This is a genomic window from Flavicella sp. IMCC45668 (assembly GCF_057219105.1).
In genome coordinates this window covers 3,574,953-3,632,623 of record NZ_CM170114.1, presented here as the reverse complement: position 1 = coordinate 3,632,623, position 57,671 = coordinate 3,574,953, and the positions used below count along the sequence as shown (strand labels likewise).

Genomic DNA, 57,671 nt, shown 5'->3' with positions numbered 1-57,671 from the left:
TTGTTATCGCGGCATTTACATCAGGGTATCTCACCCCTCCTGTTGTTTCTTGCTTTACATAAGCATCTGAGTAAATCTTCTTGATGTTATATTGAGGTTTATTCAAAACGATAGACTCTGCTATTTCGTCCATATCTGTTTGAAATACAAACTCACTTGCGTTATCTAAATCATCAGTTGCCAAGGTAATTGTATTATGCCAATTTTCGAAATAACTACTGTTATAATAAGCTAAAATTTTATCCACTACGATGGTTGCTTGAGCATCATCAGAAACCAAAATCCTACCAGTTGCAACATCTTGTCTGTCAGAAGAAGTCATATTCCCCTCATTACTATCCATCATTCCGTAATAATCATCAGTAACGTAAGAGTTTACTAAATCAAAACTCTCATATGCCAAATACACAGGAACAATATTATTATTTCCAGTTATTCTATCCTTGTAATCATAAGACGAATCTCCAAACGTACATAAATACTTTATTTTATTATCCGTAGAAGTCGCATTATCATATAAGTACTTCACAAAATCTCTAATAGCAGTAACATCTGGACTACCAGAACCAAACTCGTTATATATTTGATTTAATGAAACTACTCGGGTAGAAAGTCCTGAATTTGTGGTATGGTAATTTGCCAAGCGTTGCGCGTGACTCATAAAATTCTCTTTGGTTATAAGTAAATATTGAATATCTCTTAATCCATGCAAATTTTGATTCGAAATAGTACCTTGTTGTACAATTTGCGGTGTATAAAAGTTAGAATTACTAACCACATGATACTCACCTAAAACACCAGAATTCTTTTTAAAATGAAAATCATCACCAGCACTTTGATTTAATATTTTTTCAGGTTCAATAGGATTCGTTACATCCCATATCATATTTACTTGATTTTTATTCTGAACTACATACTCCAATACCTTTGATGACTCTTGAGATATAAAATTTCTAAATCCAAATTGACTTCCATCAGCAACTAAAAAACGATCACCAATTACCTCAATATAATCTAAAAACGCTTCTGCCGCAGGGTTTCCATTCTGACTGTAAGAGAGTTGAACATTAATAGATGAATCATTCACATCTAATTCTCCACTATTAACAGAAGCCCTAGCTTTTGTAATTCCAGAAATAGCTGAAAAACTTAAATTAAATAATGCGGTATTGTTAACAGACACATTTAAACTAGTCGCCGTTGTTGCCGTTGATGCTGCTCGCACTTTAAAAAACACATCTTTTGAAGTATCAATATTATTCAGCGAAAAAGAATAAGTTCTTGAATTTTGAACTAAAAAGGAATCGCCAAACCATTGTTGACCTGCTCCAATTAAATTCACCCTATCTTCTTCATTAAACAAATGATCTTTAAATGATGATACCACATCAGTAGTTGATTCTGTAACCTCAGTAGCATCAGAAATTCTTTTACCTGGACCTAAATCTACATTCAAAAAATAAAAGGCTTTTTCAGAATAGATATTTTTCCTGTGGTAAATTGAATTTTCATCTTCTTTAACCCAATCATGTGCCCCTTGCCCATAGAAAAGAACATAATCCGAATCATGAAAAACTCCATCAGACTCCCCACTAACAAAAATTGCATTCTCCTGAAGATCATTATATCTAAATTCAGAATTTAAATTTGGTAACATCTTCCCCCCATTACCATAAATTCTGATATTTCTAGGATCCAAACCATCCGTTGAAACCCCCAAACTATTCAGAAAATCTTTATCCAATTTGAAAACACCAGTTCTATCTATGGAAATTTTATACCAAGCTCCAGACTTCAGAACCGAATCAGAAAAATCAGCAACCTGAAGTGATTTTTGCGCAGTTGACTTTAATTCATACACCAAATCAAAAGAGACGATTTTTTTAACAATATCTCCTTCTCTAACCAAAGGAGTCAGACTAAAAGAAACTCCTCCTATCTCATTTGCATGTGAAATATTCAAAGTACTTTTAACAGAAAACGGTATTGCCTCTAATGAAATATTTTGAAGAAAATTAGCACCTACCACCTCATAGACTATATTCTCAAGCGAATACTCTATTGCAGTAACCCCCGCAGAAACTTCCCAATTCTCATAATAAGAAGGAACTCCCTTTCCATCTAAAAAATTATCTTTAACGAGTGGATATGTCAACTTCACACCGTTTGATACCTCCAATTGCTTACTCATCTCCCAGTCCAAATCAATGGACTTTCTAACTGTCTTCTGAGAAAAACTATTCAAAGAGAAAAACAATAGAAATACGTATAAAACTTTAATGAATCTTTCTGCCATATTACGTTAAAATAGTCAAATTTGTTCAGGACTGCAAGATATGACATAATAAAGAAATAAACCAATCGTTATTAAAAGACATTGAAACCGAAAATTCTAATTTTTACATTCGTATTTTTAACATCTATTTATTGCAAAAAACCATAATTAGTGTAAATTGCGACAAGATTAGAATACCCCGTAATATTATATCAAATATGCAAAATTTGTTTAAAATAAAATATATAGCCATTGCTTTATTAACAATTAGCATGGTGAGTTGTAGTGAAAAATCTACTTCAAACAAAAACTCAACCACCTCTACTTTAACAGGTTGGAAGTTTAATGATCCTGATTATGGGGGATTCGCGATCAACAACAAATACAAAGAACAAAAAACACCTTTGGGGATGGTATTGGTTGAAGGAGGAACCTTCACTATGGGTAGTGTTCAAGATGATATCATGTCTGATTGGAATACAACACCAAGAAGAATGCAGGTTCGTTCATTTTATATGGATGAAGCAGAGGTTACGAATTCTGAGTATTTATTATACCTAAAGTGGTTAGAAAGAGTTTTCCCACCAAGAGTAGATGACTATAGTCATATTTATGAAGCTGCATTACCAGATACTTTGGTTTGGAGAAATGCAATGGGAAGTAACGAATCGTTAAGTGAAACTTATCTAAGACACCCTGCCTATGCAAATTACCCTGTTGTAGGAGTAAGTTGGTCTCAAGCAAATGATTTTTGTGAGTGGAGAACGGATCGTGTGAATGAAAAAATATTAATGGATCTAGGACTCATTAAAAATTTATTCAATGAAGATTCTATTGTAGTTGAAGGTAAAAACCATTTTAACACTGAAGCTTACTATTCCAATCCAAACTTACTATTTGACGGAGATCCTACTATTTATGACAAAGGACTAAAAAGTATTACCAGATCTGACATAAAGAAAGATACCATTACTGGTAGAAAAGGAATGACTGGACGTCATGTAAAGCCTAGTGATGGAATATTATACCCTGACTTTAGACTTCCAACCGAGGCAGAGTGGGAATATGCCGCAAAAGCTCAGATTGAAAACAGAGAACGTAATAATATAAGAGGTCGTAAAAAATATCCTTGGAAAGGAAGATATACACGTAACAATTCTACAAAAAGTAGAGGCGATCAATTAGCTAATTTCAAGCAAGGGAGAGGTGATTATAGTGGTTTAGCAGGATGGAGTAATGACGGTGCAGATATCACTAACAGAATAAAGTCATACCCTCCAAATGCTTTTGGTTTATATGACATGGCCGGAAATGTTGCCGAATGGGTATATGATGTATACAGACCTCACATTGATACTGAAATGAATGATTTCAATTACGTTAGAGGAAATTTATTTATGAAAAAATCTATTGATGCTGATGGTAACGTTATTATTGCAGATTACGAAGATGTAATCTACGACACACTGCCTAACGGAAGAATAATCACTAAAAACATTCCTGGTAAGGTTATTTACGAACCAATTACAAAAGAAGATGCACAGCTTAGATCAAATTATACTCAATCTGATAATTCAAGTTTAGGAGATGGAGACTTAACAAATTCAAGACATTATAATATCGATTTAACAGAAACCGATAATATTCCTAGAATGTACAACTCTCCTTTAGATCCTGTAACTTCATTTGACTTTGAAACAGGAGAATTTGAAACTAAATACGACGACAAAAAAAGATCTACTTTGATTGGTGACAAAACAAGAGTATATAAAGGAGGTTCTTGGAGAGATCGTGAATTTTGGTTAGACCCTGCACAAAGGAGATACTTACCGCAATACATGGCAACCGAATTTATTGGTTTCCGATGTGCATTGGATAAAGTGGGTAATATGACTCAATCTAAAAAAACACAATTTAATAAATAGTAACACAAAACTACAACACATTAAAGGCCTTACTAAATATTAGTAAGGTTTTTTTGGTAAATAAAACATCATATGGAAATAGCTAATTTATACCAACTTTTCAAATCAAGCAGTGGAATCACCACCGATACAAGAAAAATAGAAAAGGACACCATCTTTTTTTCATTAAAAGGAGCTAATTTCAATGGTAACACTTTTGCTAAGAAAGCACTGGAACAAGGTGCCTCATACGCGGTGATTGATGAAGAAATATTCGATTCTTCTAACAAAACAATCCTAGTAAAAGATGTGCTTTCTACCTTACAAGAATTAGCTAGCTACCACAGAAAACAATTAAACACTCCTATTCTATCTTTAACAGGAAGCAATGGAAAAACAACGACCAAAGAATTAATAAATGTGGTGTTATCCAAAAAGTTTAAAACTACCGCTACTATTGGGAATCTAAACAATCATATTGGGGTGCCTTTAACACTGTTATCATTTACAGAACAAACTGAATTTGGAATTGTTGAAATGGGCGCAAACCATCAAAAAGAAATTGAGTTTTTATCTAATATTACAGCCCCAAATTTTGGTTATATTACAAATTTTGGAAAAGCCCACCTTGAAGGTTTTGGGGGAATAGAAGGAGTTATCAAAGGAAAATCAGAACTTTACTCCTACTTAAAAAACAACAATCAAAAGGTTTTTATCAACACAAACGATCTAAAACAAGTAGAATTGACAAAAGGAATGAATGGGATTACATTCGGACAGACCTCGAAATTAGTACAGAGTTCTCCCTTCTTAGAAATTGCTTACAAAGGATTAAAAATTAAATCAAACCTAATTGGAACCTACAATTTTTCAAATATTAGTGCTGCAATCGCAATAGGTGAATATTTCGAAATCCCTTCACAGGACATCAAATCTGCAATAGAAGACTATATTCCAACGAATAATAGATCTCAAATTATCAGAAAAAAATCTGCGCAAATAATTTTAGATGCTTACAATGCCAATCCAACAAGCATGAATGCTGCTTTAAAAAATCTGGAAAATATTAAAGCGGAAAACAAAGTAGCTATTTTAGGAGATATGTTTGAATTAGGTGATTCAAGTGAATTAGAACATCAGGAGATTGTAAATGTCGTAGAGCAATTAAATATTGACGAAATTCATTTAATTGGGAAACATTTTCACAAAACAAACGCTTCAAAAGCAAAATTATATTCCACCTTTGAAGCGTTTCAAAATTCTTTTGTCCCTATAAAAGCCACCTACCTTATAAAAGGATCAAGAGGCATGGCACTAGAACGAACATTGGATTTATTTGATTAAATACTCTTTATGATATTTAATTAAATTATCTATCGGACGTTGTATCGCACCTGCTAAATTTAATTCATATTTATCTGCAACTTTTTCTAAAATATCATAGAAATAGTGAGCAATTGAACCAATGAAATAAATTGGAGTTGATTTATCCTTCTTAAAAGGTAATACTCTTGATATAAAAAACTCATCAAACCCTGACTCCATTAAATCCTTTACATATTGTTCCTCCTTGAACTGAAACATAAAACTTGCAAAATCTGCTAAATACGTATTCGGGTTTGGTTCCTTATATAAGTGATGCTTTATTGTATCTGGAGATAAATCATAAGATTCTTCAAACTTTTTAGCAATATGATCTGGCATTGTTTTATAATAATAATTGCGAATCAATCTTTTTCCAAAGTAATTACCACTAGCCTCATCCATCAACATATATCCTAATGACACCGTGTTCATATGGGTATTCTTACCGTCATAATAACAGCTATTTGATCCAGTTCCTAGAATACAAACAATTGCAGGATCACTACCTGTAGCAGCATAAACAGCAGCTAACATATCTTCCTCTACAACAACCTCAGCATTGGTAAAAAGATCTTCAAACAGATCTTTTAAAATTTTAGTTGCTACTACCGTTCCACATCCGGCTCCATAAAAGAAAATTTGGGTTACTTTATCCAAATTCTCAGAAAATTCTTTTGCTGAAAGCACTCTTTCTTTCAAGACTTTTTCTTCAACAACTGCTGGGTTTAAACCTGGGGTTCTAACCTTAAACAATTGGTTTTTATTTTCATCTAAAGCAATCCAATCTACCTTAGTTGAACCTCCGTCTGCTATTAAAATCATAAGTTATCGTTTAATTTTCACCAAATATATTATATCATATTTGAACTGACAACAACTATCGATACTATATCGATTTCGAAACTACGAACAACATAAAAAGCCACTAAACATGTGTTTTACACGTAAATATTACGCTTAAAACCCTTATTCTATTTTAAAAATAAAAGAAGTCAACCCCTCCAATTTAATAGAAATTCTTCCTAAATCTTTTTCTATAATTAAGCTCGTTTTTTCACCATAAAGTTGATCTTTCAACTGATACATTTTCTCGGTCAACTTCATTTTATCTATCAGTACTTTTGGAAGAATCAAATCAAATTCTTTAGAATTGTCTTCAAAATTAGCGACAATAAAAAGTCTTTCAGAATCTGACCAACGAGCAAATGAAAATATTTTATTAGAACCATAGGAATTCATATCACGATTATAAGTGTGCAAATCATAATACTCCCCTACTAAAGCAGAACTAGACAAAGTAAAATTCAATAATCTTTTGTAAAAACTACGCAATTCTTTTTCATCATCAGATAACTTAGCACCATCAAAAGCACCGTTATTCATCCAACGTTGATGAGCAGGAACACCGATATAATCAAATATTGATGTTCTAGTGGGGGTACCGAATCCAGCATTTTCTTCCGCCTTTTCTCCAACTTCCTGACCAAAATAAATCATAGTTGGTGACGTTGTCAAAGTAGCTGAAACAACCATTGCTGGGTTTACTTTTTTGGAGTCTCCTCCAAAAGCGGGACTTGCAAAACGTTGCTCATCATGATTTTCTAAAAAATGTAACATCTGATGTTCTATATCCTTCAAATCATTCACTATTATTGGAATAGCATCGGTACTACCATGTCCTTTTACAATCGCTTTTATTGAATCATATAGCGCTACTTTGTCATACAAATAATCCATTTTACCTTTATGAATATAATCTCTGTACAATTTTGGATTATAAACCTCTGCTAACAGAAAAGCTTTTGGATTTTCCATCTTTATAGCTGAATTCATATAGCTCCAAAATTCTACAGGCACCATTTCAGCCATGTCATACCTAAAACCATCCACTCCTTTCGCCAACCAAAAGAGTGCTATATCTTTATATTTATCCCAGGAATCGGGAACATCTTGTTCTTTCCAAAATTCATAATGTTTCCTATAAGACTCTTGTGCATACCCTTCTGGTAAAGCTTCAAAATCTTTCGTACCATCCGGCCTTATACCATAATTAATTTTTACTGTCTCGTACCAATCATAAAAATGTGGTTGAGCCAGTCTAGAACCATTACCCGTCCATTTCGCAGGTCTCTCAAAAAACGCTCCATCAATATCTTTATTTAACTCTCCCCCTAAAGGTTTGTAATTATTTAAGGGAACTGGGACTTGGAAATCCTCCCCCTCTACATAATAAAAATTATTATCTTTTTCATATGCAACACTGGAATCATCTTTAGCTCCAAAATCAAAAACACCTTCTGGATTAGATTTCCCCTCATATTTTCTAGCAACGTGATTTGGAACGATATCAATAATCACTTTCATTCCTACTTTATGTGTTCTTGCAATTAAATCCTCAAACTCTTTCATCCTGTTTTCTGGATTTACAGCCAAATCTGGATCCACATTATAATAATCTTTTACTGCATATGGAGATCCAGCTCTTCCTTTTACAACTTCTGGATCATCATTAGAAATACCATATTGGGTATAATCTGTGACCATAGCATGATGTAACACACCCGTATACCAAATATGAGTTACCCCTAAATCTTTAATCTCACTTAATGCTTTTATCGTAAAATCCTCGAATTTTCCTACTCCATTTTCCTCAATAGATCCCCAGGGTTTATTCGTAGAATTTGTATTTCCAAACAACCGTGTAAACACCTGATAAATCACTTTTTTACCCTCTATTTCAGGCGTTAACTCTTTTTTAGATGTTTTCATATTACATGAATAAAAAATCAATAACACAACTAAACAAACACTTACTTTTTTCATATTTTAATTTTTCAATGCCAACAAAACAATATCATATGGTGAATCTATTTCCACACTTCCATTTTTAACTACTCCTTTTTGAGCAGAATATTCATCTATCAATTCCATCCCTTCTTCAAACACATTTCCTACAGATACACTTTTAATTCCGTTTGTTAAGTTTAAACCTATCACAACCTTATCCACGTAAGACCCCTTCTTATAATTTCTGGAGAAACAATAAGGCTCTATAGAAATCATCTCATGACTCCCAGCACCTACGCTTGGATGCTGAATCCTAAAGCGACCTAATTTTCCCCAATGTCTAATTTTTTCTTGCGTTTGAGGATCATTTGTTATCTGCTCCCAATTCATAAATGATCTTAAAGTAGCATCTCCATTAGCCCCCTCTACGATCAAAGATCTATCAGACTCATCTCCATAATAAATTTGAGAAATACCGGGTGTTAAAAGCAACTTTATAGCTGATTCATAATTTTTTTCTCTTTTGGCATCAAAGGGCTGACCATCATCATGTGATGAAAAATAATTCATAACAGACTTCCCCTTCAACTCTCCAGTTAAAATATTACTATATCTCGAGAACAACTCTTCAAAAGACTTTTTAGCATTGTATTTAAACTCAAAATTTATAACACTATTAAATCCATTTTCATAGTAATTGACTTTTTTATCTCCAAAATCAAAAGCCGTGGCGTTACTAATATTAAAATTGTACACTTCAGCAACAGTAAAAAATTCGTTGGAATCTAAAACTTGCTCTGGATGATTCTTTTTCCATAAACTAAATGAGTCATTACAAAGCTTCTTAAACTCCTTCCAAACCGTCTCTTCTGTATGCTTTACAGTATCCACTCTATACCCGTCAATCCCAAATTCCTCTATATAATCTGTAAGCCATTTCATAATAAAAAATCTTGGCGATCTTGGTAGTCCCGTTCTTTCAAAAAAAGTATTCAATTCATTTATTTCTTTTTCTAACCTTCCTTCCGCTTGCCATTTAGCGACTAATTCTTTAGGTAACCTAACCTCTTGATTCGACTCTGTTTTAATATCAGGTAAATTTTCAACTAGTGTGCAAGAAACAGTTGTTTCGTAATTTTTATAAGTACACGCTGGACTTGTTCTTACCCAATCATCTCCCCAAGCTGGATCGGATTCCGTACTCGGACCTGTATGATTTATGACCGCATCTAACAAAACTCGAATACCATGTGCATGTGCCGTTTCAATCATCTCCTTTAAATCTTCCTTGGTCCCAAAATTAGGATCTAAAGCCGTCCAATCTTTCATCCAATAACCATGAAATCCGTAGGTAGCTCCTGTTCCTTCATCTACATATCCATGAATCTGTTCCATTATTGGTGTCATCCAAATAGCATTTACACCTAATTTGTCAAAATATCCTTCTTCAATTTTCCGAGTGATACCTTTTAAATCTCCCCCTTCAAAACCTCTCAACACCCCCGTTTCTGAAACCCTTCCAAAATTAACATCATTGGATGGATCTCCATTGTTAAAACGATCTGTAAGCATGAAATAAACGTTCGCAGCCTCCCATACAAAAGGAGCCTTCACTTTTGTTCTAGTTGTACCTTGGTCAACACAAGAGATCATTAACACTCCCATAAAAAGAATGGTCAAGGCTTTAATATTTTTCGATTTTACAAGCATATTTTAATTTTATCTTTTTTAGTGATTTTTGCAACTATTTTTAATTTCTTATCTACATAGCTAAATTCAATTTTTCTACCATTCAACAACACTTTTTTAGGTGTTTTCTCTATCGAGTGAACAATTAAATTAACCTCTTTAGGCGTTCTATTATTTAAGGCACCTATTTCTGATTTGATAGAAATATCTATTTCGTTCGACTTAAGTTTACTTGTAAATCGAAATATCTCATACACGCCATGTTCAAATGCATTGGGTGTTTTTCCATTATCTTGATACAATTTTCCTTTACTTTCTTTTACCTCTTTGTCATAATAAAAATGCAAATCAAACTGATCCAAAGAATATTCTTCAGTCGTCTGAATCGTTTTAATCATTGGTATAAAAGCACCTCCTCTAATATAAACAGGAATATTTTCTTTAACTAGGTTTATAACTTGTGAGGTTCCTGCTTTAAATTTTTCATCAGAATAAAAATCAAACCAATTATTAGTCTTAGGGAAATATATAGTATCCTTTTTCTGTCCTTTATGAACCACTGGGTGTACTAAAATATCTTGTCCCCATAAATATGTTTTAGAAACAGTATACATGGCTGTATTATTAGGTTCCTCAAACAACAATGGTCTCATTAATGGAGTTCCCTTTTGGCTATTTTCAAAAGCAAGTGTATAATTATATGGCAACAATTGATAACGTAATTCTATGGCCTTTTTTGCCAACAATTTCGTTTCTTCCTTTTTAAAAATAGGTTCTGAAGCCAATTCTTCCTGAGCATGTGGTCTAAATATTGGTTGAAAAACACCATATTGTAACCAGCGAGTATACAATTCGTCATCTTCATAATTACCAGCAAAACCACCTAAATCAGAATGCATATAAGCCATTCCTTGCATTCCCATTTGTAAAGAAATTTCCATTTGGGATTGCAATCCTCCCCAAGTTCTATTAACATCTCCAGACCATGGAATCATTCCAAACCTTTGAGACCCAGAATAACCTGCACGCATAAGTATAAAAGGACGTTTTTCTGGAAAATCCATTTTATAGCCTTCCGAAACCAATTTGGCCCAATAATGCCCATACACATTATGAACCTCATCTGCCGTACCTGTTGCATGGATCAAATCACTAGGATGAACCTCAGGCTCTCCCAAATCGCCCCACCAACCAGCAACTCCCCAGCTGGTATATTTTTTATAAATCTCCCAAAACCAACTTTTTCCTTCATCTTTAAAAATATCAATCAGTCCAGTAGTCCCAAAATAAAAATCATAGACATACGGCTCACTCTTTTCATTTTTAGCTAAAATATCTTTCTCTACTGCCTCCTCCCATTTCTTAGATGAATTCAAAACAAATGGCTCCGTTATCAATACAGTTTTTACCCCCTCCTTTTTAAAATCGTCAATCATTTTTTTAGGAGTTGGAAAAGAGTCTTTTAGAAACTCAAAATTCCCCATAGTGCCTTGAATATCCTTACCAAACCAATACAAATCCAAAATAATTGCATCTAATGGAATCTCATCTTTTTTAAACTTTGCAACTACCTCTCTTGCTTCTTGCTCTGAATGGTAGCCAAACCTACTGGCAAAATTCCCAAAAGCCCATCTTGGTGGTAAAGGTTGCTTACCCGTCAATTGAGTATAAGAATTTAAAATAGCTTCCCATGTATCTCCAACAACAACTTGGTATGTTTTTCTACCACCAATCGTTTCATAATTTAAAGTGTTGTTTTGATGACTGTCTAAATCTAAAAATCCGATTTGAGGATTATCAAAATGAAGTAAATATTTGTTTGAGGACAACACAATCGGCATTGTAAAATTCATCAATTTAGAATGTGCCTCATATCCATAATCCGCTTTATTATATAATTCTAATCTATGGCCTCTACGATTCATGCCTAGAGCTCTTGCACCTCCACCATAAAGAGTTTCAGTTCTGTCCAAATTAAAATTCAATACTTCTAAAGAATCCTTATCCACATAACCACTCCCTTCAGATATTATTTTTTCCCCTTTATAAAAATAATGGATCTGAAAAGGTGATTTTGTAAGCTTCATTGAAACACCTTTTGTAAAAAACTCTAACGTATTCTCAGTTTCCTTTACTTTATATGATACTTTTTTTGGGTGCAATACCACTGCATGAGACGCATGTATCTGCAATTCTTTTTCAGGAACAAAAGTGGTCTCTATGATTTCTTCTGATAGAGCTCTTAAAAAGTAAACACCGTCATTCGTAAAAATTTTCACTTCAGAATTCCCCTGCGTAAAACTTTCAAATATTCTATTTGAATTTTGGCCTTGAACAATTAAGCCAACAAAGAGTAAACCGGTTAAAAAAAAGTATTTCATCTGTTTTATTTTTTTAATAAAAACTCTAACGGGATCGCTAATCTTTTACTCCAAGAATTCTCAGAATGATTTTCCCCTTCAAATTTTAAATTTTTATAATTTAATTCTGAATAACCTTTTGATTTTAAAACTTCATCTACTCTGTATTGATATGGTAAATACAATGCGTCTAAAGTTTGAGTGCCATAATCAAAATATATTCTATGCTTCTCTGATGAAGGTAGATTGTCCCTCATATAAGAAAAAAAAGATTCAGGTATTGGATTATTTTCAGCTGTCCAGGCTCCAATCCAATGTGTAGACAAACAACCTGCCCTTCCAAAAACCTCTGGGTATTCATTCATTGCATACATAGAAATTAAACCTCCCATACTAGAACCTAGGACAACGGTATTCTCAGGCTCCGTTAAAGTTGAAAAATTAATATCTATAAAAGGTTTCAACTCTTCAACAATAAATTTTAAATAATTATCTGAATTAATATTTTCATTAAAAACAGGCTCCGTACCTCTCTTTAAATTATGAACAATGGAATCTTTAAATTTTTGTCCAAGAGATTCGAATGGCTTTTGTGGAAAATAATCTGAATGTCGGATATCTGCATGGTTCCAAATCCCAACCACAATAGTGTTTTTTATTTTTTTCTGATCCATCAGTTCTGAAATCGTTTCATCTACCTTCCATTCTTGTTTATTCCATGTAAGCGTACTGTCAAATAACATTTGCCCATCATGCATATACAAAACGGCATATTGCTCATCTGCCCCATAGGTTTTCGGTAACCAAATATCTACATTTCTTGGTCTCACAAATTTTGAAGGAAAACTATCAATTCTTTTTATATGACCACTAGAAATTATTCCTGGATATTCTGAAAACTGAACCGAAATGTTCTTCATGCGTACTTCCTTCCTTTTCTTCTTGCAAGAAAAAAGAAAAATACTAACAACAAAAAAAACAATTAATTTTCTCAAAAAATTACAATTTAGTGGTGATAATATAAACCCCTTCTGAACTTAAATTTAATTCTTTATCCCATACAAACTCGTTCTTAGATAGGATATTTTTCATGCGTTTACCCTCCAATCCAATTTCAGAAAACCGATTTAAATCTAGGGTTATACTTTTTGTGTTTTTATTTAAGATAATTGCTACTATTTCATTCTCTGTTTTTCTAAACAAAACATAAACTCCTTCCTCTGGGGCAAAATGAATTGTTTTTCCTTTATGAATTGCTTCACTTTCCTTTCTATAATTCAATAAGGTTTTTAGAAATATTTGCATCTCTTTTTCTTCAGCGGTCAACCCCTCCCCTGTAAAAGCATTTTTTTTATCTCCTTTCCATCCTCCAGGAAAATCAGTTCTTACCAAACCATGGTCTCCAGGTTTGTCAAAATCATTCATTAAAATTTCTGTTCCATAATAGATCTGAGGAATTCGTGGTATACATAAAATATAACCTAGTGCCATTTTTGTATGGATTACATTTCCGTTCAATTGAGTAAACACACGACTCATATCATGATTATCAGAAAATATCATAATATCTTTTGGAGTAGCGTAATGAAAATCATTAGCCAAACCTTCATAAATTTTTATCAAACCAGTTTCCCAAGTCTCCTTTTCATTTAAACCTTGAATGATTTTTCTTTGCATCGGAAAATCCATAGTAGAAGTCAAATTTGACTCATATCCATCTCTATTATTAGCTCCTGTTTGCCAGTAGCCTACCAAAAGAGGATTGTAACTCCACTCCTCTCCTACAATACTAAAATTCGGATATTCTTTCATTATCGTTCCTGCCCAATCAGACATAAACTCTTTATCTGGATATGGATAAGTATCTTGACGAATTCCTCCTAAATTCATATACTCTATCCACCAAATACTATTTTGAATTAAGTATTTTGCTAAAAATGGATTTTTTTGATTTAAATCAGGCATCTCTTGTGTAAACCAACCATCCGTCATTAATTCTGCGTCTTTTTCAGAAGCATATAAATCCTGATTTGTTGTTCGTTTATGATTAGAGTAAGGTAATTCCTTTCCTTGCTCAAATACCTCTTGATAATTTACCCAATCTTTGAAAGGAAGATCTTTCATCCACCAATGTTCCAAACCACAATGGTTCAGTACTTGATCCATAATTAACTTCATCCCCTTCTCTTGCATTTTCTCGGACAGCAATTTGTAGGTTTCCATATCACCAAATCTTGGGTCAACTTCGTAAAAATCTGTCATTGCATAGCCGTGGTACGATTGCTTATGCATATTATTCGTTAATAATGGGCTCGGCCACACAGCCGTAAACCCCATATTTTCTATATAATCTAGATGCTCAATTATCCCTTGTATATCACCACCATGCCTAGCATAATTATCTTTTCTGTCAATTTTTTTCTCCTTTAATCCAGAAACTATATTATTAGCACTGTTTCCATTAGCAAATCGATCCGGAGTTATTAAATACAAAACATCTGAACTATCAAACCCCATTCTTAATCTAGAATTTTCAGTCCTCTTTTTTAATTCATAATCTATACTAAGATCATTTAGAACTCCTTTCTTTTTGAATTTGATTTCAAAGGTTGTTGGAATAGATTGTGAAAAGTCTAAATTTAAAAACAAATAGTTCTTATTTTCAGACTTTTCCACACTTACCAATCTAACTAACTTATCTTTTATAACAGGAATATAATTAGCAACTCCTTTACCATAAACCATTACCTGTACCTCATTATACTCCATACCTACCCACCAATTGGCTGGTTCTACTCTTTCAATGATTTGTGACTGCATAACAATTGAAATTAACAATGTTATTAAAATGAATGGTTTATTCATTATTATTATTTTATTATGATATTATCTCTCCAACAACAATTACATTTTCGTTAGCAGGAACTAAAAACTCATTATTTTCGATATAAACAGTTACATCTTTATCAGACTCATTTATAAACTTACAATCACTCTGAGTTTTTTCCACTTTTAGGGTCGCTCCTCTAAAGTTGATCTTAAATGAATAAGATTTCCACTCTTTTGGGATTTGCGGATTAAATGTCAATCTTTCGTCATTCCAAACACGCATCCCACCAAAACCTTCAACAATCGCCATCCAAGTACCGGCCATAGAGGTGATATGCAAACCTTCATGAACTTCATGATTGTAATCATCTAAATCCAAACGAGAAGTTCTAAGGTATTGCTCATAGGCTTTCGGCATTCTATCGATAGAGGCTGCTAAAATTGAATGAATACAAGGAGACAATGATGACTCGTGAACTGTTAAAGGCTCATAGAAATCAAAATGTTTCTCTATTTCCTTTCTGTCAAACTGATTTTCAAACATATAGAATCCTTGTAAAACATCAGCCTGCTTGATATAACAAGATCTTAAAATTCTATCCCAAGACCATTTCTGATTGATGGGTCTATTTTCTTTAGACAACTCAGAAATAGGAATCAACTCCTTATCCAGGAAACCATCTTGTTGTAAAAACACCTCATGTTTATCACTATAAGGGAAATACATATTACTGGATACTTTTAACCAAGCTTCAATTTCTTCCATAGTAAGGTTTGTCAGCTCCATTATTCTTGAATAATCCTGACTGTATTCCTTTTCTATTTTCTTTAGATTCTCAACAGCATATTCAATACACCATTTTGCTAAATAATTAGTGTAAAAATTATTATTGATATTATTTTCATATTCATTTGGCCCTGTAACTCCCAAAATAACATACTGATCTTTATCTTGAGAAAAAGTAGCTCTTTGGTGCCAAAAACGTGCAACACCAATCATTACTTCCATCCCTAATTCTGGAATATAACTATAATCTCCTGTATAATTAACATAGTTATTTATCGCATAAATCATGGCTCCATTTCTATGAATTTCTTCAAATGTAATCTCCCATTCATTATGGCATTCTTCTCCATTCATAGTTACCATAGGATACAAAGCTGCCCCATTAGTAAACCCTAATTTCTCAGCATTCTCAATAGCTTTACCTAACTGATTATGACGATATACTAAAAGGTTTCGTGCAACAACAGGATCTTTAGTTCTCATGTAAAATGGTATACAATACGCTTCGGTATCCCAATAAGTACTTCCTCCATATTTCTCACCGGTAAAACCCTTAGGACCAATGTTCAATCTAGAATCTTCACCCGTATAAGTTTGGCTCAATTGAAATATATTGAAACGAATAGCTTGTTGTGCTTTCACATCTCCCTCAATAACAATATCCGCAGTCTCCCATGCCTTTGCCCAATATGCTAGTTGCTCATCAAAAAGTTTATCAAAACCTTTAGCTGAAGCATTCTCAATTCCTTTTTTTGATTTAGTATTTAATTCTTCAATAGAATAATTCATAGAATGGACATATCCACCATATTTGTATATGGTAAAAGTTTCATTTACAGAAACATGTTTCGTATATGTCAATGAAATTCTTTTTTCTTCCCTCAACACTTCAGGTGTCAGTTCCAATTTGTTTGTTCCGAGACGCAATCCAATTTGCATTCCAGTACTAACATGATATTCTGTTTTTAAAGTTTTGGATAAAATAGAGGCATAATTTCCCTCTTGTTGAATATTCAAAACCTCCCAAAACAACTCATCGTAGTTTGTATCTTCATTACTAATACCACCATCTAAATAAGGCGTATAAGCAATCTCACCAGAAAAATTTAAAGGAGTAACGCTGTATCGAATGGCTCCTATTTCAGAACTTGTCATACTTAAAAAACGGAGAGAGTTTACTTCAATCACATTTCCATTTGATAACTCCGCCTGAAAAGATCGTTGCAACCAACCTTCTTTCATATGAAGCTCTCGCTTAAAGTTTGAAACTTTAGCGGTATTCAAATCTAATTCCACTCCATTAATCGAAACATTTATTCCAATCCAGTTGGGAGCATTTAATACTTTTGCAAAATACTCAGGGTAACCGTTTTTCCACCACCCAACTCTTGTTTTATCTGGATAATAAACTCCGCCAATATAACTTCCTTGAAAAGTTTCTCCTGAATATTTTTCTTCAAAATTGGCTCTTTGCCCCATTACTCCATTCCCTATACTAAAGATACTTTCTGAAGCAGTAACATTCTTAGGATCAAAACCTTCCTCAAGGATTGACCATTCGTTTTCTATGATATAATTTTGATTCATTTCTAGATTTTTTTACTGCCTTTTACGGTTTAGTAAAGGCAAAGTTTAACCTCTAAATGTGATATTTCACATTTATTTATATAAGATCTCTGTTTCTTTAGGTTGAAATCTTATTTATATAAAACTGATTTGTTTAATTCAATAATTCCTTTGCTAATGCAACTGTAAGTTTTGATGTACTATCTAACAATACATCCGCTGCTCCTAACATATCCTTATCTCCAATCCCAACACTTTTCATTGCTGCTCTTTTAGCCGCCTCAATCCCTGCCGCTGCATCTTCTATTACGATGCAATTATTGGGTTTTAAATTCAATTTTTGAGCAGCAATTAAAAACACCTCTGGATCTGGTTTTGCTTTGGAAACATCATTCCCATCCACTATTGCTGTAAAGGCATCCAACAAATTAACCCCTTCCAAGATTACTCTTGCATTTTTACTAGCAGATCCTAATGAAAACGGAATATTGTTTTCTTTTAAAAATGATAGTAATTCTTTAATACCAGGTAGTATTTCACTTTCATCCATTTTGGCAACATACTCAAGATATCGAGTATTTTTTTCCTCCATGTATTTAGCCTTTTCGGCATCAGAAAGAGTGACACCACCCACTCCTAGAAGTATTTCAAGAGATTTCCCCCTACTAACTCCTTTCAATAGTTCATTGTGCTCTTCTGTAAAATTAATCCCTAACTGATCCGCTAGCTCTTTCCAAGCCAAATAATGGTATTTTGCAGTATCTACAATAACTCCATCCAAATCGAAAATAAATCCTTTTCCTTCCATACTTATTCTGGTAATTGATAAGAAATTGCATTCTTATCTGTAATTAGTAAATTACAAAGACCAGCTACAATAAGACTAATACCTGCAACAACCATTGCATAAATAGACTCGTCTCCTATTAATTTATATGCAAAATTAACCCCACCCAAAGCAGCAGTAATTTGAGGCAATACGATAAACATATTAAAGATCCCCATGATTACTCCCATTTTCTTAGGATCAACAGAACTAGATAACATTGCGTAAGGCATTGATAAAATACTACCCCAAGCAATTCCGATTAATGTAAAAGATAAAATCAACCACGATGGAGAAGGAATTAGGTACATCGATAAAAATCCAACTCCACCTAATATTAGAGAGGTCATATGTACTAACTTTCTGTTAATACGTTTTTTAGCGGTATAGAGTACCATTAAAAGAGCAAATCCCATAGAGGACAATCCATAAATTCCCATGTAAGACCCAACTAAATCTGCAGCGTTTTGGTAACTACCACTCGCTTTTAAATAAGCAGCCGCTTCAGATTCAACTTCCATATTGTACCTAGCTTCAACCGGAGCAGGAGCATCAAAAACAAATTCTGTTAAAGCAGGTGTCGCCAAACTCCACATAGTGAAAAAAGCAAACCAACTAAAAAATTGAACTAATCCTAACTTACGCATGGTAGAGGGCATACTTCCAATATTTTCTTTGATATCAGAAATAAAGGTTCCTTTCTTCTTCTTCTCTTCTTCAAAAGCCTCCATATCTTCTGGCGGATATTCTGAAGTCGTAAAAATTGTAAACAAGATACTAGTGATAAAAACAAAGGCTCCAATTCCGAAAGCTATCTTCACAGACATTGGCAACATTCCTGGTGCAGCTTCATTACTTACTCCTAAATAGGTAATAAACCAAGGTAAATTACTTGCCACCCAAGTTCCGATACCAATAATAAGCGTTTGCACCACAAACCCATAAGATCTTTGAGAATCATCTAATTTATCAGCCACTAAAGCCCTAAAAGGCTCCATACTAATATTTATAGATGCATCTAAAATCCAAAGAAAACCTGCAGCAATCCACAAAGTAGGAGAATGAGGTACTAAAAACAAAGCGATTGAACTTAAAACAGCTCCTATTAAAAAATAAGGTCTACGACGTCCTAAACGAGGATGCCAAGTTCTATCACTTAAATAACCGATAATGGGTTGTACCAACAAACCTGTCAATGGGGCAGCTATCCACAATAAAGGAATGTCATGTTCATCAGCACCTAACGTCTGAAATATTCTTGACATAAAACCTCCTTGTAGAGCAAATCCGAATTGGATTCCTAAAAACCCGAAACTCATGTTCCAGATTTCCCAAAAACTTAGAATTTTTTTCTTCATCTTATCTATATTTAACATTAATTGAATGTTATCAACAAAAAGTACTCTAAAATCAAATCAATTTGATTTCGAATTACTTTAAAATTTTGCGATATAAATATAGTAAGGACAGTAGCGTCTTTATCTATATTTTAATGTGTGAAGAGTGAAATATTGATAAAAATGAACGCTATGTTCAAGTACAAAGATAAAATATAAATTTCTTAAAAAACAAATTATCATTCAAGAAAACTTTAAAAACCAACATTTTAAGGCTTCTAAAACTCTCAAAAAACCTATATTCTAAGCGGGAAAAATGTATTTCTAAAAAATATAAAATTATTTTGTTGACTCTCTAACTTTCAAGGTTGTTGGAACAACTTTTGTAGAAAAAGGAGCATGCACATCTGTCTCCAATCTATCAACTAACATATTTGCAGCTTGCATTCCCATCGAAAAACCATGTTGCTCCATAGTTGTTATAGAAGGAGATGCGTATTGCGAAATCAAACCATCCGTAAATCCTATTACAGAAATATCTTGTGGAACATTCAATCCCCTTTTCTGAATTGCTTTGATCGCAATCGCTGCATAGATTTCATTCACTGCGAAAATGGCATCCGGATAATCCTCTCTAGCAATTAAAGCATTGATTTGCTCATCAATATCCCTGTCTTTATCAACTCGTAGAACCAAAGATTCATCAACCTCTATGCCAGCTTCCACTATAGCTTTTTCGTATCCAAGTTTTCTTTTAAAACCTACATCAACATAGTCAGGTGTTGTCAACATAGCGACGCGTTTTGCCCCAGAATCAATCAGGTGTTTTGTAGCACTATATCCCCCCTTAGTGTCGTCTATCACAACCTTATCACAAGCTATAGATTCTTCTACCCTATCAAATAAAACGAAAGGAATATCTTCTTCTATCAATTCTTGAAAATGTTTAAAATCACCTTTACTTTGTGTTTCATTTGCAATAGACACTAACAAACCATCTACACTTCCATTTGCCATCATCGCTAAATTCATCACCTCTTTCTGATGGGATTCATTAGACAGACATACCATTACATTATAACCACGTTGGTTTGCGGCTTGCTCAACACCACTAATCACCTTTGAAAAGAAATGATGTGTGATTTCTGGAATCACAACACCTAACACCAAAGTTTTTTGATTCCTCAACTTTAAAGCAAAACTATTGGGCCTGTAATTATAATAATTAGCAAAAGCTTGAATACGTTCCCGCATTTCTAAACTAATTTCATTACTGTTTTTCAAGGATTTTGAAACTGTTGAGATAGAAACGCCAAATTCTTTGGCAATGGCTTTAAGAGTAATTTTTGGCTTCATTTAGATTCCAGTAGTTTAATGGGTTCTAATTCTTTAAAACAAAAATAAGTTATTTAAATCTAAATGGACCGATTATGCGGTCCTCATCTATCATCTTGGCATACATGATATTTTAAATTTTGAACCAATCATTAATATTTATTTACAACACAATCATAAACTAGATATTTTGAGTTTTTAACAAAAAAATAACCTAATTTTAATAAAAGCATAATTTAAAATAAAATTCACTACAACGTTAGAGTAACAAAAGTTATCAACACGAAAACGTTTTCGTGCCTTTTTGATTTTTTTATTACAACCATTTAATTATAGTTTCGAAGTGTGAAGAGTGAAAGTATTGTTAAAATCCAAACCAAATTAAACGTTAATTAAAGAATCAATCTGTATGAATAAAAAACATTTATTATCAATTGGAATTCTCTGCCTGATGAGTTTTGGTGCATTTGCTCAAAATGTATTCAAAGGTAAGGTAGTAGAGCAAGCCTCAGGAGAAGGACTTCCTGGAGTAAGCGTAATCATAAAGGGAACCTCAACAGGTACCTCAACTGATTTTGATGGAAATTTTGAAATAAATTCTAACAACGACGATGTTGTTCTTGTTTTCTCTTACGTAGGATTTAAAACCGTAGAGCAAGCTGCTTTACCAAATCAAAATTTAAACATATCATTAGAAGACGACGCACAAGCTTTGGATGAAGTAGTTGTAGTTGGTTACGGTACTGCACGCAAAAAAGATTTAACCGGGTCAGTTGAGTTAATGACTGAAAAAACCTTTAATGATGGTCCAACAGCCAATGCAGCACAATTAATTCAAGGTAAAGTGGCAGGTGTAAATATTACTCCAGGAAGTGGAGCACCAGGATCAGGTAATACAATTCGAATTAGAGGAACAGGGTCACTAAATATTACTGCAAACCCCCTTATCGTTGTAGATGGAGTACCCTTGAGCGATGATAATGTTGGAGGCTCAAGAAATGCTTTAAACAATATCAATCCTAATGATATTGCTACAATGACTGTTTTAAAAGATGCATCATCAACAGCTATATATGGTTCTAGAGCCGCTAATGGGGTTATTCTTATAACAACAAAAAAAGGAAGATCAGGTCAAGATATCAAAGTGAGCATAAACTCAGTTACTGGTGTTTCAACAGTAAACAATTATGTAGATGTCATGAATGCTGACCAATACCGAGCTTTAATTAATGGCGTGGACACTGAAAAAGGTACTGAATATTCAAGTTTATTGGGAAATAGCTCGAATCATTGGCAATCTTTGATTTATCAAAATGCAATAAACTCAGATAACAGTGTGAGTGTATCTGGTTCTACAAAATCAGTTCCTTGGAGAATCTCTGTAGGATATACTAATACAGAAGGGATTTTAAAAACAGATGAATTCAATAGAACAACTGCAAAATTGAATTTAAACCCATCTTTTTTGGAAAATCGTCTAAAATTTGACATCAACTTAAATGGGTCATTTATTAAAAATCAATTCGCTAATACTGATGCAATCGGTGCAGCCGTTCAATACGATCCTACTCAAGCAGTCTATGATCCAACATCCCCTTACGGAGGATACTCATACTGGAGAGAAGATGTTACTAATCCTAACTCAACAAGAGCAAATCTAGCGGTTACAAACCCACTGGCTTTGTTAAACTTAAAAGATGACTCTTCAAATGCTAATAGATTTATATCCAATGCCAAAGTTGATTATCAGTTTAAAAACTTCAGTGAACTTGTAGCGACCCTTAATGTTGGTTATGACCACTCTAGTGGTAAAGGAAATGTATTTATCTCAAATCAAATGCCAGATGCTAGAGAGGATTATAATGGATATGAATCAACTTACGATAACGAAAATGTAAATCAACTTTTAGACTTCTATCTTAACTACAATAAGGATTTAAGTGAAGATCACACAATAGGAGCAATGTTAGGGTATTCATACCAAAGCTTCTACTTCTTTACCGAAACAAAATCAGTTGATAAAAAAATCGACCCTAATAACAATATAGAAAATCATATAATTGATAAAAGAAGAGATGTTTTAGCTTCATTCTTTGGTCGTTTTAATTATTCTTTTTCAGATAAATATTTAGTAACAGCAACCGTTAGAGCTGATGGATCTTCCAAATTAAACCCTGATGACAGATGGGGATTTTTTCCATCCGTCGCACTTGCTTGGAACATGTCAAACGAAGAATTCTTAAAAGATTCTGAGGTTGTAAACAACCTAAAAGTTCGTTTAGGATATGGACAAGTAGGTAATGTAAATGGATTAGCATCGTATCAATTCCTTACAAGATATCAAGGTTCGCAAAATGGTGCTAATTATGGCTTTGGAAACCAATATTACCCAACATACAGACCAGAACCGATCAATGAAAATTTAAAATGGGAAGTTGGTAACACTATTAACTTTGGTGTTGATTATGGGCTTTACAATTCAAGATTATATGGTTCTTTAGATATCTATTCTAAAACTACAACTGACCTTATAGCGAGTTCAACAGTTGATCCTTTTACCAATTTTGGAAATGAAATCATTGCCAACATAGGTGATATGAGAAACCGTGGTATCGAATTCGCCTTAAACGTTGTTCCTGTAAAAACTGACAACCTAGAATGGTCAATCAACACGAATATTACATACAATGAAAATGAAGTAACTAAAATGCCAACTGTTCAAAATGTCGGTGGTATTTCAGGAGGTACTGGAAACTTTGTACAAAGACACCAAGAAGGTTATGCTCCTTTTTCATTTTACGTATATGAACAAGTTTATGATGAAAATAACAAACCTATTGAGGGAGTTTTTGTGGACAGAAATAATGATGGTGCGATAACAGAAGATGATCGATATTTTTACAAAGACCCTTATGCTGATGTTGTGATCGGATTAAATACGAATCTATCCTATAAATCATGGGATTTTGCTTTTGTGAGTAGGCTAAGTTTAGGAAACTACACTTATAACAATGTTGCTTCTGATAAAGGTTATGCAGCCTTTGCGACGCAAAACCCAAAAACCTTAAACAACTTAAGTACCAGCTATTTTGACACTAACTTCCAATTAAACAATCCTAAAACATTGGTAAGTGATTATTATGTAACTAATTCGTCATTTTACAAAATCGACAATATCACCTTAGGATATACATTTCCGAGAAGCTGGATGAATGATATGAACCTGCGCATTTATGGTGCAGCTAATAATATTGCAATTATTTCGGATTATACAGGAATTGATCCTGAGATTTCTGGTGGAATTGATAACGATTTCTACCCAAGACCTCAAGTATATAGTTTAGGATTAAGTTTAAATTTTTAAGATATGAAAATGAATATAACTAAAAATATAAAATATGGAATATTAATGCTAACCGGAGCATTAACTTTAGGTTCTTGTCTGGGAGACTTAGACCAAAACCCAATTGATCCGGACAGTATCACAGAAATTGATGTATTTAAAGACGTAGAATCTGCTAAAGGAGCTATGGCTAAATTGTACAATTCCATAGCAATAACAGGACAACAAGGACCATCCGGGGATCCAGATCTATCTGTTGACGATGAAGGAGCTTCTCAATATACTAGACTGATGTTTGGACACCAAGAGCTGTGTACAGATAACGCAGTTAACGGTTGGGGAGACGGTAATTTATCCGAGTTCCATGCAATGAACTGGACGGCGGAGAATGGATTTGTAAATGATTATTACAATAGATTAGGACAATCAGTATCCTTCTGTAATTCGTTTATTTCAAATGCTCAATCAACACTTGGAGACGAGCCTGAAGTTAAAACTATGATTGCTGAAGCTAGGTTTTTAAGAGCTTACCATTATTACAATTTAATGGATGCATTTGGAAATGTGCCAATTGTAACTGAAATCAAAACAGAATTACCTCAACAAAACACTAGAAAAGAAGTTTTTAAATTCATTGAATCTGAATTACTTACTATCATTAATGATCTCCCAAATGCAAAGGCAAATGAATATGGACGGATAGATCAAGTTGCTAGTCAAGCCTTGTTATCGCGTTTATATCTCAATGCCCAATCTATGATTGGTGAAGATCATTTTACTGAAGCAGTAACCTATTCTGAATTAGTAATAAATTCTTCTTACAGCCTTCATACAGATTACCAAGATCTATTTTTATCTGATAATGATATAAATGGAGCTCAAAACGAAAACATTTTCGTCATAAGATATGATGGTATTCAAACGCAAACTTACGGAGGAACAACATTTTTTATTCATGCTAACATTGGTGGAGATGAAATGAATGCTGCGGATTATGGAAGTAGCGGTGGCTGGGCTGGTAATAGAACAACGAGCGGTTTAGTTTCAAAATTTGACCGTGGGGCTTCATTTGATGGAAGCGGTCATCCGATTTCATGGACAGATAGTCGTGGAATGTTTTTCACAACTGGTCAAAACTATGAAATTTCAGATATATCTGTATTTCAAGATGGTTATGCGGTTGTAAAGCATAAAAATATCGATACAAATGGAGATTATACCGCTTCTGACAGTTCTAAAGAAATGTCAGACATCGATCAACCTCTAATTAGAATGGCCGAAATATATTTGAACTACGCTGAAGCTACATTGAGAGGTGGCGGAGGAAATGATGCTATTGCCTTAGATTACATCAATCAATTAAGAAGTAGAGCATACGGAGATAATTCACAAAATATTACTCAAGGGGAATTGGATCTTGATTTTATTCTAGATGAACGCTCTAGAGAATTATATTGGGAAGGATTCAGAAGAACAGATTTAATTCGCTACGACAGATTTACAACAGGAGATTATTTATGGCCATTCAAAGGGAATGTTCCAAACGGAACTGCCGTTTCAAGCCATAGAAATTTGTACCCAATTCCTGCGAACGTAATTTTGGTTAATTCCAATTTAACACAAAACCCACAGTACTAAAAAAACATATTTTATTATGAAAACTAAACTATATAAGTATATATACTGGCTTGCCCTACCCATTATCCTGGGGGGATGTGCTAGTGACGAGCTATTTACCGTTATTGATACAACGCCAGGTGCCACTACAATTACTGCTGCATCATCGGACAATTCAGTAGTATTATTGAAAGAAGATGCTTCTGAAGAAGCAGTAACAATATCATGGAACAAACCTGATTATGGAGTACCTACAGAACAAGCAAGTTATCAAATACAAATTGACTTTGAAAATGGTGATTTCAGTTCTGCTGTTACAGCTGCTTCAACTAAAACTGAATCAAACACATTTTTGGTTGGAGAATTAAATAAAGCGCTCTTAGAATTAGAGGTGACACCAGAAACTCCAACAAATATTTTGTTTAAAGTAACGGCAAATACCGGTGCTTTGATCACGGATTCAAATATTTTTACTGTAGAGTTAACTGCTTATGCGGATAAACTAGATCTAACAACACCTTGGGGTATTGTTGGTAGTGCGACTCCAAACGGATGGGATGGTCCTGATGTTCCTTTCTACAAAACAGACGTTGCAAATGAATATGTAGCATACCCAACTTTTGTAGTTGGAGAAATAAAAATCAGAAAAGACAATGACTGGGCTGTAAATTATGGAGATGGAGACCTTGATGGCACTTTAGATGACGGAGCAAACATACCGGTTGATGCTGGAACTTATAAAGTTACCTTTAATGAGGTTACATTAAAATATTCTATTGAAGAATTTACTTGGGGACTTGTTGGTAGCGCAACGCCAAATGGATGGGACGGACCTGATACACCTTTAACATACGACTCAACAACTGACAGATGGAAAGCCTTGGTAACATTAGTTGATGGTGAATGGAAACTAAGACAAAACAACAACTGGACAGTAGCCTATGGAGACGCGACTGGAGATGGAATATTAGATACTGATAGTGATAATAACATTTCAGTAACTGCCGGTAACTATCTTGTTATTGTAAACACAAATACACTTGAATACTCTATTGAACCAATCGATGTTTGGGGAGTTGTAGGAAGTGCTACTCCAAACGGTTGGGACGGACCTGATACTAAATTCAATTTAGATTACGCGCAAGAGGGAATCTGGTACTTAAATGATATGGTACTTACAGATGGTGAAATAAAGTTTAGACCTAATGATACATGGGGATCTGATTTCGGAACAGCTGATGGTAGTAACATCCCTGTAACAGCAGGAACTTATAACATGACTTTAGATTTATCTAATCCTAGCTCGCCTACCTACATGGTGACTAAACAATAATATTTAAGAATTCTTAATTTAATAAGACGATAACTGTCAAAATCGATACATCTCTTGAATTTCAAGAGGTGTATTTTTTTAAGTTGTATGTCAACTCTTACTTATTTCTTTACGCAGAGCCAAAACATCTATTTCTATTTTCTTTTATTTTAAAGTTCAACTCTCATGAAAAATTTATTCATTCTTTTCATTGCAGTATTTCCAAGACTCATTTTTAGTCAAATTACAACAGAACCATCAATTCCCGTTATTGAAAATGAAATAACCATTGTATTCGATGCTTCTAACACACCACTAGCAGAATATTCTGGGAAAGTTTATGCCCATACAGGTGTAACATTAAATGGCGTAAAATGGCAAAAAGTAATTGGAACATGGGGAGTTAACAATTCACAACCTGAATTTACGAGAGACATCAATAATTCAAATCTTTATCGATTAAAAATATCACCAAATACTCACACATTTTATGATGTCGAATCAAGTGAAACAATTTCAGAAATCTCAATTGTAATTAGATCTGAAGATGGAAAATTAAAAAATGGTGATGATCAATTTATTACTATTCACGAGGGGTTATCCATTGTCTTTATACAACCTGACGATAATCACAATGCTGATTTGAATCAAACCATAACGCTTACTGCGGAATCAACTACCACCGCAGCACTACAAATTTTAGTTGATGACGTATCAGTTGCCACAGAATCAAATGCAACAAACATAAGCACGTCATATCTTTTTGATACTGCAGGGAGCCACACTATAAAAGCTATCGCTAGTAATCAAAATGAGACAAAAGAAACGAGTATCTCAGTATTTGTAAAACCAACAACACAAAACATCCCACGTCCAAACAACGAAAAAAGCGGAATTACTATTAACAACAATGAAGTCACATTTGTACTTTTAGCCCCCAATAAAACTGATGTAATTCTCCTTGGAGACTTTAACAACTGGACAAAAGATGAAAATTATTTAATGCATCATGACGGGGATTATTTTTGGATTACGGTTTCTGATTTAGACCCTAATACTGAGTTTGCCTATCAATATTTGATTGATTATGAAATTAAAATAGCAGATCCATATTCTGAAAAAATATTAACACCAATAGACGATTCCTACATTACAAATGACACCTACCCCAATTTAAAATCCTACCCTACAGATTTAACCACAGGAAATGTTTCGACGTTTATAATTAATGAACCCACTTTCAATTGGAGCAGTAACAATTTTAACAGACCTGAACAAAGTGAATTGGTTATTTACGAATTACTTATTCGTGATTTCACAGAAAAAAGCAGCTACTCAGAAGCACTACTCCATTTAGATTATTTAGAGTCACTAGGTGTAAATGCAATAGAATTAATGCCTATAAATGAATTTGAAGGAAATGATAGTTGGGGATACAATCCTTCATTCTACATGGCTCTAGACAAAGCATATGGTACAAAAAACGACTTTAAGAATTTTGTTGATGCCTGCCACTCTAGAGGAATTGCAGTATTAGCGGATGTTGTATTCAATCATTCCTTTAGCCAATCTCCACTATTACAAATGTATTGGAATAGTTCTACTAACAAACCTGCTTCTGACAACCCGTGGTATAATGAAAATCATAATATTATAGATAATACTTCCGCACATTGGGGCTATGATTTTAACCATACTAGCAGTTATACGAAAGATTTTTTCAAAGATGTATTAGATTACTGGATGGAGGAATACAAAATAGATGGTTTTAGATTTGACTTTACAAAAGGATTCTCTAACACTATTTACGAAGGGGAAAACAACTGGGCGAGCGATTATGATTCTGAAAGAATTGCAATATTAAAAGAATATACCGATCATGTATGGGACTTTGCACCTGACGACAAACCTTATGTGATTTTTGAACATTTAGCTGAAAATTCAGAAGAAAAAGAACTTGCTGATTATGGAATTTTACTTTGGGGAAACCTAAACCATAGTTACACTGAAAACACCATGGGATATGGTGAAAATATAGATTGGATCTCTTATAAAAAACGCGATTGGAGTTCTCCATCCGTATTAGGTTACATGGAAAGTCATGATGAAGAACGTATGATGTATAAAAACCTGGAATACGGAAAAGAAGAAGAAAACTATTCTGTTAAAAATTTAAATACTGCTTTAGAGAGACAAGAATTAGCAGGCGCATTTCTATTTAGCATTCCTGGCCCAAAAATGATTTGGCAATTTGGAGAATTAGGGTATGAAATTAGCATCGATCAAAATGGACGGACTGGAAAAAAGCCTGTTTTATGGGAATACTTAAACAACCCAAATAGGAAACATATTTATGATACTTGGAGTACCCTGATTGCGTTAAAAAACAAATACCCTGTTTTCAACACTGAGGATTATACTTTAAACACATCCAAACTAGAAAAATCTATCGTACTTAGAGAAGCAAATATGGATGTGATAATTTTAGGAAACTTTGATATCATTGACAGTGCCATTGCAGTAAATTTCACCAAAACAGGAACTTGGTATGAATATTTTAGTGGAGAAGTTTTGGAAGTTACTGAACTACAAAACTCCATAAACCTAGAAGCTGGTGAATACAAAATATACACCTCCACAAAAATTTATGATCCAAGAGGAGGAACTGAAAACGACGATAGTGATAATGATGGAGTAAATGACATTCTGGATCTATGTCCGAATACAATTGAGGGAGCTACCGTAGATGAAAATGGTTGTGCCTTGTTTGTTCTTGACAAAGCAAATTTCAGCGTAAAATCTACAAGTGAAACATGTCCTGAAGCATCTAACGGTACACTTACGATTAACTCTATTAGAAACTCTAAATTTTCATTGCATTTCAATGATCAAATTTATGATTTCAGAACTTCAATCAATATTGAAGACATAGCACCAAACACCTATGAGTTTTGCATTTATACAGAAGAAGATCCAACTTTTGAACAATGCTACGAACTAACCATCGATGCTGCAACAACCATTTTAGCTAAAACAAGCAATACCGTTAATGGTCAAAACATCATAACCAATATCGATATGAAACAAGGTACTGCTCCGTACACTGTTTATGTTAACGCTATTAAAGTAAAAGAAACTAGGGATAAAAATTTCAATATTGAAACTCACAAAGGAGATAGTATTTCTATTGAAACAAATACTAATTGCGAAGGAAAATTTGAAAAGTTAATCACCCTTCAAACAAACATCACAGCACATCCAAATCCGGTAAAAAACAATTTAATTCTCTCTTTTGAAAATAATATAACAAGTCCTATTGAAATTTCCATTTTGGATACTACTGGAAAAGTCATTGACCAAAAAGAAATGCTGATTGAAAACGGAATCATAAGTATCAATTTAAGTCATCTTGAAAACGGAATCTATTTTATTCGCACAAACGGTGCATCTGCAAATACCGTTAAAATATTAAAACAGTAAACCATGAAAAATATTTTATTACTGATCAGTATACTTTTTATTATTTCTTGTGCTTCTGACAATTCAGAAGTAGTAGAAACAACTGATACCAACGAAGCACCCACCGTCCCTGATTTACTAAATCCTACAAATAATTTGCTTTGCATTTCTAGTGATTTAACATTTGAATGGTCCAATTCTACCGATTTAGAAGGAGATGCCATCCGTTATTATTATGAGGTATCTACTGACAATTCATTCAATGCAATTGTTAAAAGTGGCACAGTGCAAGAGACGCATAAAAACTTAACATTGGAAAAAGAAACGGCTTATTACTGGAGAGTTCAGGCAGTTGATTTAAAAGGAAATAAAAGTGAGTTCTCTACTACTTGGAATCTTTATACAGAAAACATTCCTCTTGAAAACCACCTACCTTTTATGCCAGAATTAGTGGCACCGGCATCAAAATCTGACATCACTTCAAACACTGTTACCCTACAGTGGAACTGTGCGGATATTGATAATGATGTATTGACCTACAACGTGTTTGTAGGAAAAGAGGAAGTCCTTGAACAGGTCGCTACAGGTATCAGTGACACCTTTTTTGAAATCTCCTTAGAGAACAAATCTAACTACACTTGGAAAGTAGAAGCTATTGATTCTAAGAATGGAAAAACAATCGGGCAATTATGGAGTTTTTACAGCAACTTTTGAACCTCAAATGAAACAGGTTGTTTCCTGCACGAATTCACATAATATTTCCTAAATTTGTGGTCTTAATTTTTTTAAACCAAGGATTGTGCTAAACTTATTCAAAAAAGAAACCCCTATCACTGAGGTTTTTCCAATGGACTTTGTAGATATTCATTCTCACCTGCTACCTGGTATTGATGATGGTTCAAAATCTATGGAAAATACAATAGAGATGATTTCTACAATGGATAGTTACGGAATTCAAAACTTTATCACAACACCACATGTTTTAGGTAGTGTATGGAAAAATAGTAGTGACACTATTCTAGATAAATTAGACTTGGTTTTAGAAGAATTAGAAAAAAGAGACATGTCTTACATAAAATTCGATGCTGCTGCTGAATATATGCTAGACGAAGAATTTTGTGAACTTCTGAAAGCAAGAGATCTACTCACTTTAAAAGAAGATTCATTGTTAGTAGAAATGTCTTTTTTACAAGCTCCTGTGAATCTTTATGAAATGCTATTTGACATACAGCTAGCGGGATACAAACCCATTATGGCACACCCGGAGCGCTATATGTTTTACCACCAAGATTTTGAACTATATCAAAAATTGAAAGATGCCGGATGTAGATTTCAATTGAACTTACTTTCTTTAACCGGACATTATGGAAAGTCAGTTCAAAAAGCAGCAGAAAGATTATTGAAAGAAGGAATGATTGATTTTGCTGGGTCGGATACTCACAATATGAATCATTTGAATACCTTAAAAAAAATAGGCACTAAAAAGAATATTAAACTTCTAGCACCTATCTTAAAAAATAATTTAGAATTCAATCGATAAGAGTTACTCCTTACCGATTGTTTCTATTGGTTTCTTTTTCTCATCAGTTGTAACAATACTTTCAGTTTCTACTTCAGGAACATCTTCTTGTTTTTCAGATGGAGTTTCCACTGTCTTTGGTTTTAATTGCAACAACTCTATAGACAAATCTCTATTGTATTTTCTAAGATACACGGCTGTATTATAAGCAGGCTCACCATAAGCTTTCTGATGATAATCAAACGTACTACGCACCCGTTTTGAAGTTCCTTTATCAAAGCTACTTCTCAGGTTTAAAGAATCATTAGAAGCCATTCTCATCAAAACGTCATATACCACATCAAACCCCTTTGATGCATATTCACTTGGATATCCTTGATTCTTTTTCAAATATTGCGCATAGAAACTAGAAACACCAGGCAACGAATCTACTAAAACACCAGAACTAGCGTACACAAAATCTAATGTAGCAAGCATATTATTATCAACTTTGTCAAAATTACCTGCCTTCTCAAAAGCAAATAATCTTACCTCTGCATCATTAGGTATAGATTTTAAATTATTAATTACGTCTGCAGTAACCACTTTATTATTTGTAGTTAAAATAACCCAGTTAACTCCTAAAGTATCAACCTTCTCTACAAATCTATCTTTACTAATATATCCATTTTCAGGCTGTAAAAAATTGACTTCTTTAATAGAATCGTGGTTTTCTTTTAAAAACTTTTGAATTTGTTTGAATTCTTTTCTTGAGGTCAATTTTTCATCCCCAACCACCAGAATTTTTTCATTGGTATATATTTCTGTAAAATAGGATAATACTTTTTCCTTTAAAACACCTCTACTAGTCACTGTTTTAACAATATTATCTTTTACAAAAGATTTTTGTTTGCTAGAATAAAATGGAAAAACAACAGGAATATCTTTTAATTCAGCTGCCACATAGTTAACCTGATGATTAAAAACAGGCCCAAACAAAACATCAGTAGTTTTAAACTCTTCACTTTTAATTATTTTTCTTATCGTATCTCTATTATTTTCAGAATCATACACTTTAAGATCTATATGAACGCCTTGTTTTTTTATTGAGTCTATTGCGATATCAGCACCTAAATAAAAATCGGTAATAATAGAAACCAAATTATTCTTGGTTGTAAACAATTGCTCCTTTGATAAGGTATCATTTTTTGTGAATTTAAAGGGCAACAACATAGAAACATTGATGGTGTCTTTAGTTGCAATAGAATCTTTAAAAACCAAAGCATCCAACTCTTTTAATTTTTCCTCAGAAACTTTTTCTTTAATCTTTATTACAGACCCTAATTTCAAACCTTCAGAAAGCAAAGGGTTTAACTCCAACAACTCCTCCTCTGAAACATTATAAAAACGTGTTAAACTATAAAGTGTATCGTCTTTAATGACTGTATGTAAAACATAATGCTCAGCCCAATGATCTAATTCATTCTGTTTTAATTCTTCCGGAGTGAGCATTTTCTCTTTAGGAATTTTAAGTACCATTCCTATTTTTAAACCCGCTATCGATAAATCCGGATTCAACTCCTTCAAAGCTTCTAAGCTTACATTGTATTGTTTAGAAATACCGTATAAAGTCTCTTTGGGTTGTGTTATATGATTTTCGGATGCAGCCACTTCAGCAGCAACTCTAGCTTTTTCTTCTTCTTCGTTATAATTAACGTTTGGAATTAAAATTACAGTATCCGCAGCTGGTTTCTTTTTCAACCCCGGATTCAACCTCATGATGTATTTTGCCTTTACATCATGTTTTTTTGCTATTTCTTTTACGCTTTCACCTTTTTGTACCTTGTAAGAAATATATTTCTTCTGCTGACCACAGGCCGCTAAAAATGTAAAAAAGCTAAGGCTTAATAACAATACTAATTTTCTCATGTAAAATCTCTTTTATATAGAATAACCATTCTAAAGAAACAATTTACAAATTTCTTCAGAATGGCTATCACAATATATTCAAAAATAACTTTTAATTAAAGTATTATTCCCACTCAATAGTTGCTGGTGGTTTAGAACTAATATCATATACTACTCGGTTCACACCTTTCACATTATTGATGATTTTATTAGAAATCTCTTGTAGGAATTTATACGGTAAATCAACCCAGTCAGCAGTCATTGCATCCGTTGAAGAAACAGCTCTTAAAGCAACTGCTTTTTCATAAGTACGCTCATCACCCATTACTCCAACAGACTGAACTGGAAGTAAAATGGCTCCTGCTTGCCAAACTGAATCATACAATCCATGGTCTTTCAAACCTTGGATAAAAATATGATCTACCTCTTGTAACATGGCTACTTTTTCAGCAGTAATATCACCTAAAATACGTATTCCAAGTCCAGGACCAGGGAAAGGATGTCTTCCTAATAATTCAGGATCTATTCCCATAGATTTTCCAACTCTACGAACCTCATCTTTGAAAATCATTCTCAAAGGCTCTACAATTTTTAATTTCATAAAATCAGGTAATCCACCTACATTATGATGAGATTTAATTGTTGCTGAAGGTCCACCATCAGCAGATACTGATTCGATTACATCAGGATAAATAGTTCCTTGTGCTAACCATTTCACATCTTCTATCAAGTGAGACTCTTCGTCAAACACATCTATAAAAGCTTTACCAATAGCTTTACGTTTCTCTTCAGGATCTTCTAACCCTTTTAATTCCTCTAAAAATCTTGCAGATGCATCAACTCCTTTTACGTTTAATCCCATTCCTTCGTATCTTTTCAATACCGTTTGGAATTCATTTTTACGTAATAATCCGTTGTTTACAAAAATGCAATATAAATTTTCTCCTATTGCTTTGTTCAATAAAACTGCAGCTACTGTTGAATCTACTCCTCCAGACAACCCTAAAACAACTTTATCGTTTCCTACTTTATCTTGAATTTCTTTGACAGTAGTTTCAACAAAATTTGCAGAAGTCCACTCTTGAGCTACCTCAGCAATTTTCACTAAAAAGTTCTCTAACAATTTAGAACCATCTGTAGTGTGATATACTTCTGGGTGAAATTGAATCGCATAAGTATCTTCACCTTTTACATGGTATGCAGCATTCTTAACATCGTCGGTACTTGCAATACATTCACAGTTTTCTGGTAAATGTAAAATTGTATCCGAATGACTCATCCAAACTTGACTTCCTTCATTTATTCCGTCAAACAACGGATTAGAATGATCTAAATAAGATAAGTTTGCACGTCCATATTCTCTTGTGTTAGAAGCTCCAACTTCTCCACCAAAAAAATGTGATAAATATTGTGCACCGTAACATATCCCAAGTAAAGGTTTTTTACCTTTTACCTCAGACAAGTCAATTTTAGGAGCATCTTCACCTCTTACTGAATGAGGAGAACCCGATAAAATTACGGCTTTATAATCTGAAAAATTAAATTTTTCACTGTTGTATGGGTGAATTTCACAATAAATGTTCAACTCTCTCACTCGACGCGCTATAAGCTGCGTAACCTGAGATCCGAAATCTAGAATAAGTACTTTATTTTGCATGCGCAAAAATAAAACTTAATTCATAAATGACCGAACGATTGAAAAATTATTTTTCCTTTTATTTAGGCTTTTAAAAACACCAATACAAACGAGATTTCACAAGTTCAAAGATTTATTATTCTTTGAACCAACCTGCGTATTTAATATAATTCTCAGCGATTCTATGAATTTCTCCTTGTAACAATTCGTCGCTGATATCCTTTATTTTTTTCGCAGGAACACCAGCATAGACTGATCCTGATTTGATATGTGTTCCTTTTGCAACAACAGCACCTGCAGCAATAATACTATTACTTTCAACAATACAATCATCCATTACAATAGCCCCCATTCCTACCAATACATCATCATGAATTGTACAACCATGAACAATTGCATTGTGACCTACAGAAACATTATTCCCAATGGTTGTAGGTGATTTTTCAAAAGTTGCATGAATTACAGCACCATCTTGAATATTTACTTTATTGCCCATTTTTATGAAATGTACATCTCCCCTAACAACAGCATTATACCAAATACTGCATTGGTCTCCCATAGAAACTTCTCCCAGTATAACACAGTTTTCTGCTAAAAAACAATCTTCTCCAAAAGTTGGTTTACAACCTCTAACTTCTTTAATTATCATAAAATTCAATTTATTCTTCGATCCAACACTCAATTCAAAGATACATAACTTATATTTCAATAGTACCAAAAAAACAACATCAGATTCTTTAATGGAAACCCATGAATTTCTCAACATTAAGAGATTATTATTCATTTAATTTTTCATAAATTGAGCGTTAAAATATATTTAGCAAATGCAGTATCTTTTAAGATTCATTTTCATCTTTTCATCTTTTCTTTTAACCTCTCAATCACAGCAAATTACAAATGAAAAAATTTGGTCTGGAGAATTTAGACAAAACTACTTACAATCCTATAGTCCGATGAACGGAGACTTTTATAGTCTTTTAAATTACGATAGAAGCTCACGCTCTACCAATATTGATGTATATAGTTATGCTACGCTAAAAAAAGTTAAAACCATTGTTTCTAGTAAAGACCTTCAGAATATTGCCTATTTTGATGCTTATTCTTTTAATGCATCAGAAACACATATTTTATTAGCTACTAATACGGAAACTATCTACAGGCACTCTTCAAAGTCAATATTCTATATTTATGAGATTGCCTCTAAAAAAATCATCAAGGTTTCGGATATTCCTATTCAAGAACCTACCTTTTCCAATGACAGTAAAAAAATAGCCTTCGTTGAGAATAATAATATTTTCGTAAAAAACTTAGAAACTAACACCACCGATCAAGTGACATTCGATGGTAAAAAAAATCAAATTATTAATGGAATCACTGATTGGGTTTACGAAGAAGAATTTTCTTTTGTAAAAGCTTATGAGTGGAGTTCTGACAGTAATAAAATTGCCTATTTAAAATTTAATGAAACTGAAGTTCCTACTTTTTCTATGGATATTTTTGGCAATAACTTATACCCTACATCCTTTGCTTTTAAATACCCAAAAGCCGGAGAGAAAAACGCTACCGTTACTTTACATGTTGCTGATTTATTATCGAACGCTTCCAAAGAAATAAAATTAGATTCTTATGAATACATTCCTTTATTAAAATGGACTAACAATAGTGAAAATGTGGCAGTAGTCACCTTAAACAGACATCAAAATAAATTAAAACTGTTTACTGTAAACGGCAACAACAGCGCGGTCAAATTGATTCTAGAGGAACATGATACTTGTTATGTCGATGTCGATAAAATTTCAGACATCCATTTTTTGAAAAACAATAGTTTTATCATGCAAAGTGAAAAAACAGGTTACAATCATTTATTCCATTACAGCTCAAGTGGAAAACTCATAAAACAAATCACTACAGGGAACTGGGAGGTTACTAAGTTTTATGGCGTTGACTCCAAAGAAAAAAAACTTTTTTACCAATCCGTTGAGGATGGTAGCACGGAACGAACTATTTACGCTATTAATTTAAACGGAAAAAGCAAAAAACTAATCAGTCAAAAATCAGGAACTTCTGATGCTGATTTTAGCAGCACAAAAAATTATGCTATCATAAATCACTCCGATGCAAACACACCATTAAGCTATTCATTATTTAATGGAAAAAAGATTGTTAAAGAAATTTCAAACAACCTAGAGCTTTCAAAAAAACTAGCTCAATACAACCTTTCAAAAAAAGAATTTTCTGAGATTAGTACAAACAATGGGACCTTTAATATGTGGATGCTTAAGCCTAAAGATTTTTCACCTGAGAAAAGCTACCCCTTGGTAATGGTGCAATATTCTGGTCCTGGTTCTCAAAGTGTTTCCAACACTTGGAATGGCTATAATGATTATTGGTACCATATGTTAACACAAAAAGGGTTTATTGTGGCTTGTGTAGACGGACGAGGCACGGGATACAAAGGTGCTGCTTTCAAAAAAGTCACTTACAAAGAATTAGGAAAACATGAAACCATAGACCAAATTGAAGTTGCAAAAAAATTAGGCACTTACGCTTATATTGATGAAAACTCTATTGCTATCTGGGGATGGAGTTATGGTGGATTTATGGCAAGTAATTGTCTTCTCAAAGGTGCTGATGTATTTAATACAGCCATTGCCGTAGCTCCAGTAACTTCTTGGAGATTTTATGACAGTATTTATACAGAACGATACATGCAAACTCCTGAAGAAAATCCTGATGGATATGATCTAAACTCTCCTTTATTTCATGCGGATAAACTTCAAGGAAACTATTTAATTATTCATGGTTCTGGCGATGACAATGTGCACGTACAAAACACGTATCAAATGACAAATGCCTTAATACAAGCTAATAAAAATTTTGAACAAGCGATATATCCAGATAGAACTCATGGGATCTATAAAGGACAAAACACAAGGTTACATTTATTCAATAAAATGACAAAATACCTTGAAAAACATTTAAAAAATTAAATTCACCCCTTATGTCTCAAAACAACACAGATCAATTTTTCAAAGACAATGTACTCGGTCATCCTGCTGGCCTTTTTGTATTATTTTTTACAGAAATGTGGGAGAGATTCTCTTATTATGGGATGCGTGCCCTTCTAGTATTATTTTTAACTTCAGCATTATTAGATGGAGGTTGGGCTTGGTCTAGAGAAGAAGCACTTGGCTTATATGGAACCTACACGATGTTGGTTTATTTTACACCTGTTATTGGAGGTTATTTAGCTGATAAATTTTTAGGTTATCGATGGGCCGTGGCTTTAGGAGCCTTAATTATGACTGCAGGTCATGCTGCTATGACCTTTGATACGCCAACGAGTTTATATATTGGAATCGCGTGTTTAATTGCTGGTAATGGACTTTTTAAGCCTAATATGACTTCTATTATTTCAGAAATGTACGATGATCGTCCAGAAAAAAAAGATGGGGCCTATACCATTTATTATATGGGAGTAAATGCAGGTGCTTTCCTTGGTATTTTGCTTTGTGGGTATATTGGTGAAACCTATGGTTTTCATTGGGGATTTGGTTTGGCCGGAATTTTTATGTTTTTAGGAATGTTACAATTTTGGTTTGCTCAGAATATCTTTGGAAATATTGGACTCTCAAAAAAACAACAAGATAGAATTCCGAAGGAAGAAACTATTGAAAAAATCACTACAGTAAGCGATTCAGTTCAAAGGGACAGGTATATTGTTGTTGGAATTCTAGCCTTCTTTACGGTTTTCTTTTGGGCTGCATTTGAGCAAGCAGGTGGTTCCATGACAATTTTTGCAAAAGATTATACCAACAGAGTATTAGATGGTACTGCAGCTACTGTTTTTAGAATTACCAATACTTTAATAACTGTTGTACCCCTAGCCATTATAACCTATGTTTTATTCTTGTTATTCAGAATGACTTTTAAAAAATATGCCATTTCAAATTTATTTCTAGGAGCTAGTTTTATTATCATTTGGGGAATTGTAATTTGGATGCTAAAAAACCAATTTAACGACAGCTCAACTGAAATCCCAGCCTCTTGGTTTGGAATATTAAACTCGTTTTATATTATTGCTTTTGCTCCTTTATTTTCAAAAATATGGGAAAGTAAATTCAATCCACCTGCTAGTGTTAAATTTGGTATCGGTCTAATTTTATTAGGACTTGGTTTTGGGTTTTTAGCTTACGGTTCTGCCGGTATACCTTCTGGAGCACAAACTGCATCTGTTAGTGTTATTTGGCTAATTTTAGCATACCTTTTACATACCTTGGGAGAATTGACCTTATCACCTGTTGGACTATCGTATTTATCAAAATTAGTTCCTGCAAGCAAAATTGGTTTAATGTTTGGATTGTGGTATGTTGCAATTGGTATGGGAAATAAAGTAGCTGGGTCTATGGGGGGAATGATTGATAAAATTACTGCTGAATATTCTCTTACTACCTTTTTCTTAATTTTCACACTAGTTCCCGTTGGAGCTGGTTGTATCGTAATCTTGCTAACAAGAAAAATTAAATCTTTGATGCACGGCGTTCATTAATCCGCAACTATAACCTTTTATGAAAAAATTTATTTTTATTTTTTTCCTTTATAGCCTAGCAACTCAGGCACAAAAAATTGAATGGATTAGTTTTGAAAAAGCGATTGAATTAAATCGTAAAAACCCAAAAACTATATTAATCGACGTGTACACGGAGTGGTGTGGGTATTGTAAAAAAATGGATCATAACACCTATGAAAATCCTGTCATCGTTACTATTATAAATGAAAATTATTATGCTGTTAAGTTAGATGCTGAGCAGACTAGCTCAATTTTCTACAAAGGAAAAGAATACAAATTTATCAAACAAGGTAGAAAAGGCTACAATGAACTTGCCGCAAACCTACTTCACGGTGAAATGAGCTTTCCCTCTACCGTTTTTATGGATCAAGACGAACGTTTGATTCAAAAACTAGCTGGATATTTAGAACCTAAAGAGATGGAACCTATTTTGCAATATTTCTCTCAACAAAACTTCTTAAGTATTTCGTGGGAAGCTTTTCAAGAAGAATTTGTAAGCAACCTATAAATACTTCTTTAAAGTAGCCGCTCTTTTTATCTTGCCCGTTTCTGTCATCAAGAATTTTTCTACAAAATAAATTTCTTTTGGAAACTCATATCGTTCTAAACTTGTCTTAGAAAGAAATTCTTTAACATCTATATCTTGTTTAGCTCTGGTATTTTCTTGCTCTATAAAAAGAACCGCTTTTTCTCCTAAAATAGAATCGGGAACACCAGCTATAAAAAATTTTGTCTTGACAACCTTAGCTATTTTGTGCTCAATTTGTTCAGGAATTAATTTAACTCCTCCACTATTAATAATTGAGTCATAGCGACCAAGCCACTCAAAAGATGACGAAGACTCTAAACGAACCAAGTCATTGGTAATCACTTTATCATTGGCTATTAAAGGAGCATCAATCACCAAACATCCTCTTGTATCCAAAGACAAAGAAACAGTTGGTAAAGCCTGATACAGCTTTTCTTCCTCCTTATTTATTTTGTTTAGTTTCTTAATCGCTATATGAGTAATGGTTTCAGTCATCCCATAAGTCGCATAAACAGCCGTTTCTGAATTTTGAATTTTTTTTTCTAACTCCTTAGAAACAACAGCGCCCCCAATGATTAAGGTTTTTATTCGTTTCAATTGATCTAAGGAATTCTCTACCTGTAAAGGCACCATCGCTACGAAATCAAACTCTAACGATGTTTCTTTTAACGGATTGGAAGAAACAGGCACCATGGTCAGCTCCCACCCTAATAAAAGTGCTCTAACCCACATCATTTTTCCAGCAATAAAATCAGAAGACATACAAAGCAAGGCTTTAATACCAGGAGATAACTCAAAATATGTTCCTGTTGCAGAAGCTGAATTTAGCATTTGCTGTTTACTGATTTGTATTTCCTTCGGAACTCCCGTAGATCCCGAGGTTTTTGCAAGAATATATTCCTTATCATCAAACCAAGCTTCTAAAAAAGAAGCTCCCTCTAACTGATGCTCTAACAAAAAAGATATTAAATGGTTAGAATTTTGAAATGAGGAACCATTTAATTTAAAGGAAGTATGTATCTTAAAATGAATCATATTTTTTTTCTAAAAATGGTTCATCAATTTCTCCTGAAAGTTTCTGCTTCCAATCAGACCAACCATATTTCTTCGAGTAAATATAAGTTGCTATTGGAAATAAAATCAATGACGGAAGAATTGAAGTAACTAGATTGGGTTCAGAGACATCTTTAAATAGTGAGTACGTTTGAAAAACTTGCCAATCTGCTGTTACCAACAAGGCTGAAATTAAATTATTTGCCGCATGAAATCCTAAACTCAATTCCATACCATCATCCATAAGTGTAATAATCCCAAGAAAAAAACCTGTTCCTATATAATAAACCATCAGGCCATAGCCCAATTTTGCTACCTCTGGATTAGAGATATGCAGTACCCCAAACACAACTGAAGTAAACAATAATGGAAACCATCTATTTCTAGACAATACTCCCATAGCTTGCATAAAATAGCCTCTAAACATATACTCTTCAAAACTAGTTTGTATCGGAATTAATAATACACCTATGCAAACTAAAATCAAGAAAGGTTTCATTTGAAAATTCAGCACTAAGGATTCTGGTGATAAAAGCAATTGAATCATTACAAAGCTTACCACTACCCCAGTCCAAATCAAAAAAGAAAACCGAACTCTTTTCCAATCAATTTTATCTCTTCCTGTGGTAAGGTTTGTTATGCTTTGCTGATGTACATACTTTACAGAAACAAGCAAACCTAACAGTCCTCCTACAAACGGTATAATCATATAAACCAATCCAGTATTAGATTCAAACAAATTCATCACATAATTCACATCTTCCATTCGATTCGTATCTACTTCTCCCAAGGCTGTTTTTACTCCAATAGCTATGCTATGAGGTATAGAAAAAATAAACATCCCTAAAAATACTAGAGCAAGGGTCAACACATATTTCCACCACTTTGTCTCTCCTAAAAACCCTTTCTGTAAAAAACTCATCTTAAAATTTTATTTCACCCCATTTTAGAGATGAATCATACCACAATTTACCATTTTCAACAAATAATGGAGCCTCAATATTATTTGTAAACAAAGCACCAGTCCCAAGTCCTTGCGGCATTGTTGTATTTAATTTACTTGTATATTGCGCAATCGCATTCAAACCTATATTACTTTCCAAAGCAGAAGTGATCCACCAATCTATTTTATTTTTTTCAGCTATAGAAATCCACTCATCACTTCCATTTATCCCTCCAACCAAACTCGGTTTTAAAATTATAAACTGTGGTTGAATTTCATCTATCAAGGCTATTTTATCAGCCTTAGAGAAAACACCTATCAACTCTTCATCCAAAGCAATTGGAAGAGGTGTTTTCTTGCAAAGATCTGCCATTTCTGAGATTTGTCCCTGTTTGATAGGTTGTTCTATAGAATGTAAATCAAACTTAGCAAGACGTTCTAATTTATCCAATGCCTCATCCGGAGAAAAAGCACCATTTGCATCAACCCGAAGCTCTATTTCATCTGCGGAATATCGCTCTCTAATAGAACCTAAAAGGTCACATTCTTTATCAAAATTTATAGCGCCTATTTTTAGTTTGATGGTGCCAAAACCAGCATTTAACTTTTCTTCAATTTGCTTTTGCATAAAAGCAGCATCGCCCATCCAAATCAAACCATTTATAGAAATCGGTTGTTTGGCAGTAACAAAATCTGTCTCAAATAATTGAAACATATTTTTAGATTGAAGTGATAAAAAAGCTTGTTCTACTCCAAACTGAATAGAAGGATACGCATGGAGTTCATGTAACAACGTTTCCTTGCCTAAACCTATATTATCACAAACCCATTTTAATTTATCTTCATAATTCGGACGATCATCAATGCTTAAACCTCTAAATAAACCACATTCTCCAATACCTTCTTTCCCCTCTTCTTCAAGCTTGACAAAAAAAGTTTCTTTCGTTTTGAGAATTCCTCGTGAAGTCCCACTCGCTTGTTTAAAATTTAAAATATACTTTTTAAAAGTTGCTTTTAACATGAATTACTATTTACAATTGAATTTGTTCTCCAATTTTCAACAACATTAAATCCTTATCATTATCATAGAATTTCTTAATTGCCGCATCATGATCAATTTCTATATAACCAAATGTATCAAAATGACAACCAATAATTTTAGAACACTCTAAAAAATCACTTGCAATCAAAGCATCTTCTACTCCCATAGTGAAATTATCTCCTACCGGTAAAATAGCGACATCTAATTTCGTTTTCAATGGAATTAATTTCATATCCATTGTCAAGGCAGTATCCCCTGCAATATAAACTACTTTGTGTTCTCCCTCAATCAAAAAACCACCTGGATTCCCTCCGTAGGTTCCATCAGGAAAAGAGCTAGAATGAACAGCATTCGTATAGGTTACTTTCCCGAAATCAAACTCCCATGTTCCTCCATGATTCATAGGATGTCCAGAGACACCTAACTTCTCAAAATAACTGACAATTTCAAAGTTAGAAACAACTACTGCATCCGAAATTTTGGCTATTTTTTCTACATCGGCAATATGATCCTCATGTGCATGAGTTACTAAAATATAATCAGCCTTTAAAGCGGAAATATTAATGTCTTCTACTAATGGATTTGGAGTTATAAAAGGATCTACAATAATTTTAGTTTCCTCTATTTCTATTAAAAAACTTGCGTGTCCTAAAAAAGTAATTTTCATATCATTCTATTATAATTATAGTAAAGTAAAGATACCTTTTTATTTAAATAACACTTAATTAAAAGTCCGTATCTTGGTAGGAATAATCAACAAATTTAAAAAATTATGAAAAAAATTATTTTAGCGCTTTTCACCATTTCGCTAACCTCATTAACTGCACAGGTAAAAACACCACAGCCAAGTCCGCTAGGAACAAATTCTCAAAAAGTTGGGATGACCACTGTTACTGTAGAATATTCTAGACCAAGTGTAAAGGGCAGAGCAATTTTTGGAGACTTAGTCCCTTACGGAAAAGTATGGAGAACAGGTGCCAATGCCAACACTAAAATCACCATTGACACTGAAATCACTGTTGACGGTCAAGAATTAAAAGCAGGTACTTATGCTCTATACACAAAACCAAATAAAGACTCATGGGAAATCTTTTTTTATAGCGATTCTGAAAACTGGGGAACACCTCAAAAATGGGACGATACAAAAGTTGTTGCCAAAACTAGCGTGAAATCATATCCTGTACCTTTTAACGTCGAGACTATGGCTATAGGATTTAACGAAATCAAAGGAGCTAGTGCTCATTTAGAATTAATTTGGGAAAAAACATATATCGCGATTCCCTTTGAAGTTCCAACAGACAAAATTGTAATGGCGAGTATTGAAGCTACTATGAATGGAGAACCAAAAACGAATGATTATTATGCTGCTGCAGTATATTACTTGAACAATGACAAAGACATAAAAATTGCTCAAAAATGGATTGACAAAGCAGTAAAACAACAAAAAAAGAAACCTAAATTTTGGGTTATCAGACAGCAATCATTAATTCATGCAAAAGCGGGAGATACCAAAGGAGCTATTAAAGCAGCAAAAAAATCTTTGGAGTTGGCAGAAAAGGCAAATAATAGAGATTATATAAACATGAATACCGCTTCACTAAAAGAATGGGGCGTAGAAATATAAAAACTCCACTTATAAAAAAGCCCAAATAATTTTATTTGGGCTTTTTTTATTTTATAGTTTCAAAGCGTATACCAATCGAATATGAGCATAGGTTCCATCGTTAAAGTTGGCATTTTTTTGTGTTCTGTTATCGCCAATAGTTGCTAATGGCAGTGCTAAATCAATTTTATCATTTTCGTCATATTGCGCATAACTTCTACCAAAAGAATAGCCATATCTTCCTTCTAGATGAATATTTCCAAATAAATTATATCTGGCAAAAAGTCCGAGATCAATACTTCGTCTTTCAATATAATCATTTTGATAAGCTTCTTCTCCCAAGCGATATGAAGTCACCAAACCAAAATGATGTATCCCTAAATTTAATTTATCGTTTACCTTATATTTAATTTTAGAGTAAATAGGCAACAAACCAGACATTGACCATCTTTCAGACATTTTCCATTCTAGATTCACCAAAGGAACAATGTTTACACCAAATGTTTCTTGATTGTATAAAGCTCCATATCCAATTTTCAAATTCTCATTATAAACCTTTTCATAGATAAAGGTTCCACCAAATTGAAAATGTTTTCCGTTGATATTTTTAAAATCCGACATCAATCGTGGAATAAAAATAGCTTGAATAGAATTTCCATTGTCAAACTTTTGAATAAAACCAGTTCTTAAAATCAAACCATGAATTTGAATTGGGTTCGCTATACCTACAGGCATTGTTTCATTGTTATTTACATTCCACTGCATATAATTGACGCTATTATACCAGATCTGTTTTTTATTTAAAACTACAGGTACAACCAAATTCACCATAGCTCCTCTTTCAGTGGCCTCACCTTTATAACTAGAATTTTCATCTGCGATATAAGGTTGTGGACTTCCAAAATGTCCAGAAACAGTTACTATATCAATTGATTCTTGTGCTGAGAGTTGCCTCCCAAAAACTACCATTAGTAGTACTAAAGCTATCTTTTTCATTTTCTCTTTTTAATTCGGTCTCAGGTTTTTCTTCTTAAATTTCTCTAGTATTACCGCAAACAACATTACAAGCATACAACCTAAAAGGTTCAACCACAAATAAGGTAACAAATCTAAAAACCAGACTGCAATAATAATGATTTGAGTAAAAATAGCCGCATAAAAAACTGCATTTCCTTGGACACGTTTTATAAAAAATGCTAAAAGAAAGATCCCCAAAACATTTCCATAGAAAATAGAACCTATGATATTTACCAGCTGAATTAAATTATCAAAAAGATTAGCTACACATGCCACTAAAATCGCCAAAATCCCCCAGGCTAGAGTAAACCATTTGGTTGCCTTTACATAATAAGCATCATCATGCTGATGGACAGCATTCCGTTTAAACAAATCCATTGTTGTTGTAGAAGCCAAAGCATTCAACTCTGAGGCTGTAGAAGACATGGCGGCTGACAAAATTACGGCAAGTAACAATCCAATCAAACCTCTAGGAAGGTTGTTCAAAATAAAATGGATAAACACATAATCCTTGTCATTGGTTTCTACATCAGCATCCGTTTTTAAAATAAGTTCTTTCGCTTCTTCTTTTAAAGCTCGATCTCTATTATTTAGCGCTTTTATTTCGGTAATATTTGAAGTAGACAAATCTTCTAATAATAGATTTTTTTTTGTTTCTTCAATTGCCCTATGACTCCTTTCTAAATCTGCATATAAAGCGCTATTCTCAGAATTCATGATGACCTCCGTTGCTTTCGGATTAAAATTTAATGGCGCCGAATTAAACTGATAAAACACAAAAACAAAAACTCCTACTAACAAAATAAAAAACTGCATTGGAATTTTTAGCAGTCCATTAAAAATCAAACCCAATTGACTTTCTCTTACTGATTTTCCTGACAGGTAACGTTGCACTTGACTTTGGTCTGTACCAAAATAAGACAACATTAAAAAGGTTCCTCCTAAAATACCAGTCCAAATAGTATACCTATTATTCAGATCAAAAGAAAAATCTAGCACATCCATTTTCCCACTTGCTCCAGCAATCTCAAGTGCTTTGGTAAAGGTTATATTTTCTGGCAAGTAATCTAAAATTAAATAAAAAGCGATAAACATTCCCGAAAAAATAATAGCCATTTGCTGTTTCTGTGTAACACTAACCGCTTTAGTACCTCCAGAAACCGTATAAATAATAACCAACACCCCAATAGCGATATTTAAAGGAATTAAATCCCAACCTAAAACTGCTGACAAAACGATTGCTGGTGCAAAAATGGTTATTCCCGCAGCCAAGCCTCGTTGAATCAGAAATAAAATAGCAGCTAAGGAGCGTGTCTTTAAATCAAATCGATCTTCTAAAAACTCATAAGCAGTATACACCTTAAGCCGGTGGTAAATAGGAATAAAAACCAAACAAATAATAACCATTGCCAAAGGCAGTCCAAAATAAAACTGAACAAACCCCATCCCATCATTAAAAGCCTGACCAGGCGTTGATAAAAATGTGATCGCACTGGCTTGGGTTGCCATAACCGAAAGTCCAATTGTCCACCAGTTGGACTCACTTCCTCCTTTTATAAACTCTTGAACATTTTTACTTCCTTTTGTTTTATAGGAACCATAAATTACAATGAACAATAAAGTTCCTGCTAAAACTAACCAATCCACAATTTCCATAGCTTGTTATTAAATTGAATATTGATTCATTATTAAATAAAACAGAACAAAGTATATTACATTGGCTAATAAAACCACAGTGTAAATCTTTTTCCATTTATAAATAGGTTTCTCCATATCACTATTTTTTGTTGTAAGATAAGATATTTGCAAACAACTTATAAGCCCCTGGAACTCCCGCAGGAAGCTCTCTAAAAAAGCTCAAGCCTGTATAAATATAAGTTCCTTTTCCATAATGAGCTACTAACAAACTTCCTTCTTTTGAAGGTTCGCCTTGATCATTCATTGCTAAAATAGGGGTATATTCATTGGACCATTTATTAGGAAAATACAATCCACGTTCTTGTACCCATCCTTCAAAATCTTTGCCTGTAATTTTATTCGGTTTATTCAACAAAGCATGTTTTTTCTTTAAAAACGTTACTTCAGCCTGTTCATCTGTAACACGATCTCTTGAAACTTCCAATGTAAAGGGAGCCCCAACATCTACACCACCTCTTCCCGCTGTATTATATTGAACGACAAGATTCCCTCCTTGTTTCACATAGTCCAACAGAATTGATTGCTTAAACTTTAATTGCTCTATCGTATTATAAGCTCTAATTCCAACAACCACAGCGTCAAACCCTTTTAACAATTCTAACTGTATTTCTTTTGGATCAATTTTATGAACCACATATCCAATTTGTGCTAAGCTTTCTGCCACCATATCACCAGCCCCTTCAATATACCCAATAGAAGTTCCTTTTTTCTTTATATCCATTCGTACTACTTTAGCTACTGAATGTTTCAGAACACTTTGCGTTGGAATATGATCATAAACGATCTCAACCAATTCTTTATCATACGCCTCGCCGTCTACCCTTGCGATCACCGAAATTTGTGCTTCTGATTGATTTTTTGGTGGCGTGACTTTAAATTTAAATTGTTTTGTTGCACCTTTCTTTTCAATTGAAAAGTTTATCTCTCTTGGCGATACTGTCCATCCTTGTGCATGACAAAGTTCCACAACCCCATTTACATTTTGATCTCCTGCTTTTATAGTAACCTCAACATATTTGGCAGCATCTGATTCAAATACAACTACTGGATCCCCCATTGAAACGGTTACTTTCGGCAATACCTCAAAAGGTTGATACAACTCTCCTTTATCTCGTTTCGCATAACGACGAACCACATCTTTCACAAAGGAGATAGATTCCCCTTCAATTTCCAATTCAAAAACCACCTTTATATTTCTTGGAGTATTGGGCAGACCAATTAAAGCCTGATCTTTTACGGTATACATTCCTAGATTTCCTAATTCTTCTAACCAATATGGACTTGTAGTTTTTTCAGCTTTCAACCAAATTTTCTCTTTGTACAACTGTTTGCTATTTTCTAATAAAGCAACATCTTTCTCTTCTTTTTTACCATTCGGAAGATAGGTAAGAGATTTTAATTTAATTTCATTTTGAGATCTATTCAAAATCTCCAATGCCACATCCACAGAACCATTTGGTGTAGATGAAGCAACTTTAGAAGAGGCTTCTAAATACAAGCCTGCACATGCATATATGATATCAGCTAACTCCTTTTCTTTTAACTCCCTCCAATGATCATCAGAAATACTTGATAATTTTGCATAGGCTTTCATCAATTGTTTTAAATGCACAGCAGGGTTTTTAAATTTAAAATTTTCAATAATAGGATCAATAATCTCTTGTATTTCCTTTCCTCCTTTTACTCGATTCCACGAGGTATCAATCCCGGAAAACAAATTAGACTTATCCTGAGGAAAATCTCCTTTTAAAAACTCTACATATTCACTTTCTGAACCACGTGAAGAAAGACGACCAAAGCCTTGGCATAAATGCTGACTACTTGCCAGTGCTGCAATTTCATTATTGGAAACACCTTTTTGTGGGTAATACACCCCAATATCAAATTGAAGTAAGTTTTCCTTACTTGCATTTTTAAATTTTTCTTGGCTCCCATAAAACCACCAAGAAGTATTAAAAAACAATCTATTAGGATTCCATGCATCCACATAATCTAATTGTGATGAGAATTTTGAAGGATCACCTGCCAAATCAAATGCCTCATAACTTAACATCGCAGAAGCAGTATGATGACCATGCGTTGTACCCGGAGTTCTATGGTCAAATCTATTAATAATTACATCTGGCTGAATGGTTCGGATCGCCCATACAACATCAGCTAAAACTTTCTCTCGATCCCAAATACCTAATGTTTCTGTTGGATTCTTCGAATACCCAAAATCATTAGCCCTAGAAAATCTTTGCTCGCCACCATCAACACGTCTCGCAGCTAACAATTCTTGAGTTCTAATAACTCCTAATGATTCTCTTATTTCAGGACCAATTAAATTTTGCCCCCCATCACCTCTAGTTAAAGATAAATAAACTGTTCTAGCCTTTACCTGATTTGACAAATAACTTATCAATCGGGTATTCTCATCATCAGGATGTGCAGCAATATAGAGAACTGTTCCTAAAAAATTAAATTCTTCTAACTTTTCAAATATTTGATTTGACGATAATTTTTCTGGTTTTTGAGAGACTACTCGATGCGTAGAAATTCCCAAAAACAATAATAACAATAGATATCTCATTTAATCCTGAAGATTTTGTTGAATTTTATCAAATTTACTTTAATTTTTAATACTATCTCTTTCAAGTACATCTAATTAAAAAAACTATATTAAAGCTGTTAAAAATAAAAAAAACGGCAAGAATTAAATCTTACCGTTTCACAAAATTTTATTAAAGTAACCTATACTAATGTCCACCAAAAGCGTATTGCACGCCCATTGTAAACAAAAACTTTGACTCCATTTGAACACCTTCAACATATTGATATAATGGTATTCCAAATTCTCCTGACAATCTTAGCCCTTTTAAATCTCCTTTAAAAAGAGCCATATTACCACCCACAGAAAAATTCAACTGCCTTTTCCCAGAGTTTTTAGCATCATACACCGTTGCTATCATTGGGTTAAACGTTTTATCCGCACCATTTATAGCATCAATTATATCATAATTCAACCTTGCAGAAGCACTGAAATTTTTTGTAATATAATATGCCATCCAAAAAGTTGATTTCCAAGTATTCCCTAAAGTATATCCCTCCACATTTTCTCCAGTTCTTAAAAGGTAGGTAGTCTGTAATCCAAAGGACATATTGTAATATTGCTTAAGGTAAGTAGCTCCTAAAGTTACATCATAGGTACCTGAACCTAATTGCATTGCATATCCTAGCCTTACTTCCTCTGGATCAGAAGCTGGCGTCACCCCGTCATTTGTGATGCTACCAACAGGTAAAGAAACTCCAACATTCAAATGCATCGTTCTACGCTCTGAATTAAACAATTGGATCAAACTACCCAATTTCACATCTCCTAAACCATTTGAATTCGTCTGAAAATTTAGTTTTGTTCGTGTCAACAAACTCATATCATTATTCCAAACACTTCCCATATAATACAATGTGAATATATCTGAAGGTGCATACATCATTCCAATCATATGCATTTGCATAACCATCGACTGAGGGGCTACCATATACTCTTGAAATATAGTATCAAAACCAACTTCCTCCGTACCAGAAATATTCCCAAACATATTCATATTCATGTATCTGTAAGATGCCATCCATTCCCCTTTATGGTGCACATGATCTCCCATAACACCTATCGGAGCATGACCATCGGGTCGTGCCGAAGACCATCTTTTATCTTGTCCTTTAGCACAAAAGATTGCTGAAAAAAATATTAAAACGAGTATTCGAGTATGAATTTTCATTTCTTTAAATATTAATTTTTATTGCTTGAATTTGTTTATTTCTACCATCTAATTTAGTCCAAACTACAAGCAGTTCATTTTCAGAAATCTTTGAAATAACAGGATGTGAATTCATCGTTTCATCCATAGTCAAAGAAATAATTTCATCTGATGCAAATATATTCTTTTTAAGTAACTTGATTTGTTGAAAGGTTGTATTTGCTTTCGTATAATAGGCATCATAAACTACATAATAATTTCCTTTCGCAAATGTCATTTGAGGATGATTTCCATTTTCTGAAATTTCAATTCTTTTTCCAAACCCAGCTGTCTTATTCTTTTTTTCTGCAAAAAACAAGCCTTTATTGCCTTTACCCGCAGTAAACCATACCGCAGCAGTAGAACCACTTACTGCAAGTGAGGGACCTGTATGCGGACAACCATCCAACTCCCAATTATCACTACTAATCCGTTTTGCCTCATTAAAAGAAACTCCTCCATCCGAGGAACTGATAAAAAACATATCACGATTGTTTTTTCCTACTATATTCCGAAAAGCAATTTTTAATTCTGCTCCATCAACCAACAAATCAGTTCTACAGCATTGACAAGTATTAAAAGCAATAGGTGTTTCCTTTTCTACAATTTTATCAAAAGTGGTGTGATTAAAAAAAAGAGTACTCCCTCTTTTCTCTCTAGTAGAAAATCTATTATCTAACCAAACAATAGCCAATTCACCATTTTCCATCCTTTCTATATCAAAAAAACTTTGACTTGTAGATTCTTCCTCAAGCACTAGCTTCTCCCTTTCGGACCAATTCTTTCCATTATCTTTTGATGTTGTATAAAATAGGGTCCCTCCATATTTATTCATTTTAGTAGGATTTGCCACGCGAAATAAACAGAAAATAAGTCCCTCTTTTGTAACACCCAATTTAGCCATACTTTCATGGTGCGACTGTAACCCAAGAGTGGTTGGCACCACAACTTTCTCCATAAACACATGATCTTTATACCGTTTATAGACAAAAACATTGCCCGTACTATACTCTTCAGTCCAACAAATAAATTTTTCATTGTTTAAACCGTCTGCTAAAAAAGCACCTTCATTTTCAGTTTCCAATGTTGATATTTCAAAAACCTCTCCAAGAGAAATTTCCGATGCTCCCTTATTCCTTTTACAGGAAATACCCACCAGAAACAAACTGATAAAAATTATTTTTTTCATTAATAAATAGCATAAGAGATTCCTATATTAAAAGTCTGGGGTGTACCTGGCGTATAAGTTGTTTTACCCCAACTTGTTGAAACCCTAGTTGCATAATTTGTATTAAATAAATTATTTACGTTTGACCATACATAAACATGTTTGGTTCTATATCCCATTCTTACATTAAAAAAAGAATATCCTACATAATCTATTTCATTAGCATCTTCAGTAAAATATGGGCTAACATGCTGCATTTCTAACCCCAAACGTAAACCTTTTAAAAAATGCGGTTCATAGCTAACTTCAGCATTATTTATCCATTTCGGTGCTCCAGGCATGTCATTCCCACTAAAATCTTCTTCCTTATCGGGTCTGGTATTTGTAACAAAATAGACATATTTATGTCTGGAATACGATCCACTCGTTCTAAGTTCAATTTCATCAACAAGTCTATATTTAAACAGATACTCTAAACCGTAATGTTCTGTCACTCCAGCATTTCTATTTTCTAAACTATCAATGCCATCATCATTTAAAAACTTCACAGATACAACCTCATTTTCTCCTTTTAGATAATACAAAGCAAGTTCCATGTTAAACCTTCTATTGGAACTAACAAAAGTCTCACCCAACTCAAAATTATTATATCTACTTGGCTCTAACAAAGGCACATCTGTTCCTTTATACAACTCACCAACACTTGGAGGTTTAAATCCTGTGCTAAAATTAGCATATAAACTATTATTTTTTGAAGTTACTAGCAGCACCCCTAGTCTTGGAGTTAGAGCGGCATAGGTATTTTCAGAATCTGGAGCCTTATAAGAATTCGCATCAATCCCCAAATGATTTGTGAAATCATAACTAAAATGATCAAATCTAAGTCCGAAATTTGCCCTAAAATAATCCGTAAACTTATAATCGCCTAATAGATACATCGCAGTATTCATCAAATCTACATTATAGTCCGACAATTTTTGATCTAATACAGTATAACTCTCAAAAACTCCTTGATCATTTCTGTAAACAGAAGTCCTTTCTGCCACATATGTCACTGGACTATTATCTAAACTAACCCCAAAACTACCTTTCAATTTATCATTGACAATTACATTATGTTGCCCAACAAAGCCGTAACTATGAAAACTATTGTTATTCAATTCTCCTGTTGTAAAAGAATCGTTTTCCGTTCTATTAGAAATTCTATAGGACGGATTCTGAATCATTGTGTTATCTCTATAGAATAAGGTTAAACTAGTTGATTGTTTATTGTTCCAATCATATTTCAATCCAGTTTTTACTCTAATTGACTTTGCATCTCTAAAAGTAAACGTATGATCTGAAGTATAATCTTTAGCTATAAATTTATCATATGAAATACTTCCGCTCATTTCACTAAAGTAATCTACATAGGTAAGAGAACTATTCCAAATCAAATTATCAGAAAATGAATGCACTACTTTTGCAGTAAACGCCTCTTTACTATAATCTCCATACTCTCTAAAACCATCTTCTACTTTAGATTTATAACCACTGAAATAAACCCCTGTTTTACCAATGGAATTTGAAGCTTTGAAATCAAATCTAGAATACCCATAATTATTTTGTCGATACCCTACTTCTGCCGTTGGAATTAGACTAGGATTCGCTGTCAAATAGTTTATGGCACCACCAATTGCTTCACTACCATAAAGAGAAGAGTAAGATCCTCTTATAATCTCTATACTTCTAGCTGCAGCCATATTTTGTTCAAGCAGCGCATTATGATTAAAAATTCCACTCGGTCGAATCGGTACCCCATCTTCTAAATAAAGATATACTCCCTTAGTGCTGATAGGTTGTCGAATTGCCATCATATGCTGTTCATTTCCTAAATCAACCATCAAGACACCACTCTGTTTATTCAAAACCTCATCAATAGAAACTGGTTTAGAATTTTGAAGTTCTTTTGATGATACTGTTGACATTGCAACCGGAATCTCTTTTCTTAATTGTTTGTTTCTACTGGCAGAAACAATTACTACATCCAACACGTCAGTTGCTTCTACTAAATAAATAGTGTTTTTAACATTATTTAAACTAATAACTTTGGACTTATATCCAATAGAAGAAATTAATATTTCCGTAGCTAAAGTATCCATCTCTAATTGAAAGAAACCGAATCGATCAGCTATTGTTCCCTGCTTAGAGTTATGTATTTGAATAGAAGCAAAACTAACTGGTTCCTTAGACTCACTATCTAGTATTGTTGCTGTTATTTTTTGTGCCGTTTGGGCGTTCGAGCTTATTCCTAAACATAGGAAAAAGCTCAATATTATGATACGCATTTGTGTTTTGTGTAATATAAATTAATACCTCCCTAACTCATATAAAAATGAGAAGGTTTATTTTTCACATAAAAATGTTGATTCGTATGTAATTACACTGCAAGTGGCGGTCTAAAAATAGAAGTTATAATTTGTTTAGGTTTTTCAATCAAGTAAAACCAGTTTTCTGAAACTTTATAGTTCTCCTTTACAAACCCATATTGAGTATTTTGAATTGGAGACACTGGATACTTAGTAAAATCTATTTGAGGAATGCTAGAATGGTGTTGCTGTTTTTGGGTCTTAGGACTCGCTGCTACCTTAATTAACTCCTTCTCTAAATAACACTTTCCATTACAAGCCATTGCTGGCTTATCTCTGTTTTCACACAAAACAGTTGCAACATATTCGTAATTTCCATAATATTCCAAAATAGGCATAACAGGTCGCATCATGGCCACCATGTAAAGCATATAAAAAAATAAAGCTGCAATTTCCTTTTTCATTAGGTTGGCGAAACTAACTTTTTTTATACTCTTATAAAAATTGCCCTAGACCAAACAACAAAGAAAACAGAAAGGTACTCAATGCTACCACTTTCAACTCAGGGTCTAACCCCTCTGCTTCTTTATTTTTAACAACTCGCACAAAATGAAAAGCAAGAGGCACAAAAGCTAACAAAAATAAAAACTGAATTGGGCTTTCATATTCAGACGCCACATAAACTAGCGCTGAGACAAAGGCTAAAATCAATAAAGAATAATGGTATTGTTTTGCTTTTACTGCTCCCATTTTTACCACTAAAGTATTTTTATTTGATAAAATATCAGATGCTCTATCTCTCATATTATTCAGATTCAGTACCGCAGCACTTAAAAATCCAATTGAGAATGCAGGTAAAAAACTATTGACCTCGACCGTTTTTGTGTAAAGGAACAAACTCCCAACCACACTAAGCAATCCAAAAAAGACAAAAACAAAAACATCACCTAATCCACTATACCCATAGGCATTTTTCCCCATTGTATATTTAATGGCAGCCGCTATACTGGCAAGTCCTAAAAAAAAGAACAAAACTGAAAAACCGAAATTTTCAACCCCAAATGCTAAATAAATCAAACACAAAGCAACCATCAAAGTGATTACAACAGTGATATAAATACCTCTCAGCATTTGTTTAGGACTTATAGCACCACTTTGCAACGCTCTTTCTGGTCCGATTCTATGCTCATTATCTGTTCCTTTGACACCGTCACCATAATCATTAGCAAAATTAGATAATACTTGAAAACCGATTGTTGTAAGAATTGAAAAAATAAAAATCCACTCATCAAAACTATCATACTTAGCAGCTAAACAAGCCCCCAAAACAATTCCTGACAATGATAATGGTAGTGTTCTTAACCTTGCTGCTTGAATCCAGTGTTTCATTGATACTATTTTTACGAAATTACTCCTGATCCTGCCAAATCATCTTCTAAATACCAAGCAACAAATTGTCCCTCAGTAATAGCAGATTGAGGATTCTCAAATTCTACATACAAACCTTCTTTCACTTTATAAAGCGTCGCAGCCTCTAGTGTTTGTCGGTATCTGATTCTTGCTTTTGCTTCAAGAGATTCTCCATCATTCAATGCTAAATCTTCTCTTATCCAATGCAATTCTTCATTAGAAACGAATAATACCTTTCGATATAAACCAGGATGATTCTTTCCTTCACCGGTATAAATAACATTTTCTTCAACATCAGTATCTATCACAAATAAAGGCTCAACGGTTCCACCTACAGCTAAACCTTTACGTTGTCCCTTTGTAAAATAATGAGCTCCCTGATGCTTTCCTACGGTTTTACCATCAGAAATACTATAGGTAAACTTATTACTAAAAAATGCTAGTTCTTCTTCTTTATTTTTAAAATCAGGAACCTCTTGATTGTAAGTTTCAGAATTCTCTGGAATGGTAACAATTACTCCTTCCTTTGGTTGTAATTTTTGTTGTAAAAACTCAGGTAACCTAACCTTTCCTATAAAACATAAACCCTGAGAATCTTTTTTATCAGCCGTAACCAAATCAAGTTCTTTCGCTATTTCTCTAACTTCTGGTTTTGTTAATTCTCCAATTGGAAAAAGA

The 57,671-nt window shown here is 33.6% G+C and carries 39 protein-coding genes (2 of these 39 cut by a window edge); 12 read left to right on the top strand and 27 right to left on the bottom strand.

The window, feature by feature from the left end:
• Positions 1-2,296: the 5' portion of a type IX secretion system sortase PorU gene (porU, locus tag AC2DZ0_RS14820; RefSeq protein ID WP_484642707.1), read on the bottom strand. It extends 1,535 nt beyond the left edge of the window; 2,296 of the gene's 3,831 nt are visible here — the first part of the coding sequence; it begins with the start codon at positions 2,294-2,296; the stop codon falls past the left edge of the window.
• A 197-nt stretch (positions 2,297-2,493) separates the two neighbouring features.
• Here porU and gldJ point away from each other — a divergent pair, with 197 nt between their 5' ends.
• Positions 2,494-4,200 carry a gliding motility lipoprotein GldJ gene (gene gldJ / locus AC2DZ0_RS14815; RefSeq protein WP_484642705.1) on the top strand — a complete coding sequence of 569 codons (1,707 nt, stop codon included), beginning with the start codon at positions 2,494-2,496 and terminating at the stop codon, positions 4,198-4,200.
• Positions 4,201-4,272: 72 nt separating this feature from the next.
• A complete protein-coding gene (locus tag AC2DZ0_RS14810) occupies positions 4,273-5,523 on the top strand; it encodes a UDP-N-acetylmuramoyl-tripeptide--D-alanyl-D-alanine ligase (RefSeq protein WP_484642704.1) in 1,251 nt (416 codons plus the stop codon).
• Here the strand turns inward: AC2DZ0_RS14810 and AC2DZ0_RS14805 are convergent.
• The 10 genes from AC2DZ0_RS14805 to AC2DZ0_RS14760 form a co-directional block, all read right to left on the bottom strand.
• Entirely contained in the window at positions 5,512-6,366 is an 855-nt protein-coding gene (locus AC2DZ0_RS14805; protein ID WP_484642703.1) for a BadF/BadG/BcrA/BcrD ATPase family protein, read from the bottom strand. The two genes, AC2DZ0_RS14810 and AC2DZ0_RS14805, sit on opposite strands and share 12 nt — an antisense overlap.
• 144 nt (positions 6,367-6,510) lie before the next feature.
• Positions 6,511-8,367 (bottom strand): alpha-amylase family protein, encoded by a 1,857-nt coding sequence (locus AC2DZ0_RS14800; RefSeq protein ID WP_484642701.1) that lies wholly within the window; start codon positions 8,365-8,367, stop codon positions 6,511-6,513.
• Between the two features lie 3 nt (positions 8,368-8,370).
• Complete coding sequence (locus tag AC2DZ0_RS14795) at positions 8,371-10,041, bottom strand: alpha-amylase family glycosyl hydrolase (protein ID WP_484642700.1); 1,671 nt, start codon at positions 10,039-10,041, stop codon at positions 8,371-8,373.
• Positions 10,032-12,401, bottom strand: coding sequence for a glycoside hydrolase family 31 protein (locus tag AC2DZ0_RS14790; protein ID WP_484642698.1), 2,370 nt, complete (start codon positions 12,399-12,401; stop codon positions 10,032-10,034). Before AC2DZ0_RS14790 ends, AC2DZ0_RS14795 begins: the two co-directional genes overlap by 10 nt.
• Before the next feature lie 5 nt (positions 12,402-12,406).
• On the bottom strand, positions 12,407-13,300 hold the full coding sequence (locus AC2DZ0_RS14785) for an alpha/beta hydrolase (RefSeq protein WP_484642697.1): 894 nt from the start codon (positions 13,298-13,300) through the stop codon (positions 12,407-12,409).
• Positions 13,301-13,379: 79 nt separating this feature from the next.
• Positions 13,380-15,245: a glycoside hydrolase family 13 protein gene (locus tag AC2DZ0_RS14780; protein ID WP_484642696.1), complete on the bottom strand. Its 1,866-nt coding sequence runs from the start codon at positions 15,243-15,245 to the stop codon at positions 13,380-13,382.
• Positions 15,246-15,258: 13 nt separating this feature from the next.
• Positions 15,259-17,583: a family 65 glycosyl hydrolase domain-containing protein gene (locus tag AC2DZ0_RS14775; protein WP_484642695.1), complete on the bottom strand. Its 2,325-nt coding sequence runs from the start codon at positions 17,581-17,583 to the stop codon at positions 15,259-15,261.
• Between the two features lie 133 nt (positions 17,584-17,716).
• Positions 17,717-18,370, bottom strand: a complete 654-nt coding sequence (pgmB, locus tag AC2DZ0_RS14770; RefSeq protein ID WP_484642693.1) for a beta-phosphoglucomutase — start codon at positions 18,368-18,370, stop codon at positions 17,717-17,719.
• A 2-nt stretch (positions 18,371-18,372) separates the two neighbouring features.
• Positions 18,373-19,746 carry an MFS transporter gene (locus AC2DZ0_RS14765; RefSeq protein ID WP_484642691.1) on the bottom strand — a complete coding sequence of 458 codons (1,374 nt, stop codon included), beginning with the start codon at positions 19,744-19,746 and terminating at the stop codon, positions 18,373-18,375.
• A 318-nt stretch (positions 19,747-20,064) separates the two neighbouring features.
• Positions 20,065-21,081 (bottom strand): LacI family DNA-binding transcriptional regulator, encoded by a 1,017-nt coding sequence (locus AC2DZ0_RS14760; RefSeq protein ID WP_484642690.1) that lies wholly within the window; start codon positions 21,079-21,081, stop codon positions 20,065-20,067.
• 388 nt (positions 21,082-21,469) lie between these two features.
• On the opposite strand from AC2DZ0_RS14760, the gene AC2DZ0_RS14755 reads away from it, so the two are divergent.
• The 6 genes from AC2DZ0_RS14755 (at position 21,470) to AC2DZ0_RS14730 (ending at position 32,331) form a co-directional block, all read left to right on the top strand.
• Positions 21,470-24,424 (top strand): SusC/RagA family TonB-linked outer membrane protein, encoded by a 2,955-nt coding sequence (locus AC2DZ0_RS14755; RefSeq protein WP_484642688.1) that lies wholly within the window; start codon positions 21,470-21,472, stop codon positions 24,422-24,424.
• A 3-nt stretch (positions 24,425-24,427) separates the two neighbouring features.
• Entirely contained in the window at positions 24,428-26,041 is a 1,614-nt protein-coding gene (locus AC2DZ0_RS14750) for a RagB/SusD family nutrient uptake outer membrane protein (protein WP_484642686.1), read from the top strand.
• A 16-nt stretch (positions 26,042-26,057) separates the two neighbouring features.
• The gene (locus AC2DZ0_RS14745) at positions 26,058-27,353 is read left to right on the top strand and encodes a SusE domain-containing protein (protein WP_484642685.1); all 1,296 of its coding nucleotides are present in this window, start codon (positions 26,058-26,060) and stop codon (positions 27,351-27,353) included.
• 165 nt (positions 27,354-27,518) lie between these two features.
• Positions 27,519-30,812, top strand: a complete 3,294-nt coding sequence (locus tag AC2DZ0_RS14740) for an alpha-amylase family glycosyl hydrolase (RefSeq protein ID WP_484642683.1) — start codon at positions 27,519-27,521, stop codon at positions 30,810-30,812.
• A gap of 3 nt (positions 30,813-30,815) precedes the next feature.
• Positions 30,816-31,505: a hypothetical protein gene (locus AC2DZ0_RS14735; RefSeq protein WP_484642682.1), complete on the top strand. Its 690-nt coding sequence runs from the start codon at positions 30,816-30,818 to the stop codon at positions 31,503-31,505.
• Positions 31,506-31,590: 85 nt separating this feature from the next.
• On the top strand, positions 31,591-32,331 hold the full coding sequence (locus tag AC2DZ0_RS14730; protein WP_484490823.1) for a tyrosine-protein phosphatase: 741 nt from the start codon (positions 31,591-31,593) through the stop codon (positions 32,329-32,331).
• Positions 32,332-32,334: 3 nt separating this feature from the next.
• On the opposite strand, the gene AC2DZ0_RS14725 is transcribed toward AC2DZ0_RS14730, so the two are convergent.
• From AC2DZ0_RS14725 to AC2DZ0_RS14715, 3 genes are all read right to left on the bottom strand, one after another.
• Positions 32,335-34,218 carry a PBP1 and LysM peptidoglycan-binding domain-containing protein gene (locus tag AC2DZ0_RS14725; protein WP_484642680.1) on the bottom strand — a complete coding sequence of 628 codons (1,884 nt, stop codon included), beginning with the start codon at positions 34,216-34,218 and terminating at the stop codon, positions 32,335-32,337.
• 103 nt (positions 34,219-34,321) lie between these two features.
• Entirely contained in the window at positions 34,322-35,854 is a 1,533-nt protein-coding gene (gene guaA / locus AC2DZ0_RS14720) for a glutamine-hydrolyzing GMP synthase (RefSeq protein WP_484490821.1), read from the bottom strand.
• Positions 35,855-35,969: 115 nt separating this feature from the next.
• Complete coding sequence (locus AC2DZ0_RS14715) at positions 35,970-36,482, bottom strand: gamma carbonic anhydrase family protein (protein WP_484642679.1); 513 nt, start codon at positions 36,480-36,482, stop codon at positions 35,970-35,972.
• Positions 36,483-36,657: 175 nt separating this feature from the next.
• Here AC2DZ0_RS14715 and AC2DZ0_RS14710 point away from each other — a divergent pair, with 175 nt between their 5' ends.
• Genes AC2DZ0_RS14710 through AC2DZ0_RS14700 form a run of 3 tightly spaced genes read left to right on the top strand, consistent with a single transcriptional unit; the run spans position 36,658 to position 40,911 of the window.
• The gene (locus AC2DZ0_RS14710) at positions 36,658-38,823 is read left to right on the top strand and encodes a S9 family peptidase (protein WP_484642678.1); all 2,166 of its coding nucleotides are present in this window, start codon (positions 36,658-36,660) and stop codon (positions 38,821-38,823) included.
• Positions 38,824-38,834: 11 nt separating this feature from the next.
• A complete protein-coding gene (locus tag AC2DZ0_RS14705; protein WP_484642677.1) occupies positions 38,835-40,382 on the top strand; it encodes a peptide MFS transporter in 1,548 nt (515 codons plus the stop codon).
• Positions 40,383-40,401: 19 nt separating this feature from the next.
• On the top strand, positions 40,402-40,911 hold the full coding sequence (locus tag AC2DZ0_RS14700) for a thioredoxin family protein (protein ID WP_484490817.1): 510 nt from the start codon (positions 40,402-40,404) through the stop codon (positions 40,909-40,911).
• On the opposite strand, the gene AC2DZ0_RS14695 is transcribed toward AC2DZ0_RS14700, so the two are convergent.
• Genes AC2DZ0_RS14695 through AC2DZ0_RS14680 form a run of 4 tightly spaced genes read right to left on the bottom strand, consistent with a single transcriptional unit; the run spans position 40,906 to position 44,637 of the window.
• On the bottom strand, positions 40,906-41,967 hold the full coding sequence (locus AC2DZ0_RS14695) for an AMP-binding protein (RefSeq protein ID WP_484642675.1): 1,062 nt from the start codon (positions 41,965-41,967) through the stop codon (positions 40,906-40,908). The two genes, AC2DZ0_RS14700 and AC2DZ0_RS14695, sit on opposite strands and share 6 nt — an antisense overlap.
• Entirely contained in the window at positions 41,954-42,907 is a 954-nt protein-coding gene (locus tag AC2DZ0_RS14690; RefSeq protein WP_484642674.1) for a CPBP family intramembrane glutamic endopeptidase, read from the bottom strand. Before AC2DZ0_RS14690 ends, AC2DZ0_RS14695 begins: the two co-directional genes overlap by 14 nt.
• 1 nt (position 42,908) lies before the next feature.
• The gene (menC, locus tag AC2DZ0_RS14685) at positions 42,909-43,949 is read right to left on the bottom strand and encodes an o-succinylbenzoate synthase (RefSeq protein ID WP_484642672.1); all 1,041 of its coding nucleotides are present in this window, start codon (positions 43,947-43,949) and stop codon (positions 42,909-42,911) included.
• 10 nt (positions 43,950-43,959) lie between these two features.
• The gene (locus AC2DZ0_RS14680) at positions 43,960-44,637 is read right to left on the bottom strand and encodes a metal-dependent hydrolase (RefSeq protein ID WP_484642671.1); all 678 of its coding nucleotides are present in this window, start codon (positions 44,635-44,637) and stop codon (positions 43,960-43,962) included.
• Positions 44,638-44,742: 105 nt separating this feature from the next.
• Here AC2DZ0_RS14680 and AC2DZ0_RS14675 point away from each other — a divergent pair, with 105 nt between their 5' ends.
• Positions 44,743-45,594 carry a DUF2911 domain-containing protein gene (locus AC2DZ0_RS14675; protein WP_484642670.1) on the top strand — a complete coding sequence of 284 codons (852 nt, stop codon included), beginning with the start codon at positions 44,743-44,745 and terminating at the stop codon, positions 45,592-45,594.
• A gap of 51 nt (positions 45,595-45,645) precedes the next feature.
• Here AC2DZ0_RS14675 and AC2DZ0_RS14670 read toward each other — a convergent pair whose 3' ends face one another.
• From AC2DZ0_RS14670 to mnmA, 9 genes are all read right to left on the bottom strand, one after another.
• Positions 45,646-46,569, bottom strand: a complete 924-nt coding sequence (locus AC2DZ0_RS14670; protein WP_484642669.1) for a DUF6268 family outer membrane beta-barrel protein — start codon at positions 46,567-46,569, stop codon at positions 45,646-45,648.
• Between the two features lie 9 nt (positions 46,570-46,578).
• Entirely contained in the window at positions 46,579-48,246 is a 1,668-nt protein-coding gene (locus AC2DZ0_RS14665; protein ID WP_484642668.1) for a sodium:solute symporter family protein, read from the bottom strand.
• 121 nt (positions 48,247-48,367) lie between these two features.
• Complete coding sequence (locus tag AC2DZ0_RS14660; protein WP_484642666.1) at positions 48,368-50,860, bottom strand: PIG-L family deacetylase; 2,493 nt, start codon at positions 50,858-50,860, stop codon at positions 48,368-48,370.
• Between the two features lie 166 nt (positions 50,861-51,026).
• Positions 51,027-52,049 carry a transporter family protein gene (locus AC2DZ0_RS14655; RefSeq protein ID WP_484642664.1) on the bottom strand — a complete coding sequence of 341 codons (1,023 nt, stop codon included), beginning with the start codon at positions 52,047-52,049 and terminating at the stop codon, positions 51,027-51,029.
• Positions 52,050-52,053: 4 nt separating this feature from the next.
• The gene (locus AC2DZ0_RS14650; RefSeq protein ID WP_484642662.1) at positions 52,054-53,256 is read right to left on the bottom strand and encodes a hypothetical protein; all 1,203 of its coding nucleotides are present in this window, start codon (positions 53,254-53,256) and stop codon (positions 52,054-52,056) included.
• Complete coding sequence (locus AC2DZ0_RS14645; RefSeq protein ID WP_484642660.1) at positions 53,256-55,562, bottom strand: TonB-dependent receptor domain-containing protein; 2,307 nt, start codon at positions 55,560-55,562, stop codon at positions 53,256-53,258. The genes AC2DZ0_RS14650 and AC2DZ0_RS14645 overlap by 1 nt, the downstream gene beginning before the upstream one ends.
• Positions 55,563-55,654: 92 nt before the next feature.
• Positions 55,655-56,047, bottom strand: coding sequence for a hypothetical protein (locus tag AC2DZ0_RS14640; RefSeq protein ID WP_484642658.1), 393 nt, complete (start codon positions 56,045-56,047; stop codon positions 55,655-55,657).
• A 31-nt stretch (positions 56,048-56,078) separates the two neighbouring features.
• Positions 56,079-56,972 (bottom strand): 1,4-dihydroxy-2-naphthoate octaprenyltransferase, encoded by an 894-nt coding sequence (gene menA / locus AC2DZ0_RS14635; protein ID WP_484642656.1) that lies wholly within the window; start codon positions 56,970-56,972, stop codon positions 56,079-56,081.
• A gap of 11 nt (positions 56,973-56,983) precedes the next feature.
• Positions 56,984-57,671: the 3' portion of a tRNA 2-thiouridine(34) synthase MnmA gene (mnmA, locus tag AC2DZ0_RS14630; protein ID WP_484642654.1), read on the bottom strand. Its footprint extends 500 nt past the window's final position; only the last 688 of its 1,188 coding nucleotides appear in the window; the start codon falls outside the window, past its right edge; it ends in the stop codon at positions 56,984-56,986.

Excerpts from the sequence above, each read along its gene's own strand:
- AC2DZ0_RS14735 (WP_484642682.1), top strand. The coding sequence starts at position 30,816 with ATGAAAAATATTTTATTACTGATCAGTATACTTTTTATTATTTCTTGT.
- gldJ (WP_484642705.1), top strand. The coding sequence starts at position 2,494 with ATGCAAAATTTGTTTAAAATAAAATATATAGCCATTGCTTTATTAACA.
- AC2DZ0_RS14790 (WP_484642698.1), bottom strand. The coding sequence starts at position 12,401 with ATGAAATACTTTTTTTTAACCGGTTTACTCTTTGTTGGCTTAATTGTT.
- AC2DZ0_RS14645 (WP_484642660.1), bottom strand. The coding sequence starts at position 55,562 with ATGCGTATCATAATATTGAGCTTTTTCCTATGTTTAGGAATAAGCTCG.
- AC2DZ0_RS14745 (WP_484642685.1), top strand. The coding sequence starts at position 26,058 with ATGAAAACTAAACTATATAAGTATATATACTGGCTTGCCCTACCCATT.
- AC2DZ0_RS14655 (WP_484642664.1), bottom strand. The coding sequence starts at position 52,049 with ATGAAAATTCATACTCGAATACTCGTTTTAATATTTTTTTCAGCAATC.
- guaA (WP_484490821.1), bottom strand. The coding sequence starts at position 35,854 with ATGCAAAATAAAGTACTTATTCTAGATTTCGGATCTCAGGTTACGCAG.
- menC (WP_484642672.1), bottom strand. The coding sequence starts at position 43,949 with ATGTTAAAAGCAACTTTTAAAAAGTATATTTTAAATTTTAAACAAGCG.
- AC2DZ0_RS14690 (WP_484642674.1), bottom strand. The coding sequence starts at position 42,907 with ATGAGTTTTTTACAGAAAGGGTTTTTAGGAGAGACAAAGTGGTGGAAA.
- AC2DZ0_RS14705 (WP_484642677.1), top strand. The coding sequence starts at position 38,835 with ATGTCTCAAAACAACACAGATCAATTTTTCAAAGACAATGTACTCGGT.
- AC2DZ0_RS14640 (WP_484642658.1), bottom strand. The coding sequence starts at position 56,047 with ATGAAAAAGGAAATTGCAGCTTTATTTTTTTATATGCTTTACATGGTG.
- pgmB (WP_484642693.1), bottom strand. The coding sequence starts at position 18,370 with ATGGAAGGAAAAGGATTTATTTTCGATTTGGATGGAGTTATTGTAGAT.
- AC2DZ0_RS14725 (WP_484642680.1), bottom strand. The coding sequence starts at position 34,218 with ATGAGAAAATTAGTATTGTTATTAAGCCTTAGCTTTTTTACATTTTTA.
- AC2DZ0_RS14750 (WP_484642686.1), top strand. The coding sequence starts at position 24,428 with ATGAAAATGAATATAACTAAAAATATAAAATATGGAATATTAATGCTA.
- AC2DZ0_RS14695 (WP_484642675.1), bottom strand. The coding sequence starts at position 41,967 with ATGATTCATTTTAAGATACATACTTCCTTTAAATTAAATGGTTCCTCA.
- AC2DZ0_RS14740 (WP_484642683.1), top strand. The coding sequence starts at position 27,519 with ATGAAAAATTTATTCATTCTTTTCATTGCAGTATTTCCAAGACTCATT.
- AC2DZ0_RS14800 (WP_484642701.1), bottom strand. The coding sequence starts at position 8,367 with ATGAAAAAAGTAAGTGTTTGTTTAGTTGTGTTATTGATTTTTTATTCA.
- AC2DZ0_RS14700 (WP_484490817.1), top strand. The coding sequence starts at position 40,402 with ATGAAAAAATTTATTTTTATTTTTTTCCTTTATAGCCTAGCAACTCAG.
- AC2DZ0_RS14665 (WP_484642668.1), bottom strand. The coding sequence starts at position 48,246 with ATGGAAATTGTGGATTGGTTAGTTTTAGCAGGAACTTTATTGTTCATT.
- AC2DZ0_RS14795 (WP_484642700.1), bottom strand. The coding sequence starts at position 10,041 with ATGCTTGTAAAATCGAAAAATATTAAAGCCTTGACCATTCTTTTTATG.
- AC2DZ0_RS14715 (WP_484642679.1), bottom strand. The coding sequence starts at position 36,482 with ATGATAATTAAAGAAGTTAGAGGTTGTAAACCAACTTTTGGAGAAGAT.
- AC2DZ0_RS14785 (WP_484642697.1), bottom strand. The coding sequence starts at position 13,300 with ATGAAGAACATTTCGGTTCAGTTTTCAGAATATCCAGGAATAATTTCT.
- AC2DZ0_RS14765 (WP_484642691.1), bottom strand. The coding sequence starts at position 19,746 with ATGAAGAAAAAAATTCTAAGTTTTTGGGAAATCTGGAACATGAGTTTC.
- AC2DZ0_RS14650 (WP_484642662.1), bottom strand. The coding sequence starts at position 53,256 with ATGAAAAAAATAATTTTTATCAGTTTGTTTCTGGTGGGTATTTCCTGT.
- AC2DZ0_RS14810 (WP_484642704.1), top strand. The coding sequence starts at position 4,273 with ATGGAAATAGCTAATTTATACCAACTTTTCAAATCAAGCAGTGGAATC.
- AC2DZ0_RS14670 (WP_484642669.1), bottom strand. The coding sequence starts at position 46,569 with ATGAAAAAGATAGCTTTAGTACTACTAATGGTAGTTTTTGGGAGGCAA.
- AC2DZ0_RS14775 (WP_484642695.1), bottom strand. The coding sequence starts at position 17,583 with ATGAATCAAAATTATATCATAGAAAACGAATGGTCAATCCTTGAGGAA.
- AC2DZ0_RS14675 (WP_484642670.1), top strand. The coding sequence starts at position 44,743 with ATGAAAAAAATTATTTTAGCGCTTTTCACCATTTCGCTAACCTCATTA.
- AC2DZ0_RS14680 (WP_484642671.1), bottom strand. The coding sequence starts at position 44,637 with ATGAAAATTACTTTTTTAGGACACGCAAGTTTTTTAATAGAAATAGAG.
- AC2DZ0_RS14660 (WP_484642666.1), bottom strand. The coding sequence starts at position 50,860 with ATGAGATATCTATTGTTATTATTGTTTTTGGGAATTTCTACGCATCGA.
- menA (WP_484642656.1), bottom strand. The coding sequence starts at position 56,972 with ATGAAACACTGGATTCAAGCAGCAAGGTTAAGAACACTACCATTATCA.
- AC2DZ0_RS14755 (WP_484642688.1), top strand. The coding sequence starts at position 21,470 with ATGAATAAAAAACATTTATTATCAATTGGAATTCTCTGCCTGATGAGT.
- AC2DZ0_RS14780 (WP_484642696.1), bottom strand. The coding sequence starts at position 15,245 with ATGAATAAACCATTCATTTTAATAACATTGTTAATTTCAATTGTTATG.
- AC2DZ0_RS14760 (WP_484642690.1), bottom strand. The coding sequence starts at position 21,081 with ATGAAGCCAAAAATTACTCTTAAAGCCATTGCCAAAGAATTTGGCGTT.
- AC2DZ0_RS14805 (WP_484642703.1), bottom strand. The coding sequence starts at position 6,366 with ATGATTTTAATAGCAGACGGAGGTTCAACTAAGGTAGATTGGATTGCT.
- AC2DZ0_RS14710 (WP_484642678.1), top strand. The coding sequence starts at position 36,658 with ATGCAGTATCTTTTAAGATTCATTTTCATCTTTTCATCTTTTCTTTTA.